General features: G+C 56.1%; 55 protein-coding genes and 2 pseudogenes (2 of these 57 cut by a window edge). 29 read left to right on the forward strand and 28 right to left on the reverse strand.

What is annotated here, in order from left to right; all coding sequences use genetic code 11:
* Positions 1–474, reverse strand: the start of a protein-coding gene (locus tag SK58_RS12805) for an NAD(P)/FAD-dependent oxidoreductase (protein ID WP_048220018.1). The gene continues 729 nt to the left of window position 1, outside the view; only the first 474 of its 1,203 coding nucleotides appear in the window; the start codon lies at positions 472–474; its stop codon lies off the left edge, out of view.
* A 130-nt stretch (positions 475–604) separates the two neighbouring features.
* On the opposite strand from SK58_RS12805, the gene SK58_RS12810 reads away from it, so the two are divergent.
* Positions 605–1,114 carry an RrF2 family transcriptional regulator gene (locus SK58_RS12810; protein WP_017382310.1) on the forward strand — a complete coding sequence of 170 codons (510 nt, stop codon included), beginning with the start codon at positions 605–607 and terminating at the stop codon, positions 1,112–1,114.
* A 39-nt stretch (positions 1,115–1,153) separates the two neighbouring features.
* On the opposite strand, the gene adhP is transcribed toward SK58_RS12810, so the two are convergent.
* From adhP to SK58_RS12845, 7 genes are all read right to left on the reverse strand, one after another.
* On the reverse strand, positions 1,154–2,164 hold the full coding sequence (gene adhP, locus SK58_RS12815) for an alcohol dehydrogenase AdhP (RefSeq protein WP_006810706.1): 1,011 nt from the start codon (positions 2,162–2,164) through the stop codon (positions 1,154–1,156).
* 196 nt (positions 2,165–2,360) lie between these two features.
* Entirely contained in the window at positions 2,361–4,070 is a 1,710-nt protein-coding gene (locus SK58_RS12820) for an ABC-F family ATP-binding cassette domain-containing protein (RefSeq protein WP_045339969.1), read from the reverse strand.
* 344 nt (positions 4,071–4,414) lie between these two features.
* Positions 4,415–6,112: an NAD-dependent malic enzyme gene (locus tag SK58_RS12825; protein WP_006810704.1), complete on the reverse strand. Its 1,698-nt coding sequence runs from the start codon at positions 6,110–6,112 to the stop codon at positions 4,415–4,417.
* A gap of 176 nt (positions 6,113–6,288) precedes the next feature.
* The gene (gene sra, locus SK58_RS12830; protein ID WP_000841561.1) at positions 6,289–6,426 is read right to left on the reverse strand and encodes a stationary-phase-induced ribosome-associated protein; all 138 of its coding nucleotides are present in this window, start codon (positions 6,424–6,426) and stop codon (positions 6,289–6,291) included.
* Between the two features lie 95 nt (positions 6,427–6,521).
* Positions 6,522–6,737 (reverse strand): biofilm-dependent modulation protein, encoded by a 216-nt coding sequence (gene bdm / locus SK58_RS12835; protein WP_015570485.1) that lies wholly within the window; start codon positions 6,735–6,737, stop codon positions 6,522–6,524.
* A 141-nt stretch (positions 6,738–6,878) separates the two neighbouring features.
* On the reverse strand, positions 6,879–7,400 hold the full coding sequence (locus tag SK58_RS12840) for a VOC family protein (RefSeq protein WP_017693390.1): 522 nt from the start codon (positions 7,398–7,400) through the stop codon (positions 6,879–6,881).
* Between the two features lie 51 nt (positions 7,401–7,451).
* Positions 7,452–8,303, reverse strand: a complete 852-nt coding sequence (locus SK58_RS12845; RefSeq protein ID WP_032655607.1) for a Vmh family MBL fold metallo-hydrolase — start codon at positions 8,301–8,303, stop codon at positions 7,452–7,454.
* A gap of 111 nt (positions 8,304–8,414) precedes the next feature.
* On the opposite strand from SK58_RS12845, the gene SK58_RS12850 reads away from it, so the two are divergent.
* Both SK58_RS12850 and SK58_RS12855 read left to right on the forward strand, forming a co-directional pair.
* On the forward strand, positions 8,415–9,302 hold the full coding sequence (locus tag SK58_RS12850) for a LysR family transcriptional regulator (RefSeq protein ID WP_023303768.1): 888 nt from the start codon (positions 8,415–8,417) through the stop codon (positions 9,300–9,302).
* A gap of 69 nt (positions 9,303–9,371) precedes the next feature.
* The gene (locus tag SK58_RS12855) at positions 9,372–9,800 is read left to right on the forward strand and encodes an OsmC family protein (RefSeq protein WP_003857069.1); all 429 of its coding nucleotides are present in this window, start codon (positions 9,372–9,374) and stop codon (positions 9,798–9,800) included.
* Between the two features lie 23 nt (positions 9,801–9,823).
* On the opposite strand, the gene SK58_RS12860 is transcribed toward SK58_RS12855, so the two are convergent.
* Entirely contained in the window at positions 9,824–10,729 is a 906-nt protein-coding gene (locus tag SK58_RS12860) for a LysR family transcriptional regulator (protein ID WP_048220020.1), read from the reverse strand.
* Between the two features lie 137 nt (positions 10,730–10,866).
* Between SK58_RS12860 and SK58_RS12865 the strand changes: the two genes are divergently transcribed.
* On the forward strand, positions 10,867–11,616 hold the full coding sequence (locus SK58_RS12865) for an SDR family oxidoreductase (RefSeq protein ID WP_048220022.1): 750 nt from the start codon (positions 10,867–10,869) through the stop codon (positions 11,614–11,616).
* Here the strand turns inward: SK58_RS12865 and SK58_RS12870 are convergent.
* Genes SK58_RS12870 through SK58_RS12900 form a run of 7 tightly spaced genes read right to left on the reverse strand, consistent with a single transcriptional unit; the run spans position 11,613 to position 18,441 of the window.
* The gene (locus tag SK58_RS12870) at positions 11,613–12,539 is read right to left on the reverse strand and encodes an oligopeptide/dipeptide ABC transporter ATP-binding protein (protein ID WP_015570491.1); all 927 of its coding nucleotides are present in this window, start codon (positions 12,537–12,539) and stop codon (positions 11,613–11,615) included. The genes SK58_RS12865 and SK58_RS12870 overlap by 4 nt on opposite strands.
* A complete protein-coding gene (locus SK58_RS12875; protein WP_015570492.1) occupies positions 12,532–13,518 on the reverse strand; it encodes an ABC transporter ATP-binding protein in 987 nt (328 codons plus the stop codon). The genes SK58_RS12870 and SK58_RS12875 overlap by 8 nt, the downstream gene beginning before the upstream one ends.
* Positions 13,515–14,411: a D,D-dipeptide ABC transporter permease gene (gene ddpC, locus SK58_RS12880; RefSeq protein ID WP_006810694.1), complete on the reverse strand. Its 897-nt coding sequence runs from the start codon at positions 14,409–14,411 to the stop codon at positions 13,515–13,517. The genes SK58_RS12875 and ddpC overlap by 4 nt, the downstream gene beginning before the upstream one ends.
* Entirely contained in the window at positions 14,408–15,430 is a 1,023-nt protein-coding gene (locus SK58_RS12885) for an ABC transporter permease (protein ID WP_015570493.1), read from the reverse strand. Before SK58_RS12885 ends, ddpC begins: the two co-directional genes overlap by 4 nt.
* Positions 15,431–15,453: 23 nt before the next feature.
* Positions 15,454–16,986, reverse strand: coding sequence for an ABC transporter substrate-binding protein (locus SK58_RS12890; RefSeq protein ID WP_015570494.1), 1,533 nt, complete (start codon positions 16,984–16,986; stop codon positions 15,454–15,456).
* A 15-nt stretch (positions 16,987–17,001) separates the two neighbouring features.
* Complete coding sequence (ddpX, locus tag SK58_RS12895) at positions 17,002–17,574, reverse strand: D-alanyl-D-alanine dipeptidase (protein WP_015570495.1); 573 nt, start codon at positions 17,572–17,574, stop codon at positions 17,002–17,004.
* A 12-nt stretch (positions 17,575–17,586) separates the two neighbouring features.
* Positions 17,587–18,441, reverse strand: a complete 855-nt coding sequence (locus SK58_RS12900; protein ID WP_015570496.1) for a MurR/RpiR family transcriptional regulator — start codon at positions 18,439–18,441, stop codon at positions 17,587–17,589.
* A 267-nt stretch (positions 18,442–18,708) separates the two neighbouring features.
* Here SK58_RS12900 and SK58_RS12905 point away from each other — a divergent pair, with 267 nt between their 5' ends.
* The 11 genes from SK58_RS12905 to dsbG all read left to right on the forward strand — a co-directional run bounded on the left by SK58_RS12905 (position 18,709) and on the right by dsbG (position 31,675).
* Entirely contained in the window at positions 18,709–20,184 is a 1,476-nt protein-coding gene (locus tag SK58_RS12905) for an alpha/beta hydrolase (protein WP_048220024.1), read from the forward strand.
* Positions 20,185–20,271: 87 nt separating this feature from the next.
* Complete coding sequence (locus SK58_RS12910) at positions 20,272–21,483, forward strand: diguanylate phosphodiesterase (protein ID WP_023303762.1); 1,212 nt, start codon at positions 20,272–20,274, stop codon at positions 21,481–21,483.
* Between the two features lie 88 nt (positions 21,484–21,571).
* Positions 21,572–22,468, forward strand: coding sequence for an aminoimidazole riboside kinase (locus SK58_RS12915; RefSeq protein ID WP_023303761.1), 897 nt, complete (start codon positions 21,572–21,574; stop codon positions 22,466–22,468).
* 171 nt (positions 22,469–22,639) lie between these two features.
* Positions 22,640–24,157, forward strand: a complete 1,518-nt coding sequence (locus SK58_RS12920; RefSeq protein WP_023303760.1) for a carbohydrate porin — start codon at positions 22,640–22,642, stop codon at positions 24,155–24,157.
* A 66-nt stretch (positions 24,158–24,223) separates the two neighbouring features.
* Positions 24,224–25,594, forward strand: a complete 1,371-nt coding sequence (locus SK58_RS12925; RefSeq protein ID WP_017382323.1) for a sucrose-specific PTS transporter subunit IIBC — start codon at positions 24,224–24,226, stop codon at positions 25,592–25,594.
* Positions 25,594–27,000, forward strand: coding sequence for a sucrose-6-phosphate hydrolase (locus tag SK58_RS12930; RefSeq protein WP_048220026.1), 1,407 nt, complete (start codon positions 25,594–25,596; stop codon positions 26,998–27,000). The genes SK58_RS12925 and SK58_RS12930 overlap by 1 nt, the downstream gene beginning before the upstream one ends.
* Before the next feature lie 28 nt (positions 27,001–27,028).
* The gene (locus SK58_RS12935; protein WP_048220028.1) at positions 27,029–28,045 is read left to right on the forward strand and encodes a LacI family DNA-binding transcriptional regulator; all 1,017 of its coding nucleotides are present in this window, start codon (positions 27,029–27,031) and stop codon (positions 28,043–28,045) included.
* Positions 28,046–28,140: 95 nt separating this feature from the next.
* The gene (locus SK58_RS12940) at positions 28,141–29,691 is read left to right on the forward strand and encodes a methyl-accepting chemotaxis protein (protein ID WP_048220029.1); all 1,551 of its coding nucleotides are present in this window, start codon (positions 28,141–28,143) and stop codon (positions 29,689–29,691) included.
* Positions 29,692–29,880: 189 nt separating this feature from the next.
* Positions 29,881–30,294 (forward strand): hypothetical protein, encoded by a 414-nt coding sequence (locus SK58_RS12945; RefSeq protein ID WP_015570500.1) that lies wholly within the window; start codon positions 29,881–29,883, stop codon positions 30,292–30,294.
* A gap of 5 nt (positions 30,295–30,299) precedes the next feature.
* Complete coding sequence (locus SK58_RS12950; RefSeq protein ID WP_023296645.1) at positions 30,300–30,857, forward strand: RNA polymerase sigma factor; 558 nt, start codon at positions 30,300–30,302, stop codon at positions 30,855–30,857.
* Positions 30,858–30,898: 41 nt separating this feature from the next.
* On the forward strand, positions 30,899–31,675 hold the full coding sequence (gene dsbG / locus SK58_RS12955) for a thiol:disulfide interchange protein DsbG (protein WP_015570501.1): 777 nt from the start codon (positions 30,899–30,901) through the stop codon (positions 31,673–31,675).
* Between the two features lie 38 nt (positions 31,676–31,713).
* Here dsbG and SK58_RS12960 read toward each other — a convergent pair whose 3' ends face one another.
* The 3 genes from SK58_RS12960 to SK58_RS12970 form a co-directional block, all read right to left on the reverse strand.
* Positions 31,714–33,003 (reverse strand): glycoside hydrolase family 10-like protein, encoded by a 1,290-nt coding sequence (locus SK58_RS12960; protein WP_045142147.1) that lies wholly within the window; start codon positions 33,001–33,003, stop codon positions 31,714–31,716.
* Positions 33,004–33,010: 7 nt separating this feature from the next.
* Entirely contained in the window at positions 33,011–33,298 is a 288-nt protein-coding gene (locus SK58_RS12965) for a VF530 family protein (RefSeq protein WP_000123965.1), read from the reverse strand.
* Between the two features lie 130 nt (positions 33,299–33,428).
* Positions 33,429–34,910 carry a UbiD family decarboxylase gene (locus SK58_RS12970; protein WP_045334891.1) on the reverse strand — a complete coding sequence of 494 codons (1,482 nt, stop codon included), beginning with the start codon at positions 34,908–34,910 and terminating at the stop codon, positions 33,429–33,431.
* Positions 34,911–35,021: 111 nt separating this feature from the next.
* Here SK58_RS12970 and SK58_RS12975 point away from each other — a divergent pair, with 111 nt between their 5' ends.
* A complete protein-coding gene (locus SK58_RS12975) occupies positions 35,022–35,906 on the forward strand; it encodes a LysR substrate-binding domain-containing protein (protein WP_045616480.1) in 885 nt (294 codons plus the stop codon).
* Here SK58_RS12975 and SK58_RS12980 read toward each other — a convergent pair.
* Together SK58_RS12980 and SK58_RS12985 are read right to left on the reverse strand one after the other, a co-directional pair.
* A pseudogene (locus SK58_RS12980) lies at positions 35,897–36,552 on the reverse strand (LysR substrate-binding domain-containing protein). The gene SK58_RS12975 and the pseudogene SK58_RS12980 overlap by 10 nt on opposite strands.
* 139 nt (positions 36,553–36,691) lie before the next feature.
* Positions 36,692–37,573, reverse strand: coding sequence for a LysR substrate-binding domain-containing protein (locus tag SK58_RS12985; protein WP_045334886.1), 882 nt, complete (start codon positions 37,571–37,573; stop codon positions 36,692–36,694).
* A 109-nt stretch (positions 37,574–37,682) separates the two neighbouring features.
* On the opposite strand from SK58_RS12985, the gene SK58_RS12990 reads away from it, so the two are divergent.
* Positions 37,683–38,267: a nuclear transport factor 2 family protein gene (locus SK58_RS12990; RefSeq protein WP_015570507.1), complete on the forward strand. Its 585-nt coding sequence runs from the start codon at positions 37,683–37,685 to the stop codon at positions 38,265–38,267.
* Positions 38,268–38,384: 117 nt separating this feature from the next.
* On the opposite strand, the gene SK58_RS12995 is transcribed toward SK58_RS12990, so the two are convergent.
* The 3 genes from SK58_RS12995 to SK58_RS13005 all read right to left on the reverse strand — a co-directional run bounded on the left by SK58_RS12995 (position 38,385) and on the right by SK58_RS13005 (position 40,993).
* Positions 38,385–39,362, reverse strand: a complete 978-nt coding sequence (locus SK58_RS12995; protein ID WP_048220032.1) for an MBL fold metallo-hydrolase — start codon at positions 39,360–39,362, stop codon at positions 38,385–38,387.
* Between the two features lie 107 nt (positions 39,363–39,469).
* Complete coding sequence (locus tag SK58_RS13000) at positions 39,470–40,354, reverse strand: SDR family oxidoreductase (RefSeq protein ID WP_017382335.1); 885 nt, start codon at positions 40,352–40,354, stop codon at positions 39,470–39,472.
* 111 nt (positions 40,355–40,465) lie between these two features.
* Positions 40,466–40,993 (reverse strand): GNAT family N-acetyltransferase, encoded by a 528-nt coding sequence (locus SK58_RS13005; protein ID WP_032653615.1) that lies wholly within the window; start codon positions 40,991–40,993, stop codon positions 40,466–40,468.
* 131 nt (positions 40,994–41,124) lie between these two features.
* Here SK58_RS13005 and treZ point away from each other — a divergent pair, with 131 nt between their 5' ends.
* The 3 genes from treZ to glgX are packed head-to-tail and all read left to right on the forward strand — an operon-like array spanning position 41,125 to position 47,468.
* Positions 41,125–42,912, forward strand: a complete 1,788-nt coding sequence (gene treZ / locus SK58_RS13010; RefSeq protein WP_048220034.1) for a malto-oligosyltrehalose trehalohydrolase — start codon at positions 41,125–41,127, stop codon at positions 42,910–42,912.
* On the forward strand, positions 42,909–45,377 hold the full coding sequence (gene treY / locus SK58_RS13015; protein ID WP_048220035.1) for a malto-oligosyltrehalose synthase: 2,469 nt from the start codon (positions 42,909–42,911) through the stop codon (positions 45,375–45,377). The genes treZ and treY overlap by 4 nt, the downstream gene beginning before the upstream one ends.
* A 15-nt stretch (positions 45,378–45,392) precedes the next feature.
* Positions 45,393–47,468, forward strand: coding sequence for a glycogen debranching protein GlgX (glgX, locus tag SK58_RS13020; RefSeq protein ID WP_048220037.1), 2,076 nt, complete (start codon positions 45,393–45,395; stop codon positions 47,466–47,468).
* Here glgX and SK58_RS13025 read toward each other — a convergent pair.
* Positions 47,465–48,013 (reverse strand): winged helix DNA-binding protein, encoded by a 549-nt coding sequence (locus SK58_RS13025; RefSeq protein WP_003857118.1) that lies wholly within the window; start codon positions 48,011–48,013, stop codon positions 47,465–47,467. The genes glgX and SK58_RS13025 overlap by 4 nt on opposite strands.
* 224 nt (positions 48,014–48,237) lie before the next feature.
* Between SK58_RS13025 and SK58_RS13030 the strand changes: the two genes are divergently transcribed.
* The 3 genes from SK58_RS13030 to SK58_RS13040 are packed head-to-tail and all read left to right on the forward strand — an operon-like array spanning position 48,238 to position 50,948.
* Entirely contained in the window at positions 48,238–48,960 is a 723-nt protein-coding gene (locus SK58_RS13030; RefSeq protein WP_048220039.1) for a DUF969 domain-containing protein, read from the forward strand.
* Complete coding sequence (locus SK58_RS13035) at positions 48,957–49,943, forward strand: DUF979 domain-containing protein (RefSeq protein WP_017382341.1); 987 nt, start codon at positions 48,957–48,959, stop codon at positions 49,941–49,943. Before SK58_RS13030 ends, SK58_RS13035 begins: the two co-directional genes overlap by 4 nt.
* Before the next feature lie 9 nt (positions 49,944–49,952).
* Entirely contained in the window at positions 49,953–50,948 is a 996-nt protein-coding gene (locus SK58_RS13040; protein ID WP_047728495.1) for a DUF2891 domain-containing protein, read from the forward strand.
* Positions 50,949–50,969: 21 nt separating this feature from the next.
* Here the strand turns inward: SK58_RS13040 and SK58_RS13045 are convergent, their stop codons facing one another.
* Positions 50,970–52,352, reverse strand: a complete 1,383-nt coding sequence (locus SK58_RS13045; protein WP_047741273.1) for an MFS transporter — start codon at positions 52,350–52,352, stop codon at positions 50,970–50,972.
* A gap of 129 nt (positions 52,353–52,481) precedes the next feature.
* On the opposite strand from SK58_RS13045, the gene SK58_RS13050 reads away from it, so the two are divergent.
* The 6 genes and pseudogenes from SK58_RS13050 to SK58_RS13075 all read left to right on the forward strand — a co-directional run bounded on the left by SK58_RS13050 (position 52,482) and on the right by SK58_RS13075 (position 56,243).
* Complete coding sequence (locus tag SK58_RS13050) at positions 52,482–53,411, forward strand: LysR family transcriptional regulator (RefSeq protein WP_048220042.1); 930 nt, start codon at positions 52,482–52,484, stop codon at positions 53,409–53,411.
* 63 nt (positions 53,412–53,474) lie between these two features.
* Positions 53,475–53,741: a type II toxin-antitoxin system TacA family antitoxin gene (locus tag SK58_RS13055; RefSeq protein WP_003857131.1), complete on the forward strand. Its 267-nt coding sequence runs from the start codon at positions 53,475–53,477 to the stop codon at positions 53,739–53,741.
* Positions 53,729–54,214, forward strand: coding sequence for a GNAT family N-acetyltransferase (locus tag SK58_RS13060; protein ID WP_003857133.1), 486 nt, complete (start codon positions 53,729–53,731; stop codon positions 54,212–54,214). Before SK58_RS13055 ends, SK58_RS13060 begins: the two co-directional genes overlap by 13 nt.
* A 180-nt stretch (positions 54,215–54,394) precedes the next feature.
* A pseudogene (locus SK58_RS13065) lies at positions 54,395–54,874 on the forward strand (hypothetical protein); the annotation flags it as partial.
* A gap of 277 nt (positions 54,875–55,151) precedes the next feature.
* The gene (locus SK58_RS13070; RefSeq protein WP_047717513.1) at positions 55,152–55,598 is read left to right on the forward strand and encodes a DUF3290 domain-containing protein; all 447 of its coding nucleotides are present in this window, start codon (positions 55,152–55,154) and stop codon (positions 55,596–55,598) included.
* A gap of 9 nt (positions 55,599–55,607) precedes the next feature.
* On the forward strand, positions 55,608–56,243 hold the full coding sequence (locus SK58_RS13075; RefSeq protein ID WP_015570517.1) for a DUF421 domain-containing protein: 636 nt from the start codon (positions 55,608–55,610) through the stop codon (positions 56,241–56,243).
* A 183-nt stretch (positions 56,244–56,426) separates the two neighbouring features.
* On the opposite strand, the gene SK58_RS13080 is transcribed toward SK58_RS13075, so the two are convergent.
* Together SK58_RS13080 and SK58_RS13085 are read right to left on the reverse strand one after the other, a co-directional pair.
* Positions 56,427–57,041 (reverse strand): NUDIX domain-containing protein, encoded by a 615-nt coding sequence (locus SK58_RS13080; RefSeq protein ID WP_080346687.1) that lies wholly within the window; start codon positions 57,039–57,041, stop codon positions 56,427–56,429.
* Positions 57,041–57,223, reverse strand: partial view of a glycoside hydrolase family 28 protein gene (locus SK58_RS13085; RefSeq protein ID WP_048220045.1) — the 3' portion only. 1,110 nt of this gene lie beyond the right edge of the window; only the last 183 of its 1,293 coding nucleotides appear in the window; the start codon falls outside the window, past its right edge — the gene reads right to left on this strand; its stop codon occupies positions 57,041–57,043. Before SK58_RS13085 ends, SK58_RS13080 begins: the two co-directional genes overlap by 1 nt.

Consider the following 57,223-nt stretch of genomic DNA (forward strand, 5'->3'; position numbering starts at 1 on the left):
CACGACCACGGTATTACGCTCCGGGGTGGAGGGGCGCGAAACCAGCGAATCAAGATGCTGCTCGAATAATCTGGCGGAGTCGAGTTGGTCGATATCAAAGGCGTATTCAGCCAGACCGGCAACAGGAGGACGTTTAGTCTGGCTACCGGTTGCGAGGATCAGACGTTCCCAGGTGACGTCAGCAATCGCGCCGTTTGAATCGCGATACAAAACGGTTTTAGACGAGGTATCAATACGTTGTGCTTCGCCCGCAATAAAGGCGATACCCAGCTCAGCAAACAGTTCGGTCAGCGGCGCGACCATCGTCGACACGTTCTCTTCATAAAAGCGTGGGCGAACGCGCAGCTCCGCAACAGGGGCCAGCACGGCAATGCTGAGGCTATTCTTACCCGCCAGAGCAGAAAGGCGCGCGGCGCTGACCGCAGCCCACATACCGGAAAACCCACTACCCACAATTAAAATCTGCTTTTTCATACTCGATCCTTTAGTGCGTCAGGCTGTATGTCTGACATAACTGCCACTATACTTGTCGGAGTTAACTGCGACAACTTCTTTCTGAGTTAAAAATCGTTATAATGCAGCGAACAATGACCCGGAGTGAGCCATGGCGTTTTACAGTTCTGGTGTGGAATATGGCATTCATAGCCTGATGTGTATGGTGGATGCAAAAGGCAATGAACGTGAGATGAGCGTCCGGGAGATGGCGGCCTTGCAGGGCGTGCCGTACGACTATCTTGGAAAAATCTTCACCCGTTTATCACGCGCGGGGCTGGTCATCAGCACCGAAGGCAAAGGGGGAGGCTTCCGGCTGGCGCGTCCGGCAGAGCTGATCAGCGTGCTGGACGTGGCGCATGCCATTGACGGCGAGAAGAATATGTTTGAGTGTCGGGAAGTGCGTCAGCGCCTGGCGGTGTTTGATGAAACGCCACCTGCCTGGGTCTGTAACGGCCCGTGTGGGGTGCGCTCGGTCATGGACAGCGCGCAGCAGCGGATGGAAGAGGAGTTAGGACGCCATACCATCCTGGATCTGGCGCGGAAGATGTATCGAAAAGCGCCGGACACGTTCCAGATCGAGGTTCAGGAATGGATTTCCGATCGCCGTTCGTCCACGTGAAAAGCCGGGCAGGGCAGAGCCGCTACCCGGCCACCGCGGTTAAGAACGTAAATCAATCACCATACGGCCACGGATCTGGCCCTGTTCCATTTCTTTGAAGATGGCGTTGATATCTTCCAGTGGGCGCATTGTAACTTTCGGTTTCACCTTACCTTCAGCCGCAAACTGGAAGGCTTCGAGCAGATCCTGACGGGTACCCACCAGGGAACCCACTACCTGAATCCCATCCAGGACCAGACGTGGAATATCCAGGCTCATCGCTTCCGGCGGCAGGCCTACAGCCACCACGCGGCCTCCGGCGCGAACTGCGTCAACGGCAGAGTTGAAGGCCGCTTTCGCTACCGCCGTCACCACCGCCGCATGTGCACCGCCGGTTTTCTCCTGAATCACTTTTGCCGCATCTTCACTGCGGGAGTTCACGGTTAAGTCTGCGCCCATGCTGGCAGCGAGCTTCAGCTGCTCGTCATTCACGTCAATGGCGATAACTTTCGCATTGAAGACATTTTTAGCGTATTGCAGCGCGAGGTTGCCCAGACCGCCCAGGCCGTAGATCGCAATCCACTGGCCGGGTTTGATGTCAGAGACTTTTACCGCTTTGTAGGTGGTGACCCCGGCGCAGGTGATGCTGCTGGCCGCCGCAGAGTCCAGCCCGTCCGGGACTTTAACCGCGTAATCCGCGGTTACGATGCACTCTTCCGCCATGCCGCCGTCAACGGAGTAACCCGCGTTTTTCACGTCACGGCACAACGTTTCGTTGCCGGTATTACAATATTCACAGTGGCCACAGCCTTCGAAGAACCACGCCACGCTTGCACGATCGCCTACTTTTAGCGACGTGACGCCCGGACCAATCTCTTTGACGATACCAATCCCTTCGTGGCCGAGGATCACCCCGGTTTTGTCGCCAAAATCGCCATTCTTAACATGGAGATCGGTATGGCAAACGCCACAGCACTCCATCTTCAGCAGCGCTTCACCATGTTTGAGCGCGCGTAAGGTTTTTTCTGTGACATTAACCTGATGATCCTGAGTGACAACAGCAGCCTTCATGTGTTTCTCCTTTCATGATGAGTATCTGCATAGCAGGTCTGATTACCCATTAAGGATTAATACTTTGGCGCTGTAATGCAAGGCAACCGCAACATAATGTCATTATTTGATGCATTTTCGGATTAAGAAAAGGCTGTACCCCTCATAAATTGGGGTGAAAAACACTGGCCCGGCGACGTCACCGCCGGGCTCAGATTTACAGTTGCGCTTCTATCACCTCAATCTCTTTTCGCCATTGCGCCTGTAACTGCGGTTTTTGATGTTTTGGCTTGCGCGCCAAATCTTCTTCCAGCAGCGTTTCCAGGGCAACCAGGCGTTCGAGCAGATCGTCAGACGCTGAAGAGGGTGCCTTCAATGCGTTATTCGATGCCTCAGGTACAACCGGAGCGGTGTCCTCACGCAGGCGCTCAAACACCGCCTCCGCATCGTGCCATTCGCTCAGCCTGCCGTCCTCAATCAGCCAGAAGCGGTTACAGCTCTGGCTAATTAACTGACGATCGTGGCTCACCAGCAGCACTCCGCCTTCAAACTGTTGCAGCGTTTCCGCCAGCGCCTCTTTGCCTTCCATGTCCAGGTGATTGGTCGGTTCATCCAGCATCAGCAGGCTATAACGGGCAAGCGTCAGGCCGACGAACAGCAGGCGCGAACGTTCCCCGCCGCTCAGCGTACTGACTTTTTGCCCGTGACGCGCCCACGGGAACCCGGCACTGATGAGCGCCATTTTACGGGTCTGCGGATCTGGCGCGAAAGGCTCCAGCGCATCAAGCAGCGCCGCATCATCTGGCAACTGGTGCAGCGTCTGGTCGTAGTAGCCGGGTGAGACGCGCGGATGACGCTTAAGCCGCTCGTCCGCGATCTCGTCGCGAAAATGTCGCCAGATAAGCTTCAGCAGCGACGATTTTCCGCAGCCGTTACGACCCACAATCGCCACGCGATCGCCGCTCTTCAGCCGCGCGCTGTCGAGAGTAAACAGGTCTGGCAGACCCGGCGCCGGGGGGACGCCGAGGTGAGTCATTTCCAGCAGGCGGTCGGCGCGAAGCGCGTCCCCGCGCAGGGTTAAGGTCCACGGGCTTCCCGCCGTCAGTTCCGTCTGGGTCTCTTTCAGGCGTTCGACCTGTTTTTCCATCTGCTTAGCCTTACGGGAGAGATCTTCGTTGTCATAGACCTTGCCCCAGGTCGCGAGACGCCGTGCGCTGGCCGTCACGCGGTCGATCTCTTTTTGCTCTGCCTTATGGCGCAACGCATCGCTTTCGTCTTTTGCATCGAGCGCCAGACGGGCGGCAGTGCAGGGAAGGGCAAAGGCGTGCAGCGTTTTATCGCGCAGGATCCAGCTGCCGTTGGTTACCGCGTCCAGCAGTTGCCTGTCGTGTGAGACCAGCACAAAGCTGCCGGACCAGTTTTGTAGAAACTGCTCCAGCCACAGCAGGGTCGGCAGGTCAAGGTGGTTGCTCGGTTCGTCCAGAAGCAGCAGATCCGGATCGCTTATCAACGCTCGTGCCAGCAGCAACCGCGTATGCTGGCCGCCGCTCAGCGTGGCGGAGGTTAACGCCGTTTCCTGCGTCGTGAAGCCCATTCCGGCCAGCAGCGACTCGGCTTTCCAGCGCAAACTGTCGCGCTCACCGATCGGCAGCTGCGCCAGCACCGCATCCAGCATGGTCAGGGGATAAAGGGCCTCCGGCAGATGTTGTTCCACGCGCGCCAGCAGGCAATGCCCCGCCAGTGAAACGGTTCCGGCAGCAGGGGACTGCGTCCCGTCGAGGATTTTCAGCAGCGTACTTTTTCCGCAGCCATTATCACCCAGCAGGCCGATGCGATCGCCTTTTTTCAACGTAAAGGAGAGAGAGTCGAAGAGCGTGCCGAACGCTGTATCAACGCGTAAAGAATGTGCAGTGAGTAAAGTGCTCATTGTTGCTTACCCAGGAGTTACAGGCATGTTTATGCCTCGTCAAACATCGCTGACGATAACTCAGTAAGCCCGAGAGAAGGGATTTCAGGGGTTGGTGTCTTCGCTCAAGCGGAAGTTATCGCAGCACGATACCGATAACGCTTGAGCTGGTGCGATCACCAAATGTATGTGAAACATTGAAAATTTCACAGTACAGCATAATTGGCCTCCTTATATATTCAGTAGGTTAATGGATGAAGGGAGTGTAGCGGGGGAAAATGGGTTTGGCTAGTGGGAGGTGCCGTATATTCCCCTCACCCTAACCCTCCTCCCCTTTGGGGAGAGGGCTGGGTGAGGGGCAATGCTTAAATAGAAGTACGACGATAGCTACGGTATTCCGGCATCCAGAAGTTATCGTCAATCGCCTGCTGCAACGCATCGGCAGAGGTTTTCACCGCGACGCCTTGCTGCTGCGCCATTTTGCCTACCGCGAAGGCAATTGCGCGGGACACTTTATGAATGTCTTTCAGCTCCGGCAGTACCAGGCCTTCACCGTTATTCACCAGCGGTGAGTGACCTGCCAGCGTTTCGCTCGCGGACATCAGCATTTCGTCGGTGATGCGTGACGCGCCGGAGGCGATAACCCCCAGACCAATACCCGGGAAGATATAGGAGTTATTGCACTGTGCGATGGGATAGAGTTTGTCCTTCCACAGCACCGGATCAAACGGGCTGCCGGTCGCGACCAGTGCCTTACCTTCTGTCCAGGCGATGATATCCTGCGGCGTTGCCTCCACGCGTGAAGTCGGGTTAGACAGCGGCATCACGATAGGGCGTTCGCAGTGCTTGTGCATCTCGCGAATAATCTCTTCCGTGAAGAGGCCGGTCTGCCCGGATACGCCGATCAGAATGTCCGGCTTCACGTTGCGCACCACGTCAAGAAGCGAGAGCACTTCGTTATCCGTATCCCAGTTTTTCAGGTTTTCACGCTTCTGCACCAGTTTGGTCTGGAACGGGAGCAGGTTTGGCATACCGTCGGTCAGCAGGCCAAAACGGTCCACCATAAAGACGCGGGAGCGAGCCAGCTCTTCGCTTAAGCCTTCGCGCTGGGTCTGGGCAATAATTTGCTCGGCGATGCCGCAGCCCGCGGAGCCTGCACCCAGGAAGACAATTTTCTGATAGCTGAGCTGGCTGCCTGCCGCACGGCTCGCGGCAATCAGCGTCCCCACGGTCACTGCCGCAGTGCCCTGAATGTCATCGTTGAACGAGCAGATCTCATCGCGGTAGCGGTTCAGCAGCGGCATGGCGTTTTTCTGTGCGAAGTCTTCGAACTGCAACAGCACGTCCGGCCAGCGGTGCTTCACGGCCTGGATGAAATCATCAACAAACTGATAGTACTCGTCGTCGGTAATGCGCGGGTGACGCCAGCCCATGTACAGCGGATCGTTCAGCAGTTGCTGGTTGTTGGTCCCCACGTCCAGCACAACCGGCAGCGTGTAGGCCGGGCTGATCCCGCCGCAGGCGGTATACAGCGAGAGCTTACCGATGGGGATCCCCATCCCACCAATGCCCTGGTCGCCAAGGCCCAGAATACGTTCGCCATCGGTTACCACGATCACCTTGATGTTGTGATTAGGCACGTTTTGCAGAATGTCGTCCATGTTGTGACGGTTCTGATAGGAGATGAACACGCCGCGGGAACGTCGGTAGATCTCTGAGAAGCGTTCACACGCCGCGCCGACGGTTGGGGTGTAAATGACGGGCATCATCTCTTCGAGATGGTTCTGCACCAGGCGGTAGAAGAGGGTTTCGTTCGTGTCCTGGATATTACGCAGGTAGATGTGCTTATCGATTTCGGTTTTAAAGCCCTGATACTGGATCCAGGCGCGTTCCGCCTGTTCTTCAATGGTTTCAACCACTTCAGGCAGCAGACCCAGCAGGTTAAAGCTGCTGCGCTCTTCCATGCTAAAGGCGCTGCCTTTGTTCAGAAGGGGAAACTCCAGTAAAACCGGACCGGCGTAAGGAATATAAAGGGAACGATGTTTTTTCAGTTTGTTGTCCATGTCACTCACTCTTTTTAAGAAGATCCGTCCCTGACACTGCTGTTTGTCATCTTTCTGGCCTGTGCTACGGGGTGCGGTCGGGCGGTATTATAAAGGAGCTAAATATTAATTACCGCAACACATAAACAAAAACACCACCGGGGTAACCGATGGTGTTGTGGATTTCGTACTGGAACTTACTTGCCTGCCTGACGTTTCCTGCCGGTGGCGTGGGTCACTTGCGTTTCGCTCCCCTCTTCAATAACCACTTTGCGCTGGTTAGAGAGCTTGTAGTTCAGTCCCAGAATGTGGCGTGCCTGACGGTTCGATTTCATATTAACTCCTCAATCCCGTTGATAGTTTTAAGGACAAGTTTGCTCACGCAAACGAAATGTAACCCCTTAGGTTGCAGATCCAGCTTAGCAGGTTTTTACAAAGGTGCATTTTGCCCGCTGACCACATAGTTGATGGTTTGCTGGTAGATGTCACTGAGGATGTCATTGTCTGTGGCTTCCACCCACCTGGTCAGTTCCATCAAAATGTCATCTTCGGTAACAACACCGTGCTCCGCCTGGAGACCCTGCGCAATCGCGTTAACGAGTTCGGGTTGTGCTGCTGTGGTATGTGCCGGGTAATAAGTAAACATGCTGCCTCCGTGTCGTTGTCTGTTTAATGTTACGGCGTGCAAAATCGTAATTCGCATTCAGATTGGCAAATATTTTCGCCGTTGTGGTTCAGATTCGTCCTGGAAATAAAAATATCATCTCCCGTAGCACAGAAATAAAATTCAGGGTTTCCAGCGGCGTAAATTTGTCGTTTTTTCATAAGGCATGGGCGTTGGCCAGGAAATCAACTCTACAATGCTGCCCCAGGGGGTTTGCCCATAGCAGAAAGCATTACCTTCACCTTGCTCATCCGGAAACGTGAGCGGCTTTGGCGCGGTAAACATCTCCCCGCCAGCAGCGGTGAAAGCGGCTATCGCCTTATCAAAATCATCAACATAAACAGCAAAATGCTGGAGGCCAAAGTCGCTGGCGCGGGCGGGCATTCCCTGTTCAGGGCCATGCATTTCGAAAAGTTCTATGCCGGGTCCGTGGGGCATGACGAGCATGCGAATGGCGTGAATTTTTGTGCCGGGAAATAATTTTAAGGTGTGCTGCTGGGCGGGCTGATCAATATTATCGGTTTGCGCATCGACAGAATGATATAAAACCTGGGCGTCGAAAGCGCGTTCAAAAAATAGGGTGGCTTTTTCAATGTCGGGCACCGTAATACCGATATGGTCGATGCCCCTTACTGAAGATGGCATAGTTAACTCCTGCTATAAAAAATTTAAATATAGCAGGAGATAATCAGGCTATTACCACTTCATTTCGCCGGTATTCACTTTGGCACTCAGTTCCAGCGAACTGGCTTCCGCCAGATTCGGCCACTGTTTTTTCATTGTGTTGATGACGCCGGTTGACGCTTTATCTGCCGTGAGGGCCTGTTCAAACTGCTGTAGATAGCGACGGGTAAAGTCGATAGCGCCGGTACCTGCTGGCGGTGTCCCCAGGTAGTGGCCCGGAATAACGTGTTCGGGCTTAAGGGCTGCCATGCTATCCAGCGTCTGCTGCCACTGTTTGCGGTTTTCCGGCGTTTGGGTATCTGCCGTCCAGACGTGAATGCCCCATGAGACGCCCGTGCCGCCGAGGATGGTTTTTGCGGATGGGATCCAGACATACGCCGCATAGCTCTCAGGCTCTTCAATATTCACTCTCTCACCGTCAATCATAAAGGTGGTTGAGGCAAGCACTTGCGGCACGTAGAGCTGCGTCGGCGCGCCGTCTTTCATCTGTGGCCCCCAGAAGGCGAGCTTCGCGTCTTTTGTGGCCTTGATATGGTCCACCACCTGTTGCGTGGCGACAACTTTGGCATTAGGGAAGGCTTTCACCAGCGGTTGCAGGCCGAAATAGAAATCCGGATCGCCGGAAGTGATCACGATTTTGTTCAGCGTTTTACCGCTGTGGCGAATTTTTTCTACCAGCGCTTCGCCATCTTTCACGCTGAACTGGGCGTCAAACAGTACCGCCTCTTTCGGGCCAGACACCAGGGTGGAAGAAACGGCAAAAATGCCTTTTTCCTGCGGGTTGTACGTATCAACGGTCAACGGCGCGGCAAAGACGGCCGGAGTGAAAAGGGTTGTCAGCAAAGCAAGGCGGGGGATGGTCATGGTCATGTCTCTGTTCTTCAGGAAAGTCTCTATTGTACGGATCTCTTCATTTGCCAGAATTCCTGAAACAGGAGATGCTTAGTTTCATAAATCGAGCAAATGGAGGTCAAAATGGATCGCGTTATTGCCGCCCAGGTGTACAACCGCATCTGTGAGCTGGGGAGTTTAAGCGCGGCGGCGCGGGCGCTGGGGATCTCCCGTCCGATGGTGAGCCGTTATCTGGAGCAGATGGAGAAGTGGGCCGGGGCGCGGCTGGTGAACCGCTCCACCCGCAAGCTGACGCTGACGGCGGCGGGAGAGAAGGTCCTGCAAAAGACGCGTACGCTCTCGCAAATTTCTCAGGAAATTGAAGATCAGTCAGTGAAGGATTTACCCTCAGGCACGCTTCGCGTCGCCTGCGCGCATTTCACCGCGATGCAGATTATCGCTCCGGTGCTGCCCGATCTGTTGCAGCGTTACCCTCAGCTGCGCATTGAGCTGGATGTTAATAACCATCCGGTAAGCCTGGTGGGCGAGCGAATTGACGTGGCGATCCGCATCACCGATAACCCCGAACCGGGCATGATCGCCCGCCGACTGGGAGAGTGTCGGTCCGTACTTTGCGCTTCGCCGCACTACCTTGCCAGCCGGGGCGTTCCAGAGCAGCTGGAGGATTTAGCCCGGCACAACTGCCTGCATTACAGCTTTTTTGCCGGTCAGTCGTGGCGTTTTTTGACGCCCGAAGGGGAGCCGATCACGACAGCGGTCAGCGGCAATCTCAGCGCCAGCATCTCGTCACTGCTGATGGAGGCGGCGATAAACCACTGTGGTATTGCCATGCTGCCCGAGCGCGAGGCTGACGCGGCGCTACGGCAGGGCAGCCTGGTGCCGGTGCTCAGCGCCTTTACGCCAAAACCAATCGGTATTTTTGGTATTTATCAGTCGCGAGACTATCAGCCTGCGGCGCAGCGTGTGTTCCTCGACGCGCTGGCAAACCACCTTGCCACGCGCTCGGACTAATCTGTCTTCCCTGCAAAATGGATTATGCGTCCTATACTTATCCCTTTGTAAGCCAAAAGGAGAGCAAGAATGACGATTCATAAGCACGGTTCAGCACACTGGTCTGGCGACATCAAACGCGGCAAAGGGACGGTCTCAACAGAAAGTGGCGTCCTTAACCAGCAACCTTACGGCTTTAACACCCGCTTCGAGGGCGAAAAAGGGACCAACCCGGAAGAGCTGATTGGCGCAGCGCACGCGGCCTGTTTCTCTATGGCCCTGTCGCTAATGTTGGGCGAAGCGGGTTATACCGCCGACTCCATCGATACCACGGCGGATGTCTCGCTGGATAAAACCGACAGTGGTTTTGCCATCAGCAAAGTGGCGCTGCAAAGCAAGGTGACGGTACCGGGTATCGATCCGCAGCAGTTCGACGGCATTATTCAGAAAGCGAAGGCGGGTTGTCCGGTGTCGCAGCTGTTGAAAGCCGAAATCACGCTGGATTACAAACTGAACTGATATCTGGCCGGGCAAATGCCCGGCTAACCTTTCACCGCCGCAGGGAAGACCTCGGCAAGCCACGCAATAAACACTCTCAGGCGATGTGTTAAATGCCGACTCTGTGGATAGACCACGTGAAAAGGATACGCCTTAGGACGCCAGTCGCTCAGGATCTCTACCAGCGCGCCCGTTTCCAGATGCGCTCTCGCAGCATAGCCAAACGTCTGAATAATCCCTAAACCCGCCAGCGCCGCGGCCAGGTGTGCGTTGCTTTCATTGACTCCAAGATGGTGCGGAACGCTGATCTCCAGCGGTTCATCCCGATCGAGAAACCGAAACGGGAATGCGCGTCCGGTAACGGGGGAAAGGTAGCTAATCAGCTTATGGCCGTTGCGCAGCTCCTGCGGATAGGCAGGGATGCCGTGGGTCTTAAGATAGCCCGGCGTCGCGCAGGCTATCATCCGGGCGTCACCGATATGCCGGGCGAAAAGCGAAGAGTCATCCAGCGGGCCGCCGCGGATCACGCAGTCTACGTTTCCACTGATTAAGTCTACCGGACGGTCGGCTACCCCCAGGTTGATGCGCAGGTCCGGGTAGCGCTGAAAAAAATCCGGCAGCAGGGGGATCAACACGTCCCGGGCGGTTGACCCCCCCACGTCGATACGCAAATGGCCTTTAGGCGTGCAGCACGATGCGCGAAAGGCGGTATCAATGTCCTCTATATCAATTAATACCCGCAGCGCTTTCTCGTAGTATTCCATGCCTTCTGCCGTCGTGACCACCCGGCGCGTAGTACGATGCAGCAGCCGTGTTTCCAGGTGCGCTTCAAGTGATTTTACCAGCTTACTCAGCGTAGCTATCGGCATGTTCAGGGAGTCTGCCGCTCGGGTAAAGCTTCCGGATTCAACCACCCGCGTAAAGGCGCGCATTGCCATTAGCTGATCCACACAGATCTCCTCTGATTATTTCCTGCTGTGAAAATTCATTTTCATTTTTGCCCGTTTATCACGAATCCCGCAAGATCTAAAGTCTGCCTGACGCGGGCAAACGCTCCTCTTTTACATCACAACAGAAGGTTATGAGTATGAATACAACGCTTGCAGGAAAAATCGCTCTGGTGACCGGCGGCAGCACCGGTATTGGTCTCGCAACGGCACAGGAGCTGGTGGCGCAGGGAGCGAAGGTCTATATCACCGGACGTCGTCAGGCCGAACTGGATGCTGCGCGGGCAGACATTGGCGCCGCGGCGGTAGCTATCCGCGCGGACGTCTCCAGAATGGCCGATCTGGATGCGGTTTACGCGCAGATTGCTAAAGAAGAGGGACAACTCGATATTCTGTTCGCCAACGCCGGGGGCGGCGACATGCTGCCGCTGGGCGCCATCACCGAGGAGCAGTTTGACCGGATTTTTGCCACCAACGTGCGCGGCGTGCTGTTTACCGTCCAGAAAGCGCTGCCGCTGCTCTCCTCTGGTTCATCCATTATCCTCACCGGATCGACGGTTTCAATTAAGGGGACGGCGAATTTTAGCGTCTACAGCGCCAGTAAAGCCGCCGTGCGTAACTTTGCCCGCTCCTGGGCGCTGGACTTACAGGGCCGCGGGATACGCGTCAACGTCGTCAGCCCTGGCCCCGTGAAAACGCCCGGTCTTGGCGATCTGGTTCCCGAAGAACAGCGTCAGGGATTATACGATGCGCTGGCGGCCCAGGTGCCGCTGGGTCGCCTGGGCGCGCCGGGCGAAGTCGGAAAAGCCGTGGCGTTTCTGGCGTCCGATGCCGCCAGCTTTATAAACGCCACGGAGCTGTTTGTCGATGGCGGGATGGCGCAAATCTAGCGGTTACGCCAGCAGCGTACGCTTCGGTCTCCGGCTGCGGGCTGAAGCGGCTGCGGCCGTTCGCATCCTTCAGCTGCCAGCGGGCAGCGGTCGCGGAAGTAGCAGCCATCGGGCAGGCGGCGATTACCGGGGAGATCGGTTTTGCGTAATGCCAGATCTTCGTCCAGCGGTTCTCCGGTACGGGGAACGGAGTCAAGCAGCAGCTGCGTATACGGATGCCGTGGCTTGCCCAGCACCTGGTCCGCCGGACCCAGCTCCACGATCTGCCCCAGATACATTACCGCCACCCGGTCGCTCATGTGCCGGACCACCGAGACGTTGTGCGAGATCAGCACGTAGGTCAGATTTCGCTGCTGTTGCAGGGCAACCAGCAAATTGAGGATCTGCGCCTGGACGGAAATATCCAGCGCGCTGGTGGGTTCATCCAGCACGATGATGTCCGGATCCGAAGAGAGCGCCCGGGCAATAGCGATGCGCTGGCGCTGTCCACCCGAAAACGCATGCGGCAGGCGGTCAAGATATTCCGCCCGAATGCCCACCTGCTGCGCCAGCGTCTCAGCCAGCTGACGACGCTCCCGTTCGCTGCGGCGTTGCTGTATCCACACCGGCTCGGTGATGATGCGCCAGACGGGTAAACGCGGATCGAGGGACGAGAGTGGGTCCTGAAATACCATCTGCATACCACCTGCCGCATTCGCGCGCTGACAGGCACCGGTACTCGGTTTGAGCATGCCCATCAGCAGCTGCGCCAGCGTGCTCTTTCCGCAACCAGATTCCCCCACAACGCCCAGCGTTTCGCCGCGATGGATCCGGAGATCCATGCCGTTGAGGGCGTGTACCTGCTCCGTCACACGCCCCAGCCAGTTTTTGCGCGCAGGAAAATTCACATGCACGCTATCCAGTTCCAGCAGTACCTCAGACATGGCGTGTCTCCTGTTGTGGGTACCAGCAGGCAGCCTGCTGGCCTTCTGCGCCCGTGGAAATTAAGCGCGGCGTTTCGCTGCATTTCGCTCCGGCAGCAAAACAGCGCTCGCGAAAAGCACATCCGCGCGGGAGGTGGCTGAGGTTAGGCACCGTGCCGGGAATGGCCGGAAGGATCTCGCGCGGTTCACCATTTTCCGGGGCACACCGCAGCAGGCCAATCGAATAGGGGTGTACAGGATGGTGGATCAAAGTCTGCGTGATGCCGCTTTCGATCACGCTGCCCGCGTACATAACGTACATCCGGTCACAAAGCTGCGATACCACCGCCATATCGTGACTGATAAACAGCACCGACGTCCCGCTGGCGCGCGCTTTGTGTTTCAGCAGACGCAGCACCTGACGCTGAACGGTCACGTCCAGCGCGGTGGTCGGCTCATCGGCAATGATCAGCTCCGGCTCGCAGGAGAAGGCAAGGGCGATCATCACCCGCTGGCGCATGCCGCCAGAAAGCTCAAACGGATAGCGATCCATCACCTGCGCCGCATCCGGGATTTGCATCTCGCCCAGCAGGGCGATCGCCTTCTGCTGCGCGTCGCGACGGGAAAGCGACTGATGCTGGCGGATCACCTCCACCATCTGCCTGCCAATCCGGCGCGTGGGGTTGAGCGCCGTCATCGGTTCCTGAAAAATCATCGCCACCCTGGCGCCGCGCCACTGACGAAGCTGTTTTTCCGACGCATTCAGGACATCTTCCCCGAGCAGCGTGACCCGGCCATGGTGAACATGGTAACTGCCTTCCGGCAGCAGGCGCATCGCCAGCATTGCAGTGACCGATTTTCCCGAGCCAGACTCGCCCACCACGCCGACAATTTCACCCCGGCCAATCTCCAGCGAAACGTGATTGAGCGCGTGGACGTCACCGCGAAAAATGGGGAAGCTCAGGTGCAAATCTTCAATTGATAATACGGAATCACTCATGACTGCTTCCCTCCTGATTTGGGATCCAGCAGGTCGCGAAGACCATCGCCAAACAGATTAAACCCAACTGCCGTGATCAGAATTGCCGCCCCCGGAAACGCGCAGTACCACCACTGGTCAAGCACGTAGTTACGCCCCACGGCCACCATCGCGCCCCATTCGGCGGTGGGTTGCTGCGCGCCTAATCCAATAAAGCCCAGCGTGGCGGCCATCAGAATGGCGCTGCCGATATCCAGCGATGCTTGAACGATCAGCGGCGGCAGGGCGTTACGCAGGATATGCCAGCTGATCAGGTGCCAGCGCGATGCGCCAAAGGTGCGGGCGGCCTGTACGTAGGTGAACTGGCGCACCACCAGCGTTTGCCCGCGTGCCAGCCGCACGTAAAACGGAATGCGTACAATCGCAATCGCCAGCATTGCGTTAAACAGGCTTGGGCCGAGCGCGGCGGCCAGCGCCATCGTCAGCACCAGCGAGGGGATGGAGAGCATAATGTCCATGATACGCATAATGATGGCGTCGCCGCGCCCGCCGAGTACGCCGGACAAACAGCCGAGCAGAGAACCGATGCCGCCCGCAATCACCACCACCGCCAGCCCCGCCGTGATGGACTGCTGGCTGCCCACCAGCACGCGACTGAACAGATCCCGGCCTACCTCATCGGTGCCAAACCAGTGCTGGGCTGAAGGCGCCTGCAATCGCGCGGTCAGATCCAGCGCGTTCGGATCGTGCGGGACTATCCACGGCGAGACCACCATCATCAGCAGCATCACGATCATAATCACCCCGCCGATCAGCGTGAGCGGGCTTTTGCGTAACATCCAGAACAGCTTTGCCCAGTTGATGCGCTGTTTGGCGGTGCTGACGGGGACGGGCGTTTCCTGAGTTAACATCATTCGGCACCTCCGCGCCCGATTCGCGGGTCGATCCACAGATACAGCAGATCCACCACCAGATTGACGAAGACATAGGCCAGCGATACCACGACCGCGAAGCCCATGACGGCAGGGAAGTCCAGCGCCTGAATGGAGGTCACCACCCAGGCTCCCATTCCCGGCCAGGCAAACACGGTTTCGGTAAGGACTGCCCCATACAGCAGATCGCCCAGCGCCAGCCCGAGCACGGTAATGGAGGGGATCATGGCGTTGGGTAAGGCGTAGCGCAGCACGATGTACCAGCCCGGCAACCCGCTCGCGCGGGCGGTACGAATATAATCCTCGCTCAGCTGCTCCAGCATCGCGGAACGCACCTGACGCGCCACAATACCCAGATGCACAAAGGCCAGGGTCAGGGAGGGTAGAATCAGGTGCTGTAGGGCGTTGAAAAACACCTCCCCGTTGCCTTCCAGCAGGGCGTCCAGCAGATAAAAGCCGGTAACTTGGGCAGGCGGATCGAGCCAGTCGTCCAGCCTGCCGCCGCCGGGCAGAATTTGCAGTTGCCCGTAGAACAGAACGATTACCCCCAGTCCCAGCCAGAAGGCAGGCGTCGAGATGCCCGTCATCGCCATCAGTCGCACCAGGTGATCCAGCCAGCGGTTACGGTACACCGCCGATAAAATGCCCAGCGGTACGCCAATCACCAGCGCCAGCAGCAAAGAGCAGAAGGCCAGTTCCAGCGTGGCGGGGAAAAAGGCTTTCAAATCTTCCGCAACGGGGCGACCGGTGCGAATGGAGGTGCCCAGATCGCCGTGCGCCAGCGCCTCTACATAGCGGCCAAACTGAATATAGAGCGGTTGATCCAGCCCCAGCTGCTGGCGGATGCCCTGCACGATTTCATCGCTGGCGCGGTCACCGGCCAGCAGGCGGGCCGGATCGCCGGGGATCAGGTGTGAAATAATAAAAGTAATAATACAGACACCGGCCACCACCAGGATTAACCCCCAGCAGCGCTGGCGCACGATGCTCCAGAACGTCATACACTTCCCCCCGGCGTGGGCCGTTACTTACTCATGGTGGCGATGTTAAAGACCTGCTCAAGCATCGGATTAAAGGTGAAGCCTTTGACCTCTTTGTTCATCGCCAGCTGGTAGTTCTTCTGGAACAGATAAACGTAAGCCGCCTCGTCAATCACCACTTTCTGCGCCTGCTGGTAATCTTTGGTGCGTTCCGCCTGATCGGTGGTTTTCAGTGCCGCCTGCAACAATGCATCGACCTCTTTGTTCTCATAGAATGAGCGGTTACCCGGCAGCCCTTTTTTGTCCGATTCGAACCAGTAGTTCATGAACATGTACGGGTCAGCGAAGTCCGGGCTCCAGTTACCAATCGCAATGTCATAATCACCTTTGCCGACGCGGTCGCGCATGGTGGCGTTCGCCAGTTTCTCGAGCTTGACGTTAATCCCCAGCTTGCCCAGGCTCGCCTGCGTGGAGAGGGCGATAGGCTCCCAGTTCGGGTCGTTATCGGAGTAGAGGAACGTCAGGCTGGCCGGTTTATCGTTGACTTTCTCCAGCGCCGCTTTGGCCTTAGCCTCGTCAAAGCTGTACTGCATGGCGTTCGTATCGAAGCCCCACATGCCCTCCGGGATCGGGCCGCGCATCTGCTTGCCGTTCCCGCTGAGAATGCCTTTCACCATCCCCTGATAATCGGTGGCCCAGGAGACCGCGCGGCGCAAATCCACCTGATTCATCGGAGGCTTACTGTTGTTCAGATAGAGGTAGGTCACCCGCAGGGACGGGTATTCCGCCACGGCCACTTTGCCTTCCTGCTTCAGAGCGGCAAGCTGATCCACCGGCAGGGCGTCGGCGATATCCAGATCGCCACGGGAAAGTTGCAGGCGACGCGAGGCGCTTTCACCGATAATCTTCACCGAGACGCGCTTGAAGTGCGGCTTTTCACCCGGCCAGTGTGGGTTGGGCACCATCACCAGCTGCTGACCTTTCCGCCAGCTTTTCAGCATAAACGGTCCGGAACCCGCGGTGTTTTGCGCCAGGAAACCGCGCGCGTCGTCGGCGGCATTGGCTTTCAGGACCGCCGGGTTGACGATCGACGCGCCGTCATTGGCCAGCGTGTAGAGGAACGGGGCGAACGGCTGGCTGAGGGTGAATTTCACCGTATGCTCATCCACCGCGTCCACTTTCAAATCTTTCGGGAACGCTTCGGAAGGTCCCTGATTAATTTTCAGCAGACGTTCAAACGACAGCTTGACCGCTTCGGCGGTCACCGGCGTGCCGTCCGAAAATTTTGCATTATCTGCCAGGGTGAACGTCCACTCTTTCTGGTCGTCAGACGCCTTCCAGCCCGTCGACAGATCGCCTTCCACCTCCGTGGTGCCAGGCTTGTATTTCACCAGACGCTGGTACGAGGGGTAGGTCACCGTCCAGTCGTTGTTATCGATAGTGACCGCCGGATCCAGCGTTTGCGGATCGGCAGCTTTCCCAATCACCAGCATATCTTTTGGCACCGCCGCCAGCGCGAGAGGGGCGCTCAGGGCGAGCGTAGCGGCAATCAGGGTTGTAAGCAGCGTAGTTTTCATGGCCGGGCTCCAGAATTAGAGTGAGTATGTGGTCGGATAACAGGCGAACTGGTCATCTAACAGCGGGTAGCTGGCGGCGTTCGGCAGTTCGAAATGCCACCACTCGCTGCTGATGCCCACAAAACCGCCGCCGTACATCACGGCGTTCAGGAGCAGACGATTTCGCTGCGCCTCGGGCGGAACGGAAGGGTGCCAGGCATGAGAACGGTCGTGCATTTCGTCAAACCCGGCGCCCATATCCAGCACGTTGTCGTGTTCATCCATCAGCGTGACGTCAATGGCGGTGCCCCGGCTGTGGTTAGAGCCAATTGCGACATCCACCACGTATTCCGGATTGGGGCAGGCATCCCAGAGTTGCGACTGCGCCTGCTGGGGGCGGTAGGCGTCGTAAACCACCAGCTTCAGACCGGCCAGCGCGGCGATGCTGATCGCTTTCGCCAGCGCGGTGGCGGCATCCGTATGCAACAGGCACGCGGCGTGCTGGTAGATCGGGCGGCCAGTGATGTTATCGGCGGTCGCGTATTTCAGATCGATATGCAGCGTGGGAAAGGTTTTCGCCACATCAATCAGTTGACTCTCTTCAGGCATAGCTCCGCTCCTTTAGCGTTCAAATTGACCAAACTCTTGCTGTAGTTGTCGGTTGATTGCCAGACGTTCCGGCAGCGCATCGCCCAGCGCCTCCACAACGCCCGACAGCAGCAGGTTGAAGAGACAGCTCACCGGTGCCAGCGAATCCCAGAAATGGCCGGTATCGGTCTTCACCTGGAGCAAATCAATCGGGTAATCCCGCGCCCACGGGCACCAGATATCGGTGATCAGCGCCATCGCCAGGCCTTTTTCGCTCGCCACGCGGCAGTACTGGCGGGCAATGGCGGAGTAGGCGCGGGTATCCGTCAGCACGATATACGGGTTAGAAAAGCCGGAGTTAAGCGACTCCACCCAGCTACCGGAGAGCCCTTCGGAATAGCTCACCCGCGGGCGCAGATACTCAAGATGGCTGAAGAACGCATTGGCGATCCCGCGCGTGGACTGGATCCCCAGCACGAAGACGGCGTCGGCATGGGTAAGTTGCTGGACCACCTGCCTGAACGTTTCGCTTTGCGCCAGCTGGTAGACATGGGCAATGGCGTCCACCTCCAGCGACAGGGAGTGCTGAAGGCGATCCGACAGCGGCTGTTGCTGCTTCCAGGAGTCGAGACGCTCGTTAATGCCCCAGGGCTGGTGGGGATTGCGCAGGCTTTTTTTGGCGTCGTCCAGGTTGCGATAGCCCAGCTTGCGCAGAAAGCGTCCGACGGTGATCCCGCTGGTTGCCGTGGCCAGCGCCACGCTCTCTGCCGTTTCAAAGGGGATCTGCCCGACGTGCGCCAGCATCCAGCTTGCCACCCGTTTTTCGCTCGGGGTGAGCTGGCTAAAGGTCGCTTCGATACGGCTCAACACCTCAGGTTTGGTCGTCATACCGCCTCGCTGTTAACTGGCTGTCAAAGGCCGGGTTTCTGTTACCGGATTAACAATGCAGGACGCGTGCCATGTTCACATTGCGGCGAAAACGCGCTGTGCAGCAAAGTTAATGCAATATTTGTTTAACAGATGCTCAACATTTGTGCAGCGTAGTTCACTTTTGGTGCAGTGTCCGGCCTGAGCGGTATCTATTTGGTGAATACGTCAGCCTCTTCACATTTTTTGGTAAGATGAACGCTCTGTGGATAAGGGAGGGAGCCTCACATGGCGAATTTGCCCTGGCGGGTCAGCGTGCGCCTGATGGCTCTCGCAAAAAAAATAGCGATGGTCATCGGGATCATTGTGCTCGTGCTGCTGGCGGTGCGGGTTTATCTTTCGCAGCAGGGGCCGGCCTTGCATCACTGGCACACCTGGCGGGCTGACGAAATGTCCGTGCAGGAGATGGATAACGCGACCTTCGCAGCGTATGTCGCGCGGGAAAACGCCATCTTCACCGCTCTCGACGCTGAGGTGACGGCGAATGTCACACCCGCAGAGCGCACGCCGCTGAACCGTTATTACCGCCAGAGCCTGGTGTGGCCAGGACACTTTTCCCCGGATGCAAACCGGTCGTTCGTGCTGATGCCTGCCGGAAAGCCGCGCGGGGCGGTGGTATTGCTACACGGTCTGACGGATTCGCCCTACAGCGTCAGGCATCTGGCTGTGAATTATCAACAGCACGGCTTTGTGGCCGTAGTGCCTCGTTTGCCCGGACACGGCACGGCGCCGGGCGCGCTGACAGACGTTGACTGGGAGGCTTGGCTGGCCGCATCGCGCCTTGCGGTTCGTGAAGCGACACGCCTGACGGGGAACGATCTCCCCCTGCATCTGGTGGGCTACTCCAACGGCGGGGCGCTGGCGATGAAATACGCCCTCGACGCTCTTGATGCGCCTGAACTGCGTAAACCTCAGCAGATCGTTTTGCTCTCACCGATGATTGGCGTCACGGCGTTTGCGCGCTTTGCCGGATTCGCCGGGCTACCGGCCATGTTACCGGCGTTTGCCAAAGCCGCGTGGCTCAATATTTCGCCGGAATATAATCCTTATAAATACAATTCGTTCCCGGTGAATGCAGCACGTCAGTCCTGGCTGCTTACCCAGGCGCTGCATGAGCAGATAAACCGCGATGTTCATGATCACAAACTGGCGCAGCTTCCGCCGGTGCTGGCGTTTCAGTCGGTCATGGATTCAACGGTCAGTACCCGCGCCGTGGTCAGCGGGCTGTTTGACCAGCTTCCGGCAAACGGCAGCGAACTGGTAGTTTTTGATATCAACCAGGCCGGGAGTTTCCGTCCACTGTTCAGGCCATCATCCTGGACGGCGGTGGCTGACCTGCTGCCCGAGGCAAAAAGGCGTTACAGTGTCACAATTGTGACCAATGCCAGCCCCGACAGGTTTGATATGGTGGCAAAGACGACGCCAGCGGGTAGCACCCGGGAAACGGTGATGCCGCTGTCGGTCGCGTATCCGCAGGAGGTTTATTCCCTGTCGCATGTTGCTATTCCGTTCCCGCCTGATGACGATCTGTATGGCCGCCATCCTGAGGTGAAAAACCACTACGGTATCAGCCTGGGGACGATAGCCCTGTGGGGAGAAACATCGGTTCTGAGCGTTGGCAAAGATGCGCTGATGCGCGTGACGTCGAATCCGTTCTACGATTATATGCAGACGCGGATCGACAGCCGTATCGGGGAGAATTAAGCCCAACGTGGAATAGATTAGGTCACACCGGGGAACTGTGTTAAACAGTACCGTTCAGGCGTATACCCCATACCGGACCCCGTTTCTGTGCTGACAACTCTTATTTATCGAAGCCAGCTGAGCTTAACCTGCACCTCCGCAGCGTTAAGCGCGCTGGTTGAACAGGCCAGGATCCGTAATACGGAGCAGGGCATCTCAGGCATTCTTCTCTCCCGTGGACGTGACGTTCTGCAAATTCTCGAAGGCACGGAACAGAGCGTCGTCGCGCTTTTTAACACCATCCGTGCGGATGACCGGCATACCGGCGTGGTGGAGCTGATGCGCGATTACGGCCCGCGCAGACGTTTCGAAGACGTGGGAATGCTGCTGTTTGACCTGGATGTTCAGACCCCGAAAGCGGTTCTGGCGTCGGTTCTGCATTACAGCAAGCTGGAAAGCTATCTGACTTCTGAGGATCGGGTCTTCAAATTTATTCAGACCTTTATCACCGGCAAAACCGCTATCCCACCCGCTTCGGACTATGAGCCTGATAAATGGACGCTTTCGCGAGAGCGCGCGCCGTTTGGTAAAGGGTTAGGTCTGCTGGCGGGACAGCCCTGCCAGTTTGCGCTGCAACCCATTGTCGAGCCGTCCGAAGGCAAAATCAGTTCTCTCGAAGCGCTTATACGCGGAAACGACGGCGGCAGCCCGGAGCATTTCTTCCGTAGTCTCGATCGTGAACAGATTTACGAAGTCGACCTGCAAACCAAAGCCTGGACCTTTGCGCTGGCGCAAAAGCTCGGCATCGGCAGCCACAAACTGGCGGTGAACCTGCTGCCAATGTCGCTGGTTAACGTGCCGGGCGCGGTAGAGTTCCTGGTAACGCAGATCAAAAAGCACAATCTACAGCCAGAGCAGGTGATCATTGAAGTCACTGAGAGCGAGATGATCTCTGGCTTCAACCAGTTTAACAGCGCCATTAAACAGCTGCGCGCGGAAGGGGTTGGGCTGGCGATAGATGATTTTGGTTCCGGCTATGCTGGTCTTTCACTGCTCACCCGGTTTCAGCCGGATAAGCTCAAAATCGACAGAGAGATCGTCAGCGATATCCACCTGAGCGGGCCCAAGCAGGCGATTGTGAAGTCGATAATCAGCTGCTGCACCGATCTGGAGATTACGCTGGTCGCAGAAGGCATTGAGAAGATAGAAGAGTGGTGCTGGCTTGAATCCGCCGGTATTCGCCGCTTCCAGGGCTTTTTGTTCGCCCGCCCGCAGCTCAATGGCGTAGGTGATATCCACTGGCCCCATCGGGTGGGTTAAGCAAATTTTCCCTCGCCATATTTCCCCGACACCCTGCCTGTGCTTAAATAGCTAAACCGGTTTAACATGATTTAGCTAAGAAGGTGATATGGAGACGATCTGGGTACTTGGCGATGCCGTGGTGGATCTGTTGCCCGACGGAGAGGGCAAACTGCTGCAATGTCCTGGCGGCGCACCGGCCAATGTCGCGGTAGGGGTTGCGCGTCTGGGCGGCAGAAGCGCCTTTATAGGCCGGGTGGGCGACGACCCCTTCGGGCGTTTTATGCAAAAAACGCTTGCGGATGAGCAGGTTAATACAGAATGGCTGCGCCTGGACCCGCAGCATCGCACCTCCACGGTGGTGGTGGATCTCGATAACGACGGTGAACGTTCCTTTACCTTTATGGTTCGACCGAGCGCTGATTTATTCCTCGACTCTGCCGATCTCCCGCCATTCCGCGCCGGGGAGTGGCTGCACGTCTGCTCTATCGCGCTCAGCGCCGAACCCAGCCGTTCCGCGACGTTTCAGGCGATGTCCGCTATCAGACTGGCGGGGGGATTCGTCAGCTTTGACCCCAATATCCGCGCCGATCTCTGGCACGATGAAGTCGTGCTGCGTCAGTGTCTTGAGCGGGCATTAGCCTGTGCAGATGTGGTGAAAATCTCGGTGGAAGAACTGGCGTTCTTAACCGGAAATGCGCAGGTCCATGAGGGGCTGGCGGCGCTGATGCGCACCTGTCCGGCCAGGCTGGTGCTGGTGACGCAGGGAAAAGAGGGCGTCACCGCCTGGCAGAAAGGTGCGTTGACGCACTATCCTGCATCACCCGTGGAATGCATTGATACCACCGGCGCGGGGGATGCTTTCGTCGCCGGGCTGCTGTTCGGTCTGGCTCGTGATGGCCAGGCCCGTCTCTCAGAGGTCATCACGCTGGCGCAGCGCTGTGGGGCGCTGGCGACAACCGCAAAAGGGGCAATGACCGCGCTGCCTTATCATCACGAACTGTAATTCACCTCTCCAGGCCTCCGGTCGGCGGCCTGAATTGTCGCCTCGATCACACTTACTAAAACGGTTTAGCAAAAAACGTTGCCGATTCAAAATTCAACGGTTTAGTATCATCATCCTAAACCGGTTTAGCAATTTAGCACTTTCACCGATAGTTATTAGGGATGCGACAAAATGTATAAAAAACGCAGACTTGCCGTGATGATAGGCATGCTGGCCGGGAGTACCTCTGTTTTTGCCCAGACGGATATGACACGTATCGAAGCGCGCCTGGCAGCGCTGGAGCAGCGTTTGCAGGAGGCGGAAACCCGCGCGCAGGTTGCTGAAAAGCGCGCAACGGCAGCGGAACAGAAAACACAGCAGTTGGTGGCTGCGCAGCAGGAAGCGCAGACCTCCACACAGGCGGTGGCGCAACGTACTACGGTGCTGGAAGAAAAAGCCGACCGGACAGGCGGTTTTGAATTTCACGGTTACGCCCGTTCCGGCCTGCTGATGAACGACGCGGCCTCCAGCAGCAAAAGCGGCCCTTATCTGACGCCCGCCGGGGAAACGGGCGGGGCCATCGGGCGTCTGGGGAACGAAGCTGATACCTACGTTGAGCTGAATGTTGAGCACAAACAGACCCTGGAGAATGGTGCGACGACGCGCTTTAAGGCGATGCTGGCCGACGGTCAGAAAACCTATAACGACTGGTCGGCAGACAGCAGCGACCTGAACATTCGTCAGGCCTTTGCCGAGCTGGGCAATTTGCCGGACTTTACCGGTGCGCTGAAGGGCAGTACCTTCTGGGCGGGTAAGCGTTTTGATCGCGACAACTTCGACATTCACTGGCTGGATTCCGACGTGGTGTTTCTCGCCGGGACCGGCGGCGGCGTCTACGACGTGAAGTGGAACGATACGCTGCGCAGTAACTTCTCCCTTTATGGCCGTAACTTCGGCAGCGAAGAGGAGATCGACAACAACGTTCAGAACTACATCCTCAGCATGAATCACTTCGCCGGGCCGGTGCAGATGATGGTCAGCGGCTTACGGGCAAAAGATAATGACGACCGTAAGGACAGCAACGGCGATCCGATTAAAACCGACGCGGCCAATAACGGGGTACATGCGCTGGTTGGTCTGCATAACGAGAGCTTCTACGGCCTGCGGGAAGGTTCCGCCAAAACGGCGCTGCTTTACGGCCACGGTCTGGGCGCCGAGGTGAAAAGCATTGGTTCAGACGGCGCGCTGCTGTCAGAAGCCGATACCTGGCGTTTTGCAAGTTACGGTGTCACGCCGCTGGGCGGTGGCTGGCACATTGCGCCCGCCGTGCTGGCGCAAAGCAGTAAGGACCGCTACGTGAAGGGCGACAGCTATGAGTGGGTCACGCTCAATACGCGTCTGATCAAAGAGGTGACCCAGAATTTCGCCCTCGCGTTCGAAGGCAGCTATCAGTACATGGATTTAAGCCCGGAAGGCTACAAGGATCGCAATGCGGTTAACGGTAGCTTCTATAAGCTGACCTTCGCCCCGACGTTAAAGGCGGGCAAAATTGGCGATTTCTTCAGCCGTCCGGAGCTGCGCCTGTTCGCCACCTGGATGGACTGGAGCAGCAAGCTGGATAACTACGCCAGCGATGACGCCTTTGGCAGCAGCGGCTTCAACGCGGGCGGGGAATGGAACTTTGGGGTGCAGATGGAAACCTGGTTTTAACCCTTCACGCTCCCGCATCGCGGGGGCGTTTCGAACACCATAAAAAGAGGTCAGGAAGAGGTATCTATGGATTTTAATCATATTGCGCGCGAGCTTATTCCGCTGCTCGGTGGCAAAGAGAACATTGCCAGCGCGGCACATTGCGCCACGCGCCTTCGTCTGGTGCTGGTCGATGATGCGCTTGCCGACCAGCAGGCTATCGGCAAGGTTGAAGGCGTGAAAGGCTGTTTTCGAAACGCCGGGCAGATGCAGGTGATCTTCGGCACCGGGGTGGTGAATAAGGTTTACGCCGCGTTTATTCAGGCGGCAGAGATTAGCGAGTCCAGTAAATCGGAAGCGGCGGATATTGCGGCCCGCAAGCTGAACCCGTTCCAGCGTATCGCGCGTCTGCTCTCCAACATCTTCGTGCCGATTATCCCGGCGATCGTGGCCTCGGGTCTGCTGATGGGCCTGCTGGGGATGGTTAAAACCTACGGCTGGGTTAATCCGGATAACGCGCTCTATATCATGCTGGATATGTGCAGCTCGGCGGCGTTTATTATTCTGCCGATCCTGATTGGTTTCACCGCCGCGCGGGAGTTTGGCGGCAACCCGTATCTGGGGGCAACGCTCGGCGGCATCCTGACTCATCCGGCGCTGACCAACGCCTGGGGCGTAGCGTCCGGCTTCCACACCATGAACTTCTTCGGTCTTGAAATCGCCATGATTGGCTATCAGGGAACCGTCTTCCCGGTGCTGCTGGCGGTGTGGTTTATGAGCATTGTGGAAAAACAGCTGCGCCGGGCGATCCCGGATGCGTTAGATCTGATCCTGACGCCGTTCCTGACCGTCATTATCTCCGGCTTCATTGCGCTATTGATTATTGGCCCGGCGGGACGCGCGCTGGGCGACGGGATCTCCTTCATTCTTAGCACCCTGATTGCCCACGCGGGCTGGCTGGCCGGGCTGCTGTTTGGTGGGCTCTATTCGGTGATTGTCATTACCGGCATTCACCACAGCTTCCACGCCATTGAGGCCGGACTGCTGGGTAATCCGTCGATTGGCGTTAACTTCCTGCTGCCGATCTGGGCGATGGCGAACGTGGCGCAGGGCGGGGCGTGTCTGGCGGTGTGGTTCAAAACCCGCGATGCCAAAATCAAAGCCATTACCTTACCGTCGGCGTTTTCCGCGATGCTGGGCATCACCGAAGCGGCAATTTTTGGCATCAACCTGCGTTTTGTGAAGCCGTTTATCGCGGCGCTGATCGGTGGTGCGGCGGGCGGTGCCTGGGTGGTGTCGGTGCATGTCTACATGACCGCCGTTGGCCTGACGGCGCTTCCCGGCATGGCGATTGTCCAGGCCAGCTCGCTGCTCAACTATATTATCGGCATGGTGATTGCCTTTGGTGTGGCGTTCACCGTCTCTCTGCTGCTGAAATATAAAACGGACTCTGAATAATGACCTTATCTTCCCGCTGGCCTGCCGTGTTGCAGGCCGTTATGCAAGGCCAGCCGCGTGCGCTGGCGGACAGCCACTATCCGCAGTGGCATCCCGCGCCGGTGACAGGGCTGATGAACGATCCGAACGGGTTTATCTGGTTTGCCGAGCGCTACCATCTGTTTTATCAGTGGAACCCGCTGGGCTGCGATCATCGCTACAAGTGTTGGGGGCACTGGAGCTCAGCAGATCTGGTGCACTGGCAGCACGAGCCAATGGCGCTGATGCCTGACGAAGAGTATGACCGCAATGGCTGTTACTCCGGCAGCGCCGTGGATAACAACGGCGTGCTGACCCTGTGCTATACCGGCAACGTTAAGTTTGACGATGGCGGCCGCACCGCCTGGCAGTGTCTGGCGGTGCAAAATGACGATGGCACGTTTGCCAAACTGGGACCGGTGTTGCCCCTGCCGGACGGGTACACCGGGCACGTCCGCGATCCGAAAGTATGGTGGCATGACGGGCTGTGGTACATGGTGCTCGGCGCGCAGGATCGACAGCAGCGCGGCAAGGTGCTGCTGTTTACGTCAGCCGATTTACACACCTGGGCGTCCTGCGGCGAAATCGCCGGTCACGGCGTCAACGGACTCACGGACGCGGGCTATATGTGGGAGTGCCCGGATCTGTTTGAGCTTGATGGCACACACGTCTTGATCTGCTGCCCGCAGGGGCTGGCGCGCGAACCGCATCGCTATCTCAACACCTATCCGGCCGTCTGGATGCGTGGGGCATTTGATTATCAAACGCCTGCATTTGCGCACGGCGAGCTGCATGAGCTTGACGCCGGTTTCGAATTTTACGCGCCGCAAACCACGGTGGCAGAAGATGGCCGCCGCATCCTCATCGGCTGGATGGGCGTGCCGGACGGCGAAGAGATGCTCCAGCCTACGCGGGCGCACGGCTGGATCCACCAGATGACCTGTCCTCGCGAGCTGCGCTACCTCGACGGTAAGCTCTGGCAAACCCCGGTCCGTGAGCTGGAAACGCTGCGCGAGGATGAACATCTCTGGCAGGGACGCGCCAGCGATGCCCCGGTGCTGGCGGGAGCGCGTCTTGAGTTCGAACTGAGCGCATCGAGCATGAACGTGGATTTTGCCGGCGCGTTGCGGCTGATTGTGGATGATGAGGGGATCCGTCTGGAACGCGCCAGTCTGAAAACCACAGACACACTGACCCGCTACTGGCAGGGCAATGTTCATCATTTACGCGTGCTGTGCGACTGTTCCAGCGTCGAAATTTTCATCAATCACGGTGAAGGCGTCATGAGCAGCCGCTATTTTCCTGACCATCCGGCCCAGGTACGCTTCGAAGGTGCGTCCGATATCACATTACGCTACTGGTCGCTGCGCAGCTGCATGATAGAATAGAGGTTTTGGCAGCCGGATCTAAGTCGTTGTGAGAAAAACAAAACGCGTCACCATTAAAGATATCGCGGAGCTCGCGGGGGTATCAAAAGCCACCGCCAGCCTGGTTCTGAACGGCCGCAGCAAAGAGTTTCGGGTGGCGGAGGAGACACGCGAGCGTGTGCTGGCGATTGCCAAAGAACATCATTATCAGCCCAGCATTCACGCCCGTTCGCTGCGGGACAACCGCAGCCACACCATTGGTCTGGTGGTGCCGGAAATCACCAACTACGGGTTTGCCGTTTTTTCTCATGAGCTGGAGACCCTCTGCCGCGAGGCGGGTGTTCAGCTGCTGATCTCCTGTAGCGATGAAAATCCGGGCCAGGAGACGGTGGTGGTTAATAACATGGTGGCCCGCCAGGTGGACGGGCTGATTGTCGCCTCCAGCATGCTCAACGACGCGGACTATCAAAAGCTGAGCGAACAGTTGCCCGTTGTACTCTTTGACCGTCATATGAACGACAGTTCTCTGCCGCTGGTTCTCACCGATTCAATTACCCCAACCGCCACACTGGTGGCCGACATTGCGCGCCAGCATCCGGATGAGTTCTACTTCCTCGGCGGTCAGCCGCGGCTTTCCCCGACGCGTGACCGTCTTGAAGGGTTTAAGCAGGGGCTGCGTGACGCTGGCGTCGAGTTACGTCCGGAGTGGATCATTCATGGTAATTACCATCCGAGCTCCGGCTACGAAATGTTTGCCGAGCTTTGCGCACGCCTGGGCCGCCCGCCAAAAGCCCTTTTTACCGCCGCCTGCGGTCTGCTGGAAGGGGTGTTGCGCTATATGGGGCAACATAATCTGCTGCAAAGCGATATGCGTCTGGCCAGCTTTGACGATCACTATCTCTATGATTCTCTGACCATTCCTGTCGATACCGTTCGTCAGGATAACCGCCAGCTCGCCTGGCACTGCTTTGATCTGATTGGCAAACTGATTGAAGGGGAAACGCCGGAGCCGATCCAGCGTAAGCTGGATGCCACCCTGCAACGGCGATACAAGTCCGTGGAGTGACAGGGTAACGTCTTAGGGTGACATCAATAACTTTAATTAATTAAAGATTGGATTCAGCCGATAACCAAAGGGAAATTATATCCCTGAGGTGTGTTATGTCGTTGAAAAAATCATCCCTGATTATCCTGTTTTCCCTGCTTTTCTTCTTTGTGGCCAGCACTATCACCAGCGTTGGGCTCATCATTAAAAGTAATACTTCGCTGGATAATGTGAACAAAGAAATTCAGGTGGTTCTGTCCATTATTGATCCCATTAACCACAGCCGAACCCTGCGGGTCAGGGTTATGGAGTATGTGAAAATGGTGGAAGCGGGGGACGCTACCGATCTGTCTGCGAAACTGGCCTCGGTTAAAGAGGCGCTGACCAAAGCCGATAGTGCATTTTCGGCGTTTATGGCCTCGCCGCGTTTGCCGGACGAAGCCCCGCTGGTCACTGCCTACCAGGAGGCGTGGCAAAACTACCGTAACCAGGGACTGGCGCCTCTCATCGCCGCTGCCGCCGCTCACGATGTGTCGCGGTTCAACGCTCTTATTCCCGTGGTGTCTCAACTCGATCGCCAATATGAAATTGTGCTCGATCAGGTTCTCTCCGTTCACCAGAAGTACGCCAAAACGCTGAACGAGGATGCGAGCCATAATTTCGTGTCGGGTCTGGTTATTATCGCCTGCATTGCGGTGCTGTTCGTGGTGGTGATCTTCGCCGTCAGCCTGCTGATGAAACGCGTGGTCTTTGCGCCGGTGAACCTGGCGCGCGAGCACTGTCGCCAGATTGCGGCCGGGAAGCTGGACGTACCGGTACCGATCAAGCGTGATTCCGGGAATGAAATCAATCACCTGATGTCCTCGATGGAGCAGATGCGCCAGGCGCTGCTCTCCACCATTTCTCAGGTGCGCGACGCAAGCCACACCGTGACGCATGCGGCGCAGGAAATTGCCTCCGGCAATATCGACCTGGCCTCCCGTACCGAGCAACAGGCTTCGGCCCTGACCCAGACGGCCGCCAGCATGGAAGAGCTGAGCGCGACGGTGGCGAATAACACCGACAACGTTTTCCAGGCCGGTAAGCTGGTGCAGGATGCCGTGAAAAATGCCCATACCGGTGAAGCGGTAACCCGTGAAGTCATCGAAACGATGAATTCTATCGCGTCCAATTCGAAGCGTATTGAAGACATCACCAGCGTCATCAACAGCATTGCTTTCCAGACTAATATTCTGGCGCTAAACGCGGCCGTTGAAGCGGCGCGTGCTGGCGCGCAGGGGCGAGGATTTGCCGTGGTAGCAAGTGAAGTGCGCACCCTGGCACAAAAAAGCGCGGTGGCGGCGAAAGATATCGAAAGCCTTATCGCCCAGTCTGTTTCCAGCGTGAAAAATGGTGCACAACTGGTGAATCGTTCGGGAGAGGTGATTGATTCTATTATCAGCTCTGTTAATAAAGTGCATACGCTGATGGAACAGATTTCGGTTGCCTCAGAAGAGCAGAGCCGCGGGATTGGTCAGGTTGGGCAGGCCGTAACGGAGATGGACGGTGTGACCCAGCAGAACGCGGCGCTGGTGCAGCAATCCGCCGCCGCCGCGGCCTCGCTGGAGGAGCAGGCGCAGCAGCTGTCCCAGAGTATCTCGAGCTTTAGTCTGCCTGCTACGGCGTGATGTTCAGAGAGGCTCCTGAGGGAGCCTTTTTAATGTCTGCATGTAGCCGCTGCATAATCTCCTTCAGCCATTACTGTTATCCGTACAAAGCCGCTATGACATAAATTTTATCTTTCCCCGGCAATATTTCTGTTCCTCATCCGTCTACCTCATCAGAGACCATAATCATTCAACATAAACGAGGTACACATGAGAAATTTTGATATGCACGGAAAAGGTCACGGGCGTGGTTTGGGCCGCCATCGTATGGGTAAGGGCATCGTGATTGGCGCAGTCCTGTTCGTGGTGCTTGGCCTGCTGGTCATGTCCCTGTGGAACGCGTTGCTCCCGGCCATCCTGGGGGTTAAAGCCATTGGCTTCTGGCAGGCGCTGGGGATCCTGCTGCTGAGCCGCATTCTTTTCGGTGGGCTGGGTTTCCGTCCTGGTATGTTCGGTGCGCACCGCCGTATGCACGAACAATGGATGAATATGAGCCCCGAACAACGTGAGGCCTTCATTCAGCAGCGTCGGGCGGGATTTGGGCGCCACGGTCATTGCCGGTGGCACGATGGCCGGGATGAAAAGCGAGATGATAACGGTGCGAAAGCGCCGGAAGCCGAGTGAGCGATATGAAAGCCGGTGAGGCGGGGGAATCATTACTGATCTCGGCACTCAATGCCTGCCGCGCGCGGCTAAAAGCCTTCATTCGCGGACGGACTGCGGTTCGTGATGATGTCGATGATATTCTTCAGGAAGTGACCTGGCAGTTGATGAAAGTGGAACAACCGGTCGAGAACGTCGCCGCCTGGCTGTTTCGCGCCGCACGAAATGAGATGATCGACCGGGCGCGAAAAAAGCACGAGGTTTCACTGCCGGGGTACCTGACAGCAGATGACGAAGACTTTCCTGAGCAGGAGATTGCAGAAACGTTATTCGGCGTACCGCAAACGCCGGAGGAGGAGTATCTCAACATGCTGCTATGGGAGGAGTTGGGGCAAGCCCTGTCGGAACTGCCGCCACCTCAGCGCGAGGTGTTTGAAAAAACGGAATTTGAGGGCTACAGCATGAAGATGCTGGCAGAGGAAACAGGCGACAGTGTGCAGGCGTTATTATCCCGCAAACACAAAGCCGTGCGATTTTTGCGTAGTCGCCTCAAGGATATTTATGAAGCGTTGACAGGACAATAAACTTCGACCACTCTGAAAAACAATATCTTAGAGGGGTCGTTATGCTTCAACGGTTAGCAAAGAAAAAGGTGCTGTTACTCTCTGCTCTGATGGTTTCAGGGCTGGTCAGGGCAGAGGAGTCGCTTCCGGATGTGGTGAAGCACTTCAGTGAACAGCAGGACATCAAAATCATCAAGAAAATTGACGCCCCCGGCGGCGCGCCAGCGTGGCTGGGGAAATATCAGGACATGGGCGTGACGCTCTTTCTGACCCCTGACGGAAAGCACGTCGTGTCTGGCTATCTGTATGATGAGAAGGGAACCAACCTCAGCGAGGCCTTTTTCCAGAAAGAGATCTACGCCCCGATGGGCCGCGAGATGTGGAAAAAGCTCAATGCGGCGCATCCCCTGAAAGAGGGCGCGGAGAGTGCCCCGCGCAAAGTCTTCGTCTTTGCCGACCCGTTCTGCCCGTACTGCAAGCAGTTCTGGGCTGAAGCGCAGCCGTGGGTGAAGGCTGGCAAGGTTCAGCTCAATACGCTGCTGGTTGCATTTCTTAACCCGAACAGCGGGCGTAACGCCTCCGCGATCCTGAATGCGAAAGATCCGGTGTCGGCCTGGAAAACGTACGAGCTGTCCGGCGGGAAAAAGCTGCCGAAACCTGAAGCTGCGGCTTCCCGGGAAACCGTTGAGATCCTGCAAAATCACCAGACGCTAATGGACAGTCTCGGCGCGAATGCCACACCGGCTATTTATTACCTGAATGAGCAAAACGAACTGCAACAGGTCGTGGGTATGCCAGACGCAAAACAGCTTGAGGCGATGTTCGGGCCGAAGCCGTAAAAGAAAGGCAGAAACAGAACGTTTCTGCCTTTTTTCAGTCAATTACCCCAGCGTCCCCGGAGGTAATTTACCGCCTCCTGCGTCTGCGGCTGGTTAAGATAGTCTTCACGGAACAGGATGGTGCCCTTAACGTCTGGCAGTGAATCGTTGAGGTCGAGCTGTTTTTTCAGCTCCGGTACGCCGCCGTTCACCGTCCAGTCCGGTTCGTTTCTGGAAGGCGCGCCCACTTTGTAGAACGCGATCCCGATATACAGGCGGGTATGGGTCGGTTTCACCACGTCAGCCCACCATTTTGTCAGCACATCGTAACGTGCCGCGTCGCGGGCGAAGGGCCAGTAGATCTGCGGCGCAATGTAATCCAGTAAACCCTGCTGTACCCATTTGCGCGTGTCAGCGTAGGATTCATCATAGGCTGCGGCACCGCGCGTGTCCGAGCCTGCCGGGTCGAAGGAGCGATTGCGCCAGACCCCCGCCGGGCTAACGCCAAATTCGATCTCAGGTTTAGCCTGCTTGATCGCCCTTGAAACCTGCACAATCAACTGCTGCGTATTGTGTCGACGCCAGTCCGCTTTTGACGCAAATCCTTCGCCATAGCGCCTGAAGGTCCAGGCATCATTCAGGGTGGACCCCGGCGTCTCGGTGTAAAAATAGTCATCGAACTGAACGCCGTCGACAGGGTAGTGATTTACCACTTCCATCACCACCTGGGTTATCCAGTCCCGCACGTCGGGAATGCCCGGGTCGAGAACAAAACGATCCCCCGAGGTGCGGATCCACTCCGGATGCTGGACGTACACGCTGGAAGGATGAAGCGACGAGGTGCGATTAAGCGCGGCGATGGTCGACGGCTTCGTGTTGGTGGAAACGCGGTACGGGTTAAACCAGGCATGAACCTTCATCCCGCGCTTGTGCGCTTCATCCAGCATAAACTGAAGCGGATCGTAACCGGGATCTTCCCCGATAGTCCCCGTCAGGGTATCTGACCAGGGCAGTATTTTAGAGGCCCACAGCGCCGTACTGTCCGGTTTTACCTGAAAGAAGACGGTGTTGATCCCAAGTTTTTTCAGCTTATCGAGCTTGTCCGTCAGCGCCCGCTGTTGCTGGGCGATACGCTGGTCCGCGCTACGGCCATTCACCGATGACACGGGAGGCCAGTCGAGACGGGAGACGGTCGCCAGCCAGATCCCGCGCATGGGTTCGTTAGTCTGCTGTAGAGGTTTCGCCTGCGGCAGCGGGGTAACGAGTGATTTGGGTGGTTTGGAAGTGCAACTTACCAGTAAAAGCGCGCAGCCAAGCAGCGCGCCAGTCCGTTTTACGTGTCGCATCATTTGCGTGTTAGCTCCTGGGTGTCCGGCTATCCGTCCAGGGATTAAACGCCGGTTCGTCCTGTTCCCCGTTACCGTCATCGTGAAGAGAGTCGAGGTAGAGGGCTTCAACTTCCGCCCGCGCCCATGGGGTGCGGCGCAGGAACTTCAGACTCGATTTAACACTCGGGTCCTTGCGAAAACAGTTGATTTTGATTCGGTTGCCCAGTTCATTCCAGCCATATCGCGCAACCAGCGCGTTTACCTGCATTTCGAGGGTGACGCCATGCAAAGGATCGTTGGAAATATGTGCTGTCATAGGCGTCCGGTAGTCTCATTTTTTATGGGGATGTGATAAACGCTCAAAGGTTACAAGAAAGCAGGGGACGCGGCAATTTCAGCGTGAGGTTCTTCACCCGTGAAGGGTGAAGAAGATTTTCCGGTTAACGCTATTTTTTAAACAGTTCAGGCGCCCACGGCGTCGGGTCTACCTCCATAAAGGGCGCACGCTCAAAGCGGGACTTCAGCGCCCAGGGCACCGTACAGTCGAAAATCGTTTTGCAGGTGATCCCGTTGCCACGAATGGAGGGGCTGTAGTCCGGCGTCTGAGACGGATCGAGCTGGTGTCCGCGGATCCCCGGCAGATGGGTGATGCTGACATCGCCCTGCATACGGGTGGTCATCGCCCACAGGATGTCGTCGCTGTCGAAAATATCCACATCTTCGTCGACGAGAATAATGTTTTTAAGCTCGGAATAGGTGGCTAACGCGATGAGTGCCGCCTGACCCTGACGCCCTTCGTCAGAGGGCTGGCGTTTTTTCACCTGCAATACGCCAAGAAACTTGCCGCCGCCAGCGGTATGCGCATAGACGTTTTGCAGAAAACCGGGGATGGCTTCTTCCACCGCATTACGGATGCTGGCCTCCGTTGGCAAACCGGCCAGCGTGGTGTGCTCCTCGCCCGGTCCTACCAGGGTTTGCAGGATCGCCTGATGACGCATCGTGACGGCCTTCACTTTGATTACCGGTAAGGAGGGGTTAGCCTCCCCGCAGTAGCCGGGAAATTCCGGCATCGCGTGCCCGGTGTGGGTATGCTGATCTTCTTCTACACGCACGCCCGGCAGCAGTTCGCCTTCGATGATAATTTCCGCACGCGCTATCGCTTTTTCATTTACGGCCACACCCTGCACCAGCTCTACGGGGGTCTGACGTAACGCGCCGGCGACCCCCAACTCGTTGTAGCCGAAGGGCGTGGTAGGGGCTTCGAAACAGGCGCCAATATAGATAGCGGGATCGAGACCCATATTGATCGTGACCGGCAACGGTTTGCCCGCCTCCTCGGCTTTCTTACGGAACACTTCAATATGGCGGCCTGCGGCAAGGAACATGGAGAGCTCATCGCGCTCCTGCACGCAGAGACGGTGAATAGTGACATCGGTCAGTGAGGCATCTTCCGGATCGCTTGCCAGCACCAGCCCCAGACAGAAGAACGGACCGGCATCTATCGGCGTGTTGGTCGGTGCCGGAAGCAATTTACGCAGATCGAAGTCCGGATCGTCGGCATAAAACACCTGTTCCTGACACGGCGCCTGTGCCGCCGGAACCACAACGGGAGCAATCGGGTTTTTCACGGCCTGGCCGACATGTTTTGCCAGTTCAGAGGGCTCGCAGCCCAACAGGAGCGCCGCCCGCTCGCGGCTGGCGTGCATTCCGACCAGAATACGGGAGTCGGGATATCCCTTAATAGCGTTAAACATCATCGCCGGGCCAATGCGCGTCGGACGTTTTACCGTGCCGCCAGCACCAATATGCCGGTACACACCCGCCAGCTCCGCGTCAGGATCGACAGGATGGCTGGTTTCAAGGTATTGACCTTCATGGCGTTTGAGCAGTTCGATAGCACTTCTGAGATCGTTGATGTGGTTTTTCATATTTCCCTCCTCGGATGAAGGCTTCCATTCTTAACCGGACGAAGAGGGCTATCAATTGCATCATTTATGCTATTTTAATATGAATTTTATTATCAATAATAAAGACATGGTATGCAGTTTCGACTGATGCGCAATTTTATCGTGGTGGCGGAAGAGCTTCACATGCATCGGGCGGCGGAGCGCCTTAACATGGCGCAGCCAGCGCTGAGCCAGCAGATAAAAACGCTTGAAGATCGTCTTGGGGTCTTGCTCTTTAGCCGGGCGAATCGTCGCCTGACGCTGACGCCAGCCGGTGAGGCATTTCTCAGTAAAGCCAGAGTCGCGATTTTAATGACCGATCAGGCGATTCTGGATGCCAGACAGACGGCCAGAGGGGAACAGGGCGTGCTGAATCTCGGATGTGTTTCAAGTGCGATATTCGACAGTAAGCTACCCGCCGCGCTGCGGCTTTTACATGAGAAATGGCCCGCCATCAGCCTTTCCATGATCACGGGTAACGTGCAAACCCTTTATACCGGCGTGCAAAGCAACCAGCTGGATGTGGCCATTATTCGTGCCCCGTTACCGCTATTGCCTGACGATCTACAAAGCCGTCCATTTACAACGGAAAAGGCCGTGCTGGCCTTACCTCGTCAACACAGCCTGGCGGGCTCCGCCGCGCTGACGCTTGCGTCGGTGAAAGAGGAGAAGTGGATCGCCCTGCGCGACCCGGAGGGGATGGGGCTGGAGCAATATTTCTACGATGCCTGCCACAGCGCGGGCATACAGCCTGACGTTGTGCAAAATGCCACCGATGTCCCCACGGTGATAAGCCTCGTCTCGGCAGGGTTTGGCATCGCCATGCTGCCCGCCTCAGCGAAGGCGATATGTGTACAAAACGTCGTCTTTGTGGATATTCTTGACCGACTCCGGGAGAGCGAGCTGACGCTGGTTTGCCACCGGATTATTCGCTCTGAGGTACTGAAAAAATTGATGAGTATCCTCGATCACACCTGACGTCCGGCGGCCTGAAGAAGCTGTTCACGTAGCCAGCGGTTAGCCGGATCCTGGCTGTTTTTCGGGTGCCAGTACATACCGATGACGATCGGCGGGAGATCCAGCGGCGGCGGAAAAATATCAAGCGTTTGCGTGAACCGTAGCAACATGCGTCTGGGTAGGGTGCAGAGCAAATCGGTACCGGCAACAATCGCAGGCGCCATCGCATAGCTTTGCGTCGACATCACCACGTTACGCTGGTGGCCAAGCCCCGCCAGATGCTGATCGACAAAGCCCGCGAACGGGTCGCCCTCGGATGAAACCACCAGGTGGGAAAGGCTGCAATAGCTTTCCAGATCCATCGGCCCCGTACCGCGCGGATGGCCTTTACGCTGGGCGGTGGCATATTCATCGTCAAACAGCTTGCGTCTGACCCATGCATCGTGCGCCCCCGCGTTAACGCCGACATAAATATCCACATCGCCATTTTCCATCTGCGCTGGCAGCAGCGGGGTTTCCGGGAGCGAAAACGCAGGCGGATGCCTGGTGCTGCGCTGCTAATCTGATTCTGCAACTCTGCCCCCAGCATCAGCGCCGGGTTCTCGTGCAGGGCAATCACAAAGGTGCGGGTGCTGTTATGCGCGTTGAACGTGGTGGGTTCAAGCATCGCCGGCTGGCTGATGCCCAGCCGCGCGGCGGCATGGGTGATATTCTGATCCCTGAGTAACGCATCCAGCGTCAGGATCAGGTCCATATCCATATCGGAGGAGGGCATCTTATTGTGCGTCATAGCTTGCTGCCGTTGTTCAACAGGGAAGGTTAGCCATTGCCAGAAAAGCAGTCACTGCATTACCTGGCTCCTGCATGCGGCTGATCATGACCAGATTTGCGGTCAACGCCTGAGCATTCAGGTTGCGGTAAATCAGTCCGGGTATTTGCACCTGTTGCAGGGGGGCGGGAACCAGCGCCAGACCGAGCCCGGCTGCGGCAAATGCCAGAACGCTTAGCGTACTGTTTGAACGATGTGCCACGCAAAAACCATCCCCGAGCTGCTGCGCCAGCAGCACAGTCAGATTTTCATTGGCGTCATGCGCGTCGTACAGGACCAGGGGATGACCGGCGAGCATTTCAACGGAGAGGTGCGGATGGATGGCTAAGGGATGATCGTCACACATTGCGATTATCATCTCCCAGTTTCCGGTTTTCTGCACCCTGATCTGCGGATCGGCTGTCGTACTGTTATCCGGTGTATAACCGACATCAATATGCCCTGCGAGGATCGCAGCTACCTGTTTCTGGGGAGCGATTTCCTGAATGGTGACTTCTGCATCCGGATGGGTTTTACGGAAGCGACGTACATCGGTAATCATTTTGCCACTAAAAATGGCGTTCCCGGCAAAACCGACCCGTACACGTCCTGTCTCTCCCCGTATCGCACGCTGGACTGCCAGACGCGTGTGTTCCATCTGTTCCAGCATCAGTCTGGCTTCGCTGAGAAGAAGCGATCCGGCCTCAGTAAGTTCCACACGACGGCTGGAGCGGATAAACAGCGGACCGCCTAACTCGGTTTCAAGGGCTTTAATCTGCATGCTGAGCGCAGGCTGAACAATATTGAGTCGCTCAGCCGCGCGTCCAAAATGCTCTTCTTCTGCAACAGCCAAAAAATAGCGTAAGTGCCGGAGTTCCATTGCCACCCTGACTCATCATTAAAAATGATTGTTTAGTAAAATATATATATTTGAGTATAAACCGCTTCACGGCCAAACTGAACGCATCAACTCATACAGGAATCAAACAATGCAAACTCACCAACTGCAAGACCGTCAGGATCTTAACGACCTCATGAATGGCTGGATGCACCGCGACCTGGGCGAATGGGAGCAGCTGCGTAATCTTTTTCATCCGGACGGCACAATCGAAATTACGTGGTTCGAAGGGCTCGCGAGCGATTTTGTCGAGGGTTCCATGCGTATGGGCGCTTCAGATTTGCGCACAAAACATATGATTGGCTCGCCCGTCGTCACTTTTAACGACCGCGGCGACAAAGCGATTCTTGAAACCAATGCGATGATCATCGCTGAGAATATAAAACTTAATATTGGATGCGAATGCCACAATCGTTTCTACGATCTGGCAGAAAAGAGAGAGGGCGTATGGAAGCTGTTCCATCGTCAGAGCATCTACGACATGGGTATTTTCACCTTTCCTCTGGGCCCGGTTGAGATTGATTCAAAAATTGCTGCCAACTATCCGCGGGAATATGCCGCGCTAGCTTATCTGCTGGAACAAAGCGGTTTTCCCCTCGGCCGCGTATTTGCCACGCGTGACAGTGAACTAGAAGCGAATATGAAAGCGAACGCAAAAAAATGGCTGGCTGTCTGACAGGTTGAGCGCAGGGCCGAACAGATTTCGCCGGCTGGTTAATACCCGGCCGCGGGGCCCTGGGCGTGAGATAGCGGTCCCAGGTTGAAATATTTAGCCTGGGACGCAGAGACTCTCTTATTGCGCGTCCCGGTTGGTATAGGTCACCGGAACCCACGCGTAGCCTTCCCGCTCACCTTTCTTCACATACCCGATCCCGGGGAAAGGCAGATGTGGCGCCGCAATCAGATCTTTGTTTTTCACAAACTCAGCGAACGCTGCGTTGCGTACCCGGGCGGCTCCGTCCTGATCCTCATCGTAAGCAATCGTCACGTTGGGCTGTGGGAACTGAACCGCGGCAACGTGAATGATGTCGCCGACAAAGGTAATTTTTTCACCTTTGCTCTCCAGCGTGTAGAACGCGGACCCTGGGGTGTGGCCCGGGTGAACCGTACCACTGATGCCCGGCAGAAGCTGTTCCGTCCCGGAGAAAGTCTTCACTTTTCCGGCATCCAGATAGGGCTTTAAGGTCTTGTGCGCGACGTCGAAGTAGTTCTGGTCATAGCCAGATTTTTTCTGGTTCTCGTCGTTAAAGAAGAAATCGATATCCGGTTTGCCGACATACACCTGTGCGCGGGTAAATACGCGCTGACCGTCTTTGACCAGGCCGCCTGCATGATCGGAGTGCGCGTGGGTGATCAGGATATCGGTGATGTCCTGCGGCCTGATGTCCTGCGTCGCCAGGCTTTCAATCAGCCGCCCGCCTTTGCCGGGGCCAAAGAGCTGACCGGAACCGGTATCCACCAGAATTTTGTGGCCGGGGATGGCGATATAGAACGCGTTAATCGATGCTTCCACCGGATTGGCCTGGAAGTTTTTGGCCAGTAACGCATCGGTATTTTCCGCCGTCGTCCGGCGCAGTAAGGCGTGCAGGTCCTGCGGCACGCTGCCGTCCGTAAAGGCGGTGACAATCGTATCGCCAACCTGAACGCTGTAGCCGCCGGCCTGCTGTTTCACCACATGCTGCGGAACGCTGGCCACCGCGTGGATCGCGGGAAAGAATAAAACCGAACCGGTCAACAGGGTTGATAACGCAAGTTTTTTCACAGTAAACATGATGGGCTCCTCAATAGTAAGTTCATCATAGTTCAACTGAGATTTTTGAGAACAGCAGGGAAGTGAATGTGACCTATCCATGAAATGGATAGGTCTGAGAGGATGCTTTACAGCACGCCGGTACCGCCATCAGAGCACCATACTTGTCCGGAGGCGTATGAGCAGGTATCTGAGGCAAAAAGCACATACAGCGGTGCGATTTCAACCGGCTGGCCCGGTCGGCCCAGGGGCGTATCTTCCCCGAACTTCTGAACTTTGGACTGCGGCTGACCGCCGCTGGACTGAAGAGGCGTCCAGTATGGACCTGGCGCGACGGCATTCACCCGAATGCCACGCGGCCCCAGCTGCTGAGCCAGAGACTTGGTAAAGGCCACGTTACAGGCTTTGGTCTGCGCATAGTCCACCAGGATCGCGCTCGGTTTAAACGCCTGAACGGAAGTGGTGTTGATGATCACGGCGCCTTCCTGCAAATGGCGCAGCGCAGCTTTAGTGATCCAGAAGGGGGCATAGACGTTGGTTTTAAACGTCGCGTCGAAATCTGCCGTGGTGAGATCGTCGATCGATTCGCAGTACTGCTGGCGTCCGGCGTTGTTCACCAGGATATCCAGGCCACCCAGTTCCGCGACGGCTTTTTCCACCAGCGTATCGCAGAACGACTCCACGCGAATATCGCCGGGAATGGCGACCGCTTTACGGCCTTCGGCCCGAATCAGCGCAATGACCGATGCCGCATCGGACTCCTCTTCCGGGAGATAGCCAATAGCCACATCTGCACCTTCACGGGCATAGGCGATCGCTACCGCGCGACCAATTCCGGAATCACCGCCGGTAATCAGCGCTTTTTTTCCTGCCAGTTTGCCTGATCCGATATAACTTGTTTCACCGTGATCCGGTATTGGCTTCATTTCCGATGCCAGCCCGGGGGCCCTTTGCGGTTGTTCAGCAAACGGTGGACGAGGGTAATGCAGCGTGTGATTATTTCCTGTAGACATACCGGCCTCCTTAATAGTGAATTCCAAGATTAGTCGTTAATTAAACGTAAGCGGGCAAAATTGACAAATTCAGACAAATCTATCTTCCGGTAGCGGATATAAAATATTTTCTCAAGCCAGCATGTAATACCAGAAAAGGGCGACCTCATCTTTTTCCGGCAGGGCGTTGTAAAGGTAGCGATCGTAACCGCCGAGAATAAACCCATAGTGACGATAGAACTGACAGGCAGAAACATTAACGTTCTGCGTCTCCAGCCGTAACCCGGGCGCATTGAGGCTTCGCGCCCAGACGTGGGTGGCGGACATCAGCTTGTGCGCCGCGCCCGTACGGCGTTTTGAACGCTCCACGGCAATGTAATCCACCGAAATAAATTTATTCCAGTTGCAGGACGCGGTAATAAAACCGGCGATTTCACCGTCATCCGTTTCGGCGATAAGAAATATTGAATCCGGATTAACGCAATGATTTTCCAGCGTCTGGAGATCAAGTTCATAGGTTTTAAGATAAGGTTCGGTCAGCGCCTCGATATGCAAATCACCATTGAGAAATGGCTCTCTGGCAATCTCATCAACCTTGAAAGAAAAATCACAACATTCAAGGCGGGCGAGGTCTGTACTTAATCCTTTTCGAATATGCATAGTATTCCTTAAGTGGGAGTTATAAATAGATAATAGACGAAGCGGCATCCCCTGCTGGCATAACACTCTGTAGATCCTGGTCTAAGCTTGTATTTCGTTCCGCGTAAAATGTGGTCATTCGAGGACAATGAATGGAATTCAGAACATGTCGCAGGCACTGGGGTGCTGAGTTTATTTCCGATGACGTTGTACGTTTTCGCGTCTGGGCAGAAGGGCAGAAAGATCTCACATTACGTTTAACCGATACCGACATTCCCATGGCGGCGGTGGGCGACGGTTGGTTTCAGATTGACGTGCCCGGCGTCAGGCACGGTACGACCTATCAGTTTGTTTTACAGGATGGAATGGCGGTGCCGGATCCGGCCTCACGCGCGCAGCAGGCTGACGTCAACGGCCCGTCGGTGGTGATCGACCCGCGTCGCAGCCAGCCCACTCAGCGGGAATGGCAAGGACGACCGTGGGAAGAGACGGTGATCTACGAGCTGCATATCGGCACCTTCACCGGGGAAGGAACCTTCAGGGCGGCCATCGACAAACTGCCTTATCTGGCCGGGCTGGGTATTACGCAACTGGAAGTGATGCCCGTGTCCCAGTTCGGGGGCGCGCGCGGATGGGGGTATGACGGCGTACTGCTGTATGCCCCGCACTCGGCTTATGGCACACCGGATGATTTTCATGCCTTCATTGATGCCGCCCACGCGCTCGGGCTTTCCGTGGTGCTGGATATCGTACTCAACCACTTTGGCCCGGAAGGTAATTACCTGCCGTTGCTCTCGCCAGCGTTTTTCCATCAGGATCGTATGACCCCGTGGGGCAACGGTATTGCCTATGAGGTTGAGGCCGTCCGGCAATACATCGCCGAGGCGCCGTTATTCTGGCTCTCGGAGTATCATCTTGACGGTCTGCGCTTCGACGCCATCGACCAGATCCATGACGACGCTGAGACCCATATTCTTCCCGAGATAGCGCAACGGATCCGCGACGCATTTCCGGATCGGCATATCCATCTGACCACCGAAGACAGTCGCAACGTGATTTTCCTGCATCCGCGCGATGAGCATGGTCAGACGCCGCTTTTCACCGCCGAATGGAATGATGATTTTCACAACGCCGCGCATGTCTTCGCGACCGGGGAGTCACACGCCTATTATCAGGATTTTGCCTTTGAGCCGGAGAAAAAACTGGCGCGGGCGCTGGCAGAGGGCTTTGTCTACCAGGGGGAAATCTCGCTTCAGACCGGAAAATCGCGCGGGGTAGAGTGTCGCGAGCAACCTCCGCAGTTTTTTGTCGATTTTATTCAGAATCACGACCAGGTCGGCAACCGTGCCCAGGGGGAGAGGCTTATCTCTCTGGCAGGCGCGGATAAAACGCGTGTGCTGTTCGCGGCGCTGCTCATGTCGCCACATATTCCGCTGCTGTTTATGGGCGAGGAGTATGGCGAAACGCATCCGTTCCTCTTTTTCACCGACTTCCACGGCGACCTGGCGAAAGCCGTGCGGGAAGGGCGCGCGAAAGAGTTCACCGGCCATGCCGGGCACGATGAAACCGTACCGGACCCCAATGACGTAAATACCTTTATGCGGTCCAAGCTTGACTGGAACAAGGCAGACACGGAGGAAGGCAGGGCGTGGCTGCACGCTACGCGCGAACTGATTGCGCTGCGTCAGCGCTTTATCGTCCCGCTACTGAAACAGCGGGGCGCCGTGGAGGGTAACGTCCTGCAAACGGCGCTCGGCATGGTTGCCGTGAGCTGGCGTTTCCCGTCCGGTACGCTGTCGCTGGCGCTGAATATCGGCAAAAAGCCGCTCGCCTTACCGAACCTGCCCGGAAAAACGATCTTTAGCTGGCCGGAGGCAGTCGATAACCTGCCGCCAAACAGCATTGTTGTTCGCTTAGCTGATGGAGAAGCAGCGCTATGATCCCTTCCTCTACTTACCGAATTCAGTTTCGCAACGGCATGACCTTCGATCGCGTGGTGGACCTGATTCCGTATATGAAAGACCTTGGAATTAGCCATCTTTACGCGTCGCCTGTTTTCACCGCAACCACGGATTCCACCCACGGCTATGACGTGACCGACCCCAACGAAATCGACCCGGCGATTGGCGGGCGGGAAGGGTTTGACCGCATGGCGGCGGCGCTGAAACAGGCGGGGATGGGGCTGATTCTGGATATCGTTCCTAACCATATGTCGACCTCGCTGGAAAACCGCTGGTGGCGCGATGTTATAGAACAAGGCAGGCAGAGCCGCTATGCGGCGTATTTTGATATCGACTGGTCCCGACCGCTGACGTTGCCGTTTCTTGGCGACACCTTTGAAGCCGAGCTGGAGCGGGGGGCTATCACCTTAAAACGTGACAGTGTCACCAACAGCGCGGCGCTGGTTTACTATGATACCGCCTATCCGCTTAATCCCGGCACGTATGCCGAAGGCAAGAGCATCGCTGAGATCCACGAGGCGCAAAGCTGGCGGCTGATGTCCTGGCGGGAAGCGCCGAAACAGCTTTCATGGCGGCGCTTTTTTGAAATCACCGGGCTGGTCGGCGTGCGGGTAGAGGATGAGGCGGTCTTCGCAGACACGCACCGCCTGATCCTTGAGCTTGTTCACGCCGGGGTTGTCGATGGCCTGCGCATTGACCATGTGGACGGGCTTGCCGATCCGCTGGGCTATTTGGAGCGCCTGCGTGCGGCGACCGGACCGGATTGCTACATCACGGTAGAGAAGATCCTCGCCAAAGGGGAACAGCTTCCTCCGGAGTGGCCGGTCTCGGGTACTACGGGCTATGAGTTTATTGCCTCGCTGGCGGAAGTGCTGGTGGATGATACCAACCTCTCGCGACTGGAGACGCTCTACGACGAGACGCTGGGTACGACCGTGGACAGGCAGGCGGAACTTCGCAAAGCCAAAGGGCTGATGACCGATCGTAATTTTGAAGGTGAATTTACCACGCTGCTCAAAATCGCCAGCGAGCTGGCCGGGCATAACGGCGCCGAAATGGAGCATGAGGATATCCGCCATGCCCTGCGCGAGCTGCTTATCGCGTTTCCGGTGTATCGCACCTACGGCACCGGAAAGGGGCTGACGCCACCGGATGTGGCGCTGCTCAGCCGCGTGGTCGCCAGCGTCAACGCCTCTGAACCCGCTCTCAGCCTGATCGTGCGTATTCTTACCGGCGATCTGCCGGAGGATGACCACGCGCTGGCCTCGCTTTTCCGCACCCGTTTTCAGCAACTGACCGGGCCGCTGATGGCGAAATCGGTAGAGGATACGCTGTTCTTCCGCCATAACCTGGAGCTGGCCCTGAACGAAGTCGGCGCCGACCCGACGCCGCGCGCATTTTCACTTTCCCGTTTTCACCAGGAGATGCGCATTCGTCTTGCCCGCCAGCCCGATGCGCTGCTGGGAACCTCCACCCACGACACCAAACGCGGCGAGGATGCGCGAGCGCGACTATACACGCTGACGGAAGCGCCAGATCTGTGGGGGGAAAACCTGGCGCGCTGGCGCCAGATGAACCAGACGCAGGTTCGATTCCTCAACGACGGCACCGCGCCGAACGCCGCCGACACCTGGATGATCTTCCAGGCGCTGGCGGGCGTCTGGCCAGCCACGCTGTCACCTGACGATCGTGATGGTCTTAAGTCACTGGAAGAGCGTTTCCTCGGCTTTATTGAGAAAGCCCTGCGCGAGGCCAAGCAGCGTACCGACTGGATCGACAGCAACGAAGGGTACGAGAGCGTGGTGCTGGACTACGTGCGCCATCTGCTCTCCCCGGATAACACCCTGTTCCTGCGTGATTTCAGTGCCGCACTCCAGCCGTTTATTCGGGCTGGGTTAATGAACAGCCTGAGCCAGACGGTGATCAAGCTGACTGCGCCAGGCGTACCGGACATCTACCAGGGCAGCGAAGGGCTTAACTTCAGCCTGGTCGACCCGGATAACCGCCGCGAACCGGATTTCACCGCGCTGGCGGAAAACCTCAGCGTAGCGGATGGAACCATTTTTAACGATGCGCAACGCTGGCGAGACGGCAGCGTGAAGCAGTACGTCACCGCCACGCTGTTACGGCTGCGGCCGCATTACCCCGCGCTTTTCCGCTACGGCGACTGGCTGCCGCTGAAGGTGACCGGCGAGCGGGAAGAGAATCTGATCGTTTATGCCCGCATAAAAGATGACGAGGCGCTGATCGTCGCCGTGCCGCGTCTGGTGTTTGACGTCACCGACAATGCGATGCTGTGGGCCAATACTACGGTGGCCATACCCCAGGAGCTGGCCGGGAAGCACTACCGGGATCTGTTTACCGGTGAGCGCCGCCTTCTGCCAGAGACGCTGGATTTAACGTCTGAAAAGGGATGTTTGTTGGTTCTGCTTACCTGCGACTAATCGAGGAGAACAAAAATGCCAAAGGATACAACGTTTGAAATTCGGGCCGGTCATGGCCAGCAGTTGGGCGCAAATTATGACGGGAAAGGGGTGAACTTCGCTCTGTTTTCCGCCCACGCGGAGCGGGTAGAGCTGTGTCTGTTTGATCCTTCGGGAAAAACAGAAATAGCCCGCCTGGAACTGCCGGAATATACCCATGAGGTCTGGCACGGCTATGTGCCGGATCTGAAACCGGGGGCGCTGTATGGTTACCGTGTGTATGGCCCTTACGATCCGGAGAACGGTCACCGCTTCAATCCCAATAAGCTGCTTATTGACCCCTATGCCCATGAACTGGTGGGTGACATTGAGTGGAACGATGCCCACTTCGGCTATGAGCTGGGACACGATGAGCTGGATCTCAGCTTTGATACGCGAGACAGCGCGCCGTTTACGCCCAAATGTAAGGTCATCGACCCCAATGCCGTCGACTGGCAAGACTCCCGCCGACCCGATATCCCGTGGCCGCATACCGTGGTTTATGAGAGCCACGTAAAAGGCTTTACCCAGCTTAACCCGGCTATTCCGCCTGAACTGCGCGGTACGTTTGAGGGGATGGGGCATAAAGCGTCGGTGGAGTACATCAAAAGCCTCGGGATTACCTCGGTCGAGCTGCTGCCGGTTCACTGGTTCCCTGACGATCAGCACCTGCTCGATCGCGGTCTGAAAAACTTCTGGGGCTATAACTCGCTCGGTTTCTTTGCGCCAGCGTCCCGCTATTACGGCCCGGCGGGGATCCAGGGTTTCCGCGACATGGTGCGTGCCTATCATGACGCGGGCATCGAGGTGATCCTCGACGTGGTCTATAACCACACGGCGGAGGGCAACGAGCTGGGGCCAACCCTGTCGTTTAAGGGAATTGATAACTTCTGTTATTACCGCACCATGCCGGATCAGCACCGGTATTACATCAACGACACCGGCACCGGGAACACCGTTAATACTTCACACCCGCGCGTATTGCAGATGGTCATGGATTCCCTGCGTTACTGGGCGGAATCGATGCAGATTGATGGTTTCCGCTTTGATCTCGGGACCATTCTCGGACGTGAGCCGGAGGGGTTCGATCCGCGCGGCGGCTTCTTCGATGCCGTGACCCAGGATCCGGTGCTGTCGAAGCTGAAGCTCATCGGTGAGCCGTGGGATATCGGCCCCGGCGGGTATCAGGTGGGGGGCTTCCCGCCTGGCTGGGGTGAGTGGAACGACAAATACCGCGATACGGTACGTGAATACTGGAAGGGGGATAACGTCTCTAACGATTTTGCCGCCCGTCTGTTAGGGTCCGGTGATTTGTACGATCTGCGCGGGCGTCGTCCGTGGGCCAGCGTCAATTTTATTACCGCGCATGACGGCTTCACGCTGAACGACCTGGTGTCGTACAACGAGAAACATAACGCCGATAACGGGGAAGATAATAACGACGGACATAACGATAACCGGTCGTATAACTACGGCGAAGAGGGGCCGACGGAGAATCCGGATATCATCGCCACCCGCGAGCGGCAAAAGCGCAACTTCCTCACCACGCTCTTCTTCTCTCACGGCACGCCGATGCTGCTGGCAGGCGATGAGTTTGGCCGGACGCAAAAGGGCAATAATAACGGCTATTGTCAGGACAGCGAGATCTCCTGGGTAAACTGGGAAGGACTCACTGAAAACGACGAGAAGCTGCGCGACTTTACCCGTCGGTTGATTGCCCTGCGCGCGACGCAGCCGCTGCTGCGACGTGAGAACTGGCGCGACGGGCTGGAGATCCGCTGGTTTAACGCCGGTGGCGGACCGCAGCAGTCGGAACAATGGGACGAGGGCTCCACCCTTGGTCTTGCCATCAGCCGTCCCGATCTTGAGCAGGAAGAGGGCGTCTGGCACGACGTGCTGATGCTGTTTAACCCGTTTGAAGGCACGGTGCCATTCCAGATCCCGCAGTTTGGCGAAGGGGGTTGGGTGCTAGAGCTTTCGACGGCGGATGAGGCCCCCACAGGGGAAATCATCACGGAATCCGTCGATTATGAACTGGCCGGGCGGAGTATGACGCTTTTCCGCCGTCCTTAAAGCGAGGCCGCCGCGCGTGCGGCGGTATCATACAGGGAGGAGATCGCGCGGAGTAACTGCGCGGTCTCGCCAATTGATGCTCCCGGAATGCCGCTTTCCGCATGAATGTTGATCAGGCAGGCCTCCCGCACCTCCCGGTACTTCATGCACAGCGCTTTTCCCTCCTCCGTGGTGGAGAAAAAAAGCTCTTTTCCGGCTTTCTCGCTGGTGACATATCCCGCCTTGACCAGCTTTTTCAGCGCATACGTCACCACGTGGGTATCTTCCACGTTCAGCACAAAGCAGATGTCGGCCAGCTTTTTCTTGCGGTTGCGGTGATTCACATGGTGCAGAAGCGAAACGTCAAAGGCCCCCATATCCGGTTCACCCGCAGCGGTCATGCAGCGCACCATCCATTTGTTAAACGCATTGCTGGTCATGATCAGCGCATATTCCAGCTCTGATAATTCAGCACACCGCTCTGAGACGAGATGACGGGAGGAGACGATTCGCCCGTCCGCAATATCGTCGTGGTTTAACGCTGTCGTCTTTTTCTTTACTGTCATAACGATCCTTCCCCCGAAATGTAAACCCGTCGATAAAATAAGAACATTTTATTGATAAATTGTTTACATGTTTTTGACGTTCAGATATAGCTTTTTAGTGCAGGTTCTGTGGAGCCTGACGCAAAACACAACATCGCGCGCCGTAATGCACCGGCTTCGCTCTGCTGCGAAGTATAAAAAATAGCCGTCGGCGCGCAACGCTCACTTTGGATAGGGTAACGTTTATGGACAGTTCTACACTGTTGCCACTTATCGGGATTCCGGTGGTGATTATTGGTTTTGCACTGCGTTTCAACCCGCTGCTGGTTGTCGTGGTGGCGGGGCTGGCGACGGGCCTGCTGGTTGGCATGGATTTCGGTATGCTGCTGGAAACCTTTGGCGAAAAGTTCGTGAATAGCCGATCGCTTGCCACCTTCATTCTGATCCTGCCGGTGATTGGCCTGCTGGAGTACTACGGGCTGAAAGAGCGCGCCCAGGCCTGGGTCGCGAAGATCGCCAGCGCCACCTCGGCGCGTATCCTGATGCTTTACTTTGTTGCCCGCGAAGGGACGGCTGCGCTGGGCCTGATGTCCCTTGGCGGCCACGCGCAAACGGTGCGTCCGCTGCTGGCGCCGATGGCGGAAGGGGCGGCCCTGAATGAATACGGCGAACTGCCGCAGACTATCCGCGACAAAATCAAAGCCCATGCCGCCGCGTGTGACAATATCGCGGTTTTCTTTGGGGAAGATATCTTTATCGCCTTTGGCGCGGTACTGCTGATTGACGCGTTCCTGAAAGAGAACGGGATCGAGGGGATCGAACCGCTGCATATCGGCCTGTGGGCCATTCCGACCGCTATTGCGGCACTGATCATCCATATGACGCGTCTGCTGCGCCTCGACGCCAGCATTCGTCGCGACGTGATGGCCTGGAAAGCAGAGCAGGGTACGCAGGAGATCGCACCATGATGACCCTCATCACCATTAACCGCGTGTATTACCTGATCGGCTTCGTCGTGATGCTGCTGGTTGTGATGACCCTTCGCGACCGCGCTAACCCGAAACGCTATACCACGGCGCTGTTCTGGTTTCTGTTCGGCGGGATCTTCCTGTTTGGCGATCTGATGGTGCAGGAGCTGGGTAAGTCGCTGGCGTATCGCATTATTGGCGGCGCCGTTATCGTGATTGCGCTGCTGGCCGGTTTCGGGCTGGTCGGGAAGGGGCATTATAAAATGTCCACCGAGGAGGAGCGTGTTGCCTCGTCGAACCGGCTGAAAAACTGGCTGTTTTTACCGGCACTGATGATCCCCGTGGTAACGGTCATCGGGACGCTGTTTCTGAAAGGCGTGTCGATTGGCGGCGTTTATCTGCTCGACCAGAAACAGCTTACGCTGGCGGCGCTGTGCGTGGCCTGCGTGGCGGCTATCCTTACCGGCTGGTGGCTGACAAAAGGTACGCCGCTGCATGCGGTGCGTCAGTCGCGTCGGCTGGTCGATACCATTGGCTGGGCGGTGATCCTGCCGCAGATGCTGGCCATGCTCGGCGGGGTGTTTGTGGTGGCGAATACCGGCGAATCGGTACAAAAGGTGGTCAGCCTGTTTGTGAACCCGGACAGCCGCTTCATGCTGGTGGTGATTTACTGCGTGGGGATGGCGCTGTTTACCATGATCATGGGTAACGCTTTTGCAGCCTTCCCGGTGTTAAGCGCCGGTATCGCTCTGCCATTCCTGATTAACGTCCATCACGGTAACCCGGCGCCGCTGCTGGCTATCGGCATGTACGCTGGCTATTGCGGCACGCTGATGACGCCGATGGCCGCCAACTTCAACATTGTGCCCGCCGCGCTGCTGGAGCTAAAAGACAAATATCAGGTTATCAAGATCCAGATCCCGACCGCGTTAACCCTGCTGGTGGTGAACGTGTTCTTAATGTATTTCCTCGTGTTTCGCTAAGGAGCTGCAATGGAATTAACGCAACATCAGGCTGACGCCTTCGCCAGAATGCCGTTGACCTATTTACGTCAGGAATACCCGAACCACATTATGCATCTGCTCAACGATGACGGCGACGTTCTGCCGCCTCGCGAGCTGCACCCGATCTTTTACGGCTGTTTTGACTGGCACTCTGCGGTGCACGGCTACTGGCTGCTGCTGCGCTGTCTGCGTCTCTGGCCCGAACTGCCGTGCCGGGAAGAGATCATCACTCTGTTCGAAGAACACCTGACCGACGAGAAGGTGGCGAAGGAGCTGGCCTATTTTACCGCGCCGTTCCGCGCGTCGTTTGAGCGGCCTTATGGCTACGGCTGGCTGCTGGCGCTGGCGCAGGAGCTGAAACAGTCGTCACTGCCACAGGCGGAGCGCTGGTACCAGACGCTGCAACCGTTAACGCGGGATATTCGCCAGCGGTTGGTGGATTACCTCAGCAAGCTTACCTATCCCATCCGCGTCGGAACACATTACAACACGGCGTTTGCGCTCGCGCTGGGGCTGGATTATGCCCGGGCGGTGACGGATGACGGGCTTGAACAGGCGATCCTGGACGCGGCGACGCGCTTTTATCATACGGACACGCAATATCCGGCGCATTATGAGCCGGGCGGCGACGAGTATATCTCCGGGGCGCTGACCGAGGCGTTACTGATGAGTAAGGTGGTAGAGAATTTCCCGGCCTGGTTCGATGCGTTTCTGCCTGAAGTGGGTGCCGTTTCAGCGCTGATGAACCCGGCTGAGGTAAGCGACCGCACCGACCCGAAAATCGCACATTTGGACGGGCTTAACCTCAGCCGCGCGTGGTGTATGAAGCACATTGCCCGTGCTCTGCCGGAAAACCACCGGGCGCAGCAGGCGTTACAGGATGCCGTTGCGCGCCATCTCTCGGCAAGCGTGGAGCATGTTGTCGGCAGCCACTACAGCGGCGGCCACTGGCTGGCGAGTTTTGCGCTGCTGGCGCTGGAGTAGCGCTTAGTTATATTTTCGTGCTCATCCTGTTTCCGCAGGATGAGTGATTTTACGCAACCGGCTCGCGCTGACGACGACCGCTACCGCAGAAGCTGCGGCGGCGACCCACAGCGCAACATGAATTGACCTTTCATCTGCGGCCAGCAGAACGGCCACGGCGGCGGCGCCCAGACACTGCCCGAACGTGCGCATAATGGATAAAACACCGGATGCATAGCTCGCATGCTCACGAATAACGTTGGAGAGCATTTCCCGGTTATTGGGACTCTGAAAGCAGCCAAACCCCACTCCGCACACCAGACTCCGCAGGCAGATATCCCACACTGAAGGGCGGTCGGGTAATGTTGCCAGCAGGATCAAACCGACGACAAAAATCATCAGCCCCAGGGTGGATATCGCCGGGGCTGAAATCGTGTCTGCCCACCGGCCTGCATGCGGCGCAATCAGTACGATCCCTAGCGGCCACGGCGTAAACAGCAGGGCAGACAACACCGGGCTGTAGCCGTATTCGCTCTGAAACAGGAAGGGCAGCGCAATAAAGGTGATCCCCTGGCTGACAAAAGCAATCATCGACGTGAAGGCCGCGAGGGTAAAACGTTCATTTTTAAACATCATCGGCGGCAGTAAGGGGTTATCCGCGCGGCGGATCTGCCAGATAAACGCCATGCCGCTCAGCGCAGCGAGCATTGTCCAGCAAAGGCTACCGGGATGATAGTCCTGGAGACTGTTCGCCGCCATGATCGTCGACCCCAACAGCAGCGCCGACAATATGGCGCCCGGGGTGTCGAAAGGCGCTTGCTTTCGAACCGCATCCCGCGGCAGCGCTTTGACCGCCAGCAGTAAGGCGAGGGTGCCGGGAACAACGTTTATCGCAAACAGCCATTGCCAGCTCAGGGTGTGAAGGATCGTCCCGCCCAATACCGGGCCGATAGCGGAGCTGGAGGCGATGAGCAGGGCGTGCAACCCCAGAATGCGGCCAAGCAATCGCCCGGGAAATACGGACCGCAGGATTGCGGGGGCAATACTCAGCGTCGCCGCGCCGCCGATCCCCTGAAGCACGCGCATACCGATAAGCACTTCGGGTGTATTCGCCAGCGCGCAACCCAGTGATGTCAGGGTAAAGGTCGTCAGACCTGCCAGAAATACGGGGCGATAACCCAGGCGGGCCGCAAGCGCCGCGAATATCGCCAGCGTCATCGCAGCCGCCAGCAGATACCCGTTGGCGAACCAGACGGCAATACTGGCAGGTACCTGCATCTCCTGAGCCATGGAGGGCAGGGCAATGTTGATCATGGTGCCATCAAACACGCCCATTAAGGTGGTGGTCATAATTGCGGCCATCACCCGTGCGCGCGCCGGGCCGGGAAGTCCTTCGTCGCCGGGTTGACTGGAAAAGAGCGTCATTATGTTGTCCTCTGAGAAGAGTGTATGGATGACAAAACTATAAAGATGGCTTTTACAGGGCGGAAGGCGCACCATTTGCACTTTATCGTTGCACGAAACGCCTTATCTGAATGAACAGGAATGAGCGCTATGACCGATCCTGATTTTAATTTACTGATTGCACTAGACATATTGCTGAGCGAAGCGAGTGTCGCAGGTGCCGCCCGTCGGCTGAATCTCAGCACCTCGGCCATGAGCCGGACATTAAGCAGGTTACGCGACGTTACAGGCGACCCGATCCTGGTGCGCGCCGGGCGTAGCATGGTACTGACCCCGTGGGCCGAAGCGACCCGGGATCGCGCCAGGCGTGCAGTGCACGAGGCGAGGGCGGTATTGCAGCCCTCAACTGAAACGTTCAGCGCGCAAAGTCTGGCGCGTCTTTTTACCATCAGGGCAAACGATGGTTTTGTGATGGCGTTTGGGCCTGCGCTCATAGCGGCTGTGGCCGACGCCGCGCCGGACGTCTGTATACGCTTCGCGCCTAAGCCGGAAAAAACGTCGCGCTATCTTCGGGAAGGGCTGGTTGATCTGGAGATTGGCGTCCAGAGCAATATGGGGCCTGAAATACGGCTGCAACGGTTGTTTGAGGATCGGTTTGTGGGCGTCGTGCGTAAGGGACACCCGCTGGCTAAGCAGGCAGAAATAGGCGTGAAGGATTATGTCGCCTGGGGCCATGTGGTAGCGTCACCCGAGGGCGCGTTGCACGGTTCCGTTGACGATGCGCTGGCCGAACTGGGGACAAAACGTAAAATCGCGAGCGTCGTACCGGGATTTCCGACGGCGCTGTCCGTGGCGCTGGAATCAGATCTTATCGCCATGATACCCGCGCTCTATTTACTCAATCAGCAGGTAACGGACCAGGTACACGTTTTCGAGCTGCCGTTCAAAAGCCGTCGTATTACGGTATCGCAGATGTGGCACCCAAGAATGGAACGCGACCCTGGTCACCGCTGGCTGAGAGAGCAAATTCTTGCGATATGCGGTGTGGAGAGGTCAGACATAATTTCGGGCTCTGTATAGCGATTGCTATACACACCGCTTATGCTATGCTTGTAAAGCAATTGCTATACAAGAGGTATACCTATGAAATCAGATGTTCAACTCAATCTCAGAGCCAAAGAATCCCAGCGGGCGCTTATTGATGCCGCCGCAGAGATCCTCCATAAATCACGCACGGACTTCATTCTGGAGATGGCCTGTCAGGCAGCCGAGAATGTGATCCTCGATCGGCGTGTATTCAATTTTAACGATGAACAGTATGCCGAGTTCATTGACATGCTAGATGCCCCGGTCGCGGACGATCCGGCCATAGAAAAACTGCTGGCAAGGAAACCGCAGTGGGACGTGTAACAGCACCAGAGCCGTTATCCAGCGTTCATCAACTGGCGGAGTTCGTCAGTGGAGAGGCCGTGCTTGACGAATGGCTAAAACAAAGAGGTCTGAAAAACCAGGCGCTCGGCGCAGCCCGAACGTTTGTCGTTTGTAAAACGGGCACGAAGCAGGTCGCGGGATTTTACTCGCTGGCTACCGGCAGTGTTAACCATACGCAAGCGACGGGGAATCTGCGGCGTAACATGCCGGATCCCATTCCCGTGATTATTCTTGCCCGTCTGGCTGTCGATGTCTCGTTACGCGGAAACGGGTTGGGAGCCGATTTACTCCACGATGCGGTTTTACGCTGTTATCGGGTAGCTGAGAATATCGGGGTGCGAGCGATCATGGTTCATGCACTCACTGAGGAAGCCAAAGCGTTTTATATCCACCATGGTTTTAAAGCATCGCAGACTCAGGAACGGACACTGTTTCTCCGGCTTCCCCAGTAGAGGCAAAGGGAAGGGGTGGAATGCGATGGGCTTATCTGACGAGGGATAGGCTTCATAATATCCAATTTAACATAATATACATTATGCGCACTAAGGTTGTAACAGCAAAATTGTAATGTCCGTTCTGGGATAAGGATAAGTTAAGTGTACATCACATAGATTCACCATCGAGGGATTCTTATGACGGCACACGCAGCGGAGTTTTTCACTATGGACAAAGTTAACCGACTCAAAATCATTCAGGACGTTGTCGTCCAGCCTCTGACCACACTGATGGCCGCGCAGCGCCTTGATATTTCAGACAGTCACAGCCAACGCCTTCTGTTGCGTTACAATGAATCTGGCCCACTGGGTATGGCTGGCCGTCGTCGCGGGAAACCCGGCAATAATCAACTACCGGATGGTCTTGCCCGGTACGCATTCAATATTATCCGCGAACGCTATACTGACTTTGGGCCTACGCTGCCAGCGAGGAACACGAAGAACTGCACGATGTTCACCTGTCAAAATATTGGGAAGTACATTGAGGTCTGGCATTACCCGGATGGCCGGAAAGAACTCAGGCTAAACGGAGTCATCCTTCCCTACTCCACTTATAATCGTATTCAGGAAATTGATTAGGCTGCTATCGTGGACAACAAGCGCCTCGGGCAGATTCCTTAGTTTATTAAGCTGGTTCAGGACAAACGTTAGAAGATTATTTATACTCTGAATTCTTTTTCCGGTAGTGAGTGACCTGTATGGAAGAAAGATTAATGCCCGACATGAGCGAAGAACGGAAGTTCTGAATGCTACTAACATTGAGATGACTTGAGTCATAACAAGCAAGTCAACATAGTTGGCTTAAGGATAATGATCAATTTCAGCTGATAACTAATAAATGGAAATGTTTTACTATAATAAAATGTGGTTTTGAGGGGTTAGGGAATGAACTTATATGAAATTTTATAGCATAGATTATCTACAAATGCAGTCTAATATCAATGACTATTTAAAATACATAGTTATATTTAGTACTTTATTTATCTTGATCGTTGTTTTTAGCCTGTATATGCGTCATCGCCTGCAAACCAAATATCGTGACTTAACAATCATAGTTTTCTTGTTTTTGCTCTTCATTTCTGGTGTTCAGTATGCTGATTATACTGATAGTCAAAATATACATTCCCAATCCTCGCAAATGGTTAATTTTGTTAGGCTCCTATCACAAAAAAATGATGTGAATGTAAATGCTATATTTTCCAGTTCCGTACAACTCTCTGATGGCATTATCGTTAAAATTAGTGATGTTTTTTATCGCGTCAATTTGAGCCCGGATCAAAAAACATACAATTTAGTAGAGGTTTCGTTAGTAAACCCAGAAATAGAAATCATAACAAACTGAGGTGTGGAAATGATAATTTATTTACCTATCATTATAAAGTTGGGCTTGGGGATACTGTGTTTAATTGTTCAAATAAATCTTATGGGAAAAGGAAATCTGGCCCCCTCATCTGCAATGGACCAGGTTCAAAACTATGTGCTGGGGGGAATTATAGGAGGCGTAATTTACAACGAATCTATATCGGTTCTTCAATTTATTCTGGTACTAATCATATGGACTCTTTTGGTCTTCGCTCTTAAATTCCTGAAGGAAAACAATCGATTAATTAAAAGGATAATTGATGGGAAACCGATTACCTTAGTACACAATGGCAGTGTTAATGTTAAGGAGTGTTTACGGAATGGTGTTTCTGCAAATGATCTAATGTTCAAATTAAGAGCAAATGGAATTTATGAGATAGAACAACTAAAACGCGTCGTTCTCGAACAAAATGGGCAATTAACCATCATACAAAGTGGCGATGAAAATATACGCTATCCAATTATAGTGGACGGTTTGGCCAACCATGACCTGCTAGAAATCCTTAATAAAGACAGTGAATGGTTAGAAACTGAAGTTACAAAGAAAGGCTTCAGTAAAATTAGTGAAGTATATTTAGGTGAGTACTTGTCAGGTAGGATTAATTTATACGGATATGAAAAATAACATCCAAACAATAACACCATTTTATCAGGAGGCAGCCATTTCTGGTGTGCCTCCGCCTGAGAATATTGACATTAACGTCCGCTCCTGGCACAGAGCAAATATTTGAGCTTTGCGCTGCCCCGGGCATCTGAACTTGGCTTTGAAAATGATGTGGAGACTCAATATTAATCTAAAACGTTATGATTAAGAGATCATATTTTTTGTTCTCGCCAGCAGGAATGCCGTAACTGAGGTGGCGTCAGTGATTTTGCCGTCACGTATTAATTGAGCAAAGGCACTAATTTTAAGTTTTTTCACCGTCAGGCCGTATTCTTCCTCCTCCAGTTGCTGGCCGGTAAATGTCAGCTCCGTGGCAAGGTAAATATGATAACCCTGGGCTGAATAACCCTGTGCGAGCTTTTGATAACCGACGTACTCCATTTTCCCGGCGTTTAACCCGGTTTCTTCTTTAAGCTCGCCTCTGGCAACGTCTTCAGGTGCAGCGTCGCGAGAACATTCCCAACTTCCCTGAGGGAGTTCTGTGGTTCTCTGGCCCAGAGGGTATCGGTATTGTTCAACCAGATAGATTTCATCATTCTCAACCGGAATGATGACCACGAAATCATCTTTTTCAATGACGGAATAAAGCCCCTCGCTCCCATCGGCTCTCAGAATCCGGTCTTCCTTTAGCGACATCCAGCGGTTACGATAAATCTGTCTCGATTCCAGTGTTTTTATCTCTTTCTTCACGGTAAGCCCCTGATTTCTTTGCTTGTAGCTCTCTAACAGTAACGTTAACGCCTTCACCGTGCAATACATCAACGCTCATAACTGTCGTTACGGTCTTGCGTGTTCTCCACGGCAGTCACCTGCACATCCTTAAAGCGCAACCCATCCACACCGGAAATTTTCCCGAACTCTGACGCGTCAATCAAAATTCCGTCCAGCGTTAACTTGGTCACAGGACGCTCCGGATACCCCTCAATGAAAAATGCCCGCGA

It is taken from the genome of Enterobacter sp. BIDMC93 (genome assembly GCF_001037805.1).
In the GTDB taxonomy this organism is placed as follows: domain Bacteria; phylum Pseudomonadota; class Gammaproteobacteria; order Enterobacterales; family Enterobacteriaceae; genus Enterobacter; species Enterobacter hormaechei_C.

Coding starts and splice junctions, on each gene's coding strand:
- SK58_RS12840 (WP_017693390.1), bottom strand. CDS start 7,400: ATGCCATCTTCAGTAAGGGGCATCGACCATATCGGTATTACGGTGCCC.
- SK58_RS12965 (WP_000123965.1), bottom strand. CDS start 33,298: ATGACAGCACATATTTCCAACGATCCTTTGCATGGCGTCACCCTCGAA.
- SK58_RS12890 (WP_015570494.1), bottom strand. CDS start 16,986: ATGAAAACTACGCTGCTTACAACCCTGATTGCCGCTACGCTCGCCCTG.
- SK58_RS13080 (WP_080346687.1), bottom strand. CDS start 57,041: ATGTATTGCACGGTGAAGGCGTTAACGTTACTGTTAGAGAGCTACAAG.
- SK58_RS13025 (WP_003857118.1), bottom strand. CDS start 48,013: ATGACAGTAAAGAAAAAGACGACAGCGTTAAACCACGACGATATTGCG.
- SK58_RS12975 (WP_045616480.1), top strand. CDS start 35,022: ATGCAGTTTCGACTGATGCGCAATTTTATCGTGGTGGCGGAAGAGCTT.
- SK58_RS12820 (WP_045339969.1), bottom strand. CDS start 4,070: ATGAGCACTTTACTCACTGCACATTCTTTACGCGTTGATACAGCGTTC.
- SK58_RS12940 (WP_048220029.1), top strand. CDS start 28,141: ATGTCGTTGAAAAAATCATCCCTGATTATCCTGTTTTCCCTGCTTTTC.
- SK58_RS12855 (WP_003857069.1), top strand. CDS start 9,372: ATGACGATTCATAAGCACGGTTCAGCACACTGGTCTGGCGACATCAAA.
- SK58_RS12970 (WP_045334891.1), bottom strand. CDS start 34,910: ATGAAAAACCACATCAACGATCTCAGAAGTGCTATCGAACTGCTCAAA.
- SK58_RS12885 (WP_015570493.1), bottom strand. CDS start 15,430: ATGACGTTCTGGAGCATCGTGCGCCAGCGCTGCTGGGGGTTAATCCTG.
- SK58_RS12930 (WP_048220026.1), top strand. CDS start 25,594: ATGACCTTATCTTCCCGCTGGCCTGCCGTGTTGCAGGCCGTTATGCAA.
- treZ (WP_048220034.1), top strand. CDS start 41,125: ATGGAATTCAGAACATGTCGCAGGCACTGGGGTGCTGAGTTTATTTCC.
- SK58_RS12825 (WP_006810704.1), bottom strand. CDS start 6,112: ATGGACAACAAACTGAAAAAACATCGTTCCCTTTATATTCCTTACGCC.
- SK58_RS12875 (WP_015570492.1), bottom strand. CDS start 13,518: ATGAGTGATTCCGTATTATCAATTGAAGATTTGCACCTGAGCTTCCCC.
- SK58_RS12990 (WP_015570507.1), top strand. CDS start 37,683: ATGCAAACTCACCAACTGCAAGACCGTCAGGATCTTAACGACCTCATG.
- glgX (WP_048220037.1), top strand. CDS start 45,393: ATGCCAAAGGATACAACGTTTGAAATTCGGGCCGGTCATGGCCAGCAG.
- SK58_RS12865 (WP_048220022.1), top strand. CDS start 10,867: ATGAATACAACGCTTGCAGGAAAAATCGCTCTGGTGACCGGCGGCAGC.
- SK58_RS12915 (WP_023303761.1), top strand. CDS start 21,572: ATGGAGACGATCTGGGTACTTGGCGATGCCGTGGTGGATCTGTTGCCC.
- SK58_RS12945 (WP_015570500.1), top strand. CDS start 29,881: ATGAGAAATTTTGATATGCACGGAAAAGGTCACGGGCGTGGTTTGGGC.
- ddpX (WP_015570495.1), bottom strand. CDS start 17,574: ATGCCTGAAGAGAGTCAACTGATTGATGTGGCGAAAACCTTTCCCACG.
- SK58_RS13055 (WP_003857131.1), top strand. CDS start 53,475: ATGAAATCAGATGTTCAACTCAATCTCAGAGCCAAAGAATCCCAGCGG.
- adhP (WP_006810706.1), bottom strand. CDS start 2,164: ATGAAGGCTGCTGTTGTCACTCAGGATCATCAGGTTAATGTCACAGAA.
- SK58_RS13050 (WP_048220042.1), top strand. CDS start 52,482: ATGACCGATCCTGATTTTAATTTACTGATTGCACTAGACATATTGCTG.
- SK58_RS13075 (WP_015570517.1), top strand. CDS start 55,608: ATGATAATTTATTTACCTATCATTATAAAGTTGGGCTTGGGGATACTG.
- SK58_RS12900 (WP_015570496.1), bottom strand. CDS start 18,441: ATGACGACCAAACCTGAGGTGTTGAGCCGTATCGAAGCGACCTTTAGC.
- SK58_RS12850 (WP_023303768.1), top strand. CDS start 8,415: ATGGATCGCGTTATTGCCGCCCAGGTGTACAACCGCATCTGTGAGCTG.
- SK58_RS13040 (WP_047728495.1), top strand. CDS start 49,953: ATGGAATTAACGCAACATCAGGCTGACGCCTTCGCCAGAATGCCGTTG.
- ddpC (WP_006810694.1), bottom strand. CDS start 14,411: ATGATGTTAACTCAGGAAACGCCCGTCCCCGTCAGCACCGCCAAACAG.
- SK58_RS12950 (WP_023296645.1), top strand. CDS start 30,300: ATGAAAGCCGGTGAGGCGGGGGAATCATTACTGATCTCGGCACTCAAT.
- SK58_RS12905 (WP_048220024.1), top strand. CDS start 18,709: ATGGCGAATTTGCCCTGGCGGGTCAGCGTGCGCCTGATGGCTCTCGCA.
- treY (WP_048220035.1), top strand. CDS start 42,909: ATGATCCCTTCCTCTACTTACCGAATTCAGTTTCGCAACGGCATGACC.
- SK58_RS12995 (WP_048220032.1), bottom strand. CDS start 39,362: ATGTTTACTGTGAAAAAACTTGCGTTATCAACCCTGTTGACCGGTTCG.
- bdm (WP_015570485.1), bottom strand. CDS start 6,737: ATGTTTACTTATTACCCGGCACATACCACAGCAGCACAACCCGAACTC.
- SK58_RS12810 (WP_017382310.1), top strand. CDS start 605: ATGGCGTTTTACAGTTCTGGTGTGGAATATGGCATTCATAGCCTGATG.
- SK58_RS13030 (WP_048220039.1), top strand. CDS start 48,238: ATGGACAGTTCTACACTGTTGCCACTTATCGGGATTCCGGTGGTGATT.
- SK58_RS12985 (WP_045334886.1), bottom strand. CDS start 37,573: ATGGAACTCCGGCACTTACGCTATTTTTTGGCTGTTGCAGAAGAAGAG.
- SK58_RS13000 (WP_017382335.1), bottom strand. CDS start 40,354: ATGTCTACAGGAAATAATCACACGCTGCATTACCCTCGTCCACCGTTT.
- SK58_RS13005 (WP_032653615.1), bottom strand. CDS start 40,993: ATGCATATTCGAAAAGGATTAAGTACAGACCTCGCCCGCCTTGAATGT.
- SK58_RS13035 (WP_017382341.1), top strand. CDS start 48,957: ATGATGACCCTCATCACCATTAACCGCGTGTATTACCTGATCGGCTTC.
- dsbG (WP_015570501.1), top strand. CDS start 30,899: ATGCTTCAACGGTTAGCAAAGAAAAAGGTGCTGTTACTCTCTGCTCTG.
- SK58_RS12925 (WP_017382323.1), top strand. CDS start 24,224: ATGGATTTTAATCATATTGCGCGCGAGCTTATTCCGCTGCTCGGTGGC.
- SK58_RS12870 (WP_015570491.1), bottom strand. CDS start 12,539: ATGTCTGAGGTACTGCTGGAACTGGATAGCGTGCATGTGAATTTTCCT.
- SK58_RS12920 (WP_023303760.1), top strand. CDS start 22,640: ATGTATAAAAAACGCAGACTTGCCGTGATGATAGGCATGCTGGCCGGG.
- sra (WP_000841561.1), bottom strand. CDS start 6,426: ATGAAATCGAACCGTCAGGCACGCCACATTCTGGGACTGAACTACAAG.
- SK58_RS12960 (WP_045142147.1), bottom strand. CDS start 33,003: ATGATGCGACACGTAAAACGGACTGGCGCGCTGCTTGGCTGCGCGCTT.
- SK58_RS13045 (WP_047741273.1), bottom strand. CDS start 52,352: ATGACGCTCTTTTCCAGTCAACCCGGCGACGAAGGACTTCCCGGCCCG.
- SK58_RS12845 (WP_032655607.1), bottom strand. CDS start 8,303: ATGACCATCCCCCGCCTTGCTTTGCTGACAACCCTTTTCACTCCGGCC.
- SK58_RS13070 (WP_047717513.1), top strand. CDS start 55,152: ATGAAATTTTATAGCATAGATTATCTACAAATGCAGTCTAATATCAAT.